General features: G+C 47.5%; 51 protein-coding genes (1 of these 51 running past the window's edge). 43 read left to right on the forward strand and 8 right to left on the reverse strand.

Annotation, left to right across the window (positions count from 1 at the left end):
• The first annotated feature begins 120 nt into the window (after positions 1-120).
• The 7 genes from R2K26_RS13890 (at position 121) to R2K26_RS13920 (ending at position 6,440) form a co-directional block, all read left to right on the forward strand.
• The gene (locus tag R2K26_RS13890; protein ID WP_316523014.1) at positions 121-1,038 is read left to right on the forward strand and encodes a relaxase/mobilization nuclease domain-containing protein; all 918 of its coding nucleotides are present in this window, start codon (positions 121-123) and stop codon (positions 1,036-1,038) included.
• Between the two features lie 65 nt (positions 1,039-1,103).
• Positions 1,104-1,859 (forward strand): PcfB family protein, encoded by a 756-nt coding sequence (locus R2K26_RS13895; protein WP_316523016.1) that lies wholly within the window; start codon positions 1,104-1,106, stop codon positions 1,857-1,859.
• A 90-nt stretch (positions 1,860-1,949) separates the two neighbouring features.
• Positions 1,950-2,813 carry an ArdC family protein gene (locus R2K26_RS13900; protein ID WP_396897258.1) on the forward strand — a complete coding sequence of 288 codons (864 nt, stop codon included), beginning with the start codon at positions 1,950-1,952 and terminating at the stop codon, positions 2,811-2,813.
• Between the two features lie 99 nt (positions 2,814-2,912).
• The gene (locus R2K26_RS13905; RefSeq protein ID WP_316523022.1) at positions 2,913-3,224 is read left to right on the forward strand and encodes a hypothetical protein; all 312 of its coding nucleotides are present in this window, start codon (positions 2,913-2,915) and stop codon (positions 3,222-3,224) included.
• 246 nt (positions 3,225-3,470) lie between these two features.
• Positions 3,471-5,135 (forward strand): VirD4-like conjugal transfer protein, CD1115 family, encoded by a 1,665-nt coding sequence (locus R2K26_RS13910; RefSeq protein ID WP_316523169.1) that lies wholly within the window; start codon positions 3,471-3,473, stop codon positions 5,133-5,135.
• A 24-nt stretch (positions 5,136-5,159) separates the two neighbouring features.
• Positions 5,160-5,534: a glutamyl-tRNA amidotransferase gene (locus R2K26_RS13915; protein WP_316523027.1), complete on the forward strand. Its 375-nt coding sequence runs from the start codon at positions 5,160-5,162 to the stop codon at positions 5,532-5,534.
• Positions 5,535-5,630: 96 nt separating this feature from the next.
• The gene (locus R2K26_RS13920; protein ID WP_396897259.1) at positions 5,631-6,440 is read left to right on the forward strand and encodes a hypothetical protein; all 810 of its coding nucleotides are present in this window, start codon (positions 5,631-5,633) and stop codon (positions 6,438-6,440) included.
• A 50-nt stretch (positions 6,441-6,490) separates the two neighbouring features.
• Here R2K26_RS13920 and R2K26_RS13925 read toward each other — a convergent pair whose 3' ends face one another.
• Together R2K26_RS13925 and R2K26_RS13930 are read right to left on the reverse strand one after the other, a co-directional pair.
• Positions 6,491-6,865, reverse strand: coding sequence for a type II toxin-antitoxin system death-on-curing family toxin (locus R2K26_RS13925; protein ID WP_176821027.1), 375 nt, complete (start codon positions 6,863-6,865; stop codon positions 6,491-6,493).
• Positions 6,862-7,104, reverse strand: a complete 243-nt coding sequence (locus R2K26_RS13930) for a type II toxin-antitoxin system Phd/YefM family antitoxin (protein WP_176821026.1) — start codon at positions 7,102-7,104, stop codon at positions 6,862-6,864. The genes R2K26_RS13925 and R2K26_RS13930 overlap by 4 nt, the downstream gene beginning before the upstream one ends.
• 74 nt (positions 7,105-7,178) lie before the next feature.
• Here R2K26_RS13930 and R2K26_RS13935 point away from each other — a divergent pair, with 74 nt between their 5' ends.
• The 3 genes from R2K26_RS13935 to R2K26_RS13945 all read left to right on the forward strand — a co-directional run bounded on the left by R2K26_RS13935 (position 7,179) and on the right by R2K26_RS13945 (position 11,775).
• Entirely contained in the window at positions 7,179-7,577 is a 399-nt protein-coding gene (locus R2K26_RS13935; RefSeq protein ID WP_316523171.1) for a PrgI family protein, read from the forward strand.
• 27 nt (positions 7,578-7,604) lie between these two features.
• On the forward strand, positions 7,605-9,953 hold the full coding sequence (locus tag R2K26_RS13940; protein WP_316523034.1) for a VirB4-like conjugal transfer ATPase, CD1110 family: 2,349 nt from the start codon (positions 7,605-7,607) through the stop codon (positions 9,951-9,953).
• A 70-nt stretch (positions 9,954-10,023) separates the two neighbouring features.
• Entirely contained in the window at positions 10,024-11,775 is a 1,752-nt protein-coding gene (locus R2K26_RS13945; protein ID WP_316523037.1) for a M23 family metallopeptidase, read from the forward strand.
• A gap of 130 nt (positions 11,776-11,905) precedes the next feature.
• Here the strand turns inward: R2K26_RS13945 and R2K26_RS13950 are convergent, their stop codons facing one another.
• A complete protein-coding gene (locus tag R2K26_RS13950; RefSeq protein WP_316523042.1) occupies positions 11,906-12,109 on the reverse strand; it encodes an ATP-binding cassette domain-containing protein in 204 nt (67 codons plus the stop codon).
• A 130-nt stretch (positions 12,110-12,239) separates the two neighbouring features.
• Here R2K26_RS13950 and R2K26_RS13955 point away from each other — a divergent pair, with 130 nt between their 5' ends.
• From R2K26_RS13955 to R2K26_RS14050, 20 genes are all read left to right on the forward strand, one after another.
• Positions 12,240-12,782, forward strand: coding sequence for a CHAP domain-containing protein (locus tag R2K26_RS13955; RefSeq protein ID WP_396897260.1), 543 nt, complete (start codon positions 12,240-12,242; stop codon positions 12,780-12,782).
• Positions 12,783-13,442: 660 nt separating this feature from the next.
• A complete protein-coding gene (locus tag R2K26_RS13960; RefSeq protein ID WP_316523047.1) occupies positions 13,443-13,856 on the forward strand; it encodes a sigma factor-like helix-turn-helix DNA-binding protein in 414 nt (137 codons plus the stop codon).
• Positions 13,857-14,423: 567 nt separating this feature from the next.
• Positions 14,424-16,379: an ATP-dependent DNA helicase gene (locus tag R2K26_RS13965; RefSeq protein WP_316523050.1), complete on the forward strand. Its 1,956-nt coding sequence runs from the start codon at positions 14,424-14,426 to the stop codon at positions 16,377-16,379.
• Positions 16,380-16,655: 276 nt separating this feature from the next.
• Positions 16,656-18,194 carry a recombinase family protein gene (locus tag R2K26_RS13970; protein ID WP_316523053.1) on the forward strand — a complete coding sequence of 513 codons (1,539 nt, stop codon included), beginning with the start codon at positions 16,656-16,658 and terminating at the stop codon, positions 18,192-18,194.
• Positions 18,195-18,196: 2 nt separating this feature from the next.
• Positions 18,197-19,024 (forward strand): recombinase family protein, encoded by an 828-nt coding sequence (locus tag R2K26_RS13975; RefSeq protein WP_316523058.1) that lies wholly within the window; start codon positions 18,197-18,199, stop codon positions 19,022-19,024.
• Positions 19,025-19,039: 15 nt separating this feature from the next.
• Complete coding sequence (locus tag R2K26_RS13980) at positions 19,040-20,644, forward strand: recombinase family protein (protein WP_316523064.1); 1,605 nt, start codon at positions 19,040-19,042, stop codon at positions 20,642-20,644.
• A gap of 93 nt (positions 20,645-20,737) precedes the next feature.
• A complete protein-coding gene (locus R2K26_RS13985; RefSeq protein WP_316523067.1) occupies positions 20,738-21,754 on the forward strand; it encodes a hypothetical protein in 1,017 nt (338 codons plus the stop codon).
• Positions 21,755-22,291: 537 nt separating this feature from the next.
• Positions 22,292-24,112: a S8 family serine peptidase gene (locus tag R2K26_RS13990; RefSeq protein WP_316523070.1), complete on the forward strand. Its 1,821-nt coding sequence runs from the start codon at positions 22,292-22,294 to the stop codon at positions 24,110-24,112.
• 38 nt (positions 24,113-24,150) lie between these two features.
• A complete protein-coding gene (locus tag R2K26_RS13995) occupies positions 24,151-25,074 on the forward strand; it encodes a hypothetical protein (RefSeq protein ID WP_316523073.1) in 924 nt (307 codons plus the stop codon).
• Between the two features lie 16 nt (positions 25,075-25,090).
• On the forward strand, positions 25,091-25,333 hold the full coding sequence (locus R2K26_RS14000) for a phosphopantetheine-binding protein (protein ID WP_316523075.1): 243 nt from the start codon (positions 25,091-25,093) through the stop codon (positions 25,331-25,333).
• Positions 25,333-26,445, forward strand: a complete 1,113-nt coding sequence (locus R2K26_RS14005; protein WP_316523079.1) for a radical SAM protein — start codon at positions 25,333-25,335, stop codon at positions 26,443-26,445. Before R2K26_RS14000 ends, R2K26_RS14005 begins: the two co-directional genes overlap by 1 nt.
• Positions 26,446-26,460: 15 nt before the next feature.
• Positions 26,461-27,573, forward strand: coding sequence for a glycosyltransferase (locus R2K26_RS14010; RefSeq protein ID WP_316523082.1), 1,113 nt, complete (start codon positions 26,461-26,463; stop codon positions 27,571-27,573).
• Between the two features lie 16 nt (positions 27,574-27,589).
• Positions 27,590-28,810: an aminoacyl--tRNA ligase-related protein gene (locus tag R2K26_RS14015; RefSeq protein WP_316523085.1), complete on the forward strand. Its 1,221-nt coding sequence runs from the start codon at positions 27,590-27,592 to the stop codon at positions 28,808-28,810.
• Entirely contained in the window at positions 28,803-29,699 is an 897-nt protein-coding gene (locus R2K26_RS14020) for a radical SAM protein (RefSeq protein WP_316523088.1), read from the forward strand. Before R2K26_RS14015 ends, R2K26_RS14020 begins: the two co-directional genes overlap by 8 nt.
• A gap of 19 nt (positions 29,700-29,718) precedes the next feature.
• A complete protein-coding gene (locus R2K26_RS14025) occupies positions 29,719-30,747 on the forward strand; it encodes a radical SAM protein (RefSeq protein ID WP_316523094.1) in 1,029 nt (342 codons plus the stop codon).
• Between the two features lie 27 nt (positions 30,748-30,774).
• Positions 30,775-32,079, forward strand: a complete 1,305-nt coding sequence (locus R2K26_RS14030; protein ID WP_316523097.1) for a radical SAM protein — start codon at positions 30,775-30,777, stop codon at positions 32,077-32,079.
• Entirely contained in the window at positions 32,079-32,339 is a 261-nt protein-coding gene (locus tag R2K26_RS14035; protein ID WP_316523101.1) for a phosphopantetheine-binding protein, read from the forward strand. Before R2K26_RS14030 ends, R2K26_RS14035 begins: the two co-directional genes overlap by 1 nt.
• 284 nt (positions 32,340-32,623) lie before the next feature.
• Positions 32,624-34,402, forward strand: a complete 1,779-nt coding sequence (locus tag R2K26_RS14040) for an ABC transporter ATP-binding protein (RefSeq protein ID WP_316523104.1) — start codon at positions 32,624-32,626, stop codon at positions 34,400-34,402.
• A gap of 9 nt (positions 34,403-34,411) precedes the next feature.
• Positions 34,412-36,259 (forward strand): ABC transporter ATP-binding protein, encoded by a 1,848-nt coding sequence (locus tag R2K26_RS14045; RefSeq protein ID WP_316523107.1) that lies wholly within the window; start codon positions 34,412-34,414, stop codon positions 36,257-36,259.
• 131 nt (positions 36,260-36,390) lie between these two features.
• On the forward strand, positions 36,391-37,023 hold the full coding sequence (locus tag R2K26_RS14050; RefSeq protein WP_316523109.1) for an RsmD family RNA methyltransferase: 633 nt from the start codon (positions 36,391-36,393) through the stop codon (positions 37,021-37,023).
• 635 nt (positions 37,024-37,658) lie between these two features.
• Here R2K26_RS14050 and R2K26_RS14055 read toward each other — a convergent pair.
• Positions 37,659-39,308, reverse strand: coding sequence for an alpha-glucosidase (locus tag R2K26_RS14055; RefSeq protein ID WP_316523111.1), 1,650 nt, complete (start codon positions 39,306-39,308; stop codon positions 37,659-37,661).
• Positions 39,309-40,466: 1,158 nt separating this feature from the next.
• Here R2K26_RS14055 and R2K26_RS14060 point away from each other — a divergent pair.
• The 6 genes from R2K26_RS14060 (at position 40,467) to R2K26_RS14085 (ending at position 48,165) form a co-directional block, all read left to right on the forward strand.
• Positions 40,467-42,482: an ABC transporter substrate-binding protein gene (locus R2K26_RS14060; RefSeq protein WP_316523113.1), complete on the forward strand. Its 2,016-nt coding sequence runs from the start codon at positions 40,467-40,469 to the stop codon at positions 42,480-42,482.
• A gap of 163 nt (positions 42,483-42,645) precedes the next feature.
• Positions 42,646-43,644: an ABC transporter permease gene (locus R2K26_RS14065; protein ID WP_308448515.1), complete on the forward strand. Its 999-nt coding sequence runs from the start codon at positions 42,646-42,648 to the stop codon at positions 43,642-43,644.
• A 17-nt stretch (positions 43,645-43,661) separates the two neighbouring features.
• Complete coding sequence (locus R2K26_RS14070) at positions 43,662-44,507, forward strand: ABC transporter permease (RefSeq protein WP_308448516.1); 846 nt, start codon at positions 43,662-43,664, stop codon at positions 44,505-44,507.
• A 5-nt stretch (positions 44,508-44,512) separates the two neighbouring features.
• Positions 44,513-45,493, forward strand: coding sequence for an ABC transporter ATP-binding protein (locus tag R2K26_RS14075; RefSeq protein ID WP_176820393.1), 981 nt, complete (start codon positions 44,513-44,515; stop codon positions 45,491-45,493).
• Positions 45,486-46,469: an ABC transporter ATP-binding protein gene (locus R2K26_RS14080; RefSeq protein WP_316523118.1), complete on the forward strand. Its 984-nt coding sequence runs from the start codon at positions 45,486-45,488 to the stop codon at positions 46,467-46,469. The genes R2K26_RS14075 and R2K26_RS14080 overlap by 8 nt, the downstream gene beginning before the upstream one ends.
• Positions 46,470-46,749: 280 nt before the next feature.
• Positions 46,750-48,165 (forward strand): MATE family efflux transporter, encoded by a 1,416-nt coding sequence (locus R2K26_RS14085; RefSeq protein WP_316523120.1) that lies wholly within the window; start codon positions 46,750-46,752, stop codon positions 48,163-48,165.
• 61 nt (positions 48,166-48,226) lie between these two features.
• Here the strand turns inward: R2K26_RS14085 and R2K26_RS14090 are convergent, their stop codons facing one another.
• Complete coding sequence (locus R2K26_RS14090; RefSeq protein WP_316523122.1) at positions 48,227-49,120, reverse strand: TIM barrel protein; 894 nt, start codon at positions 49,118-49,120, stop codon at positions 48,227-48,229.
• A gap of 119 nt (positions 49,121-49,239) precedes the next feature.
• Positions 49,240-50,223: a tRNA glutamyl-Q(34) synthetase GluQRS gene (gene gluQRS / locus R2K26_RS14095; RefSeq protein ID WP_316523124.1), complete on the reverse strand. Its 984-nt coding sequence runs from the start codon at positions 50,221-50,223 to the stop codon at positions 49,240-49,242.
• Positions 50,224-50,492: 269 nt separating this feature from the next.
• Here gluQRS and R2K26_RS14100 point away from each other — a divergent pair, with 269 nt between their 5' ends.
• Positions 50,493-51,653 (forward strand): DUF4317 domain-containing protein, encoded by a 1,161-nt coding sequence (locus tag R2K26_RS14100; protein WP_316523126.1) that lies wholly within the window; start codon positions 50,493-50,495, stop codon positions 51,651-51,653.
• Positions 51,654-51,859: 206 nt separating this feature from the next.
• On the opposite strand, the gene R2K26_RS14105 is transcribed toward R2K26_RS14100, so the two are convergent.
• Both R2K26_RS14105 and R2K26_RS14110 read right to left on the reverse strand, forming a co-directional pair.
• A complete protein-coding gene (locus R2K26_RS14105) occupies positions 51,860-52,867 on the reverse strand; it encodes a M20/M25/M40 family metallo-hydrolase (RefSeq protein WP_316523128.1) in 1,008 nt (335 codons plus the stop codon).
• 45 nt (positions 52,868-52,912) lie between these two features.
• Positions 52,913-53,959, reverse strand: a complete 1,047-nt coding sequence (locus R2K26_RS14110; protein ID WP_316523129.1) for an aminotransferase class I/II-fold pyridoxal phosphate-dependent enzyme — start codon at positions 53,957-53,959, stop codon at positions 52,913-52,915.
• A gap of 440 nt (positions 53,960-54,399) precedes the next feature.
• Here R2K26_RS14110 and ylxM point away from each other — a divergent pair, with 440 nt between their 5' ends.
• The 6 genes from ylxM to trmD all read left to right on the forward strand — a co-directional run.
• Entirely contained in the window at positions 54,400-54,762 is a 363-nt protein-coding gene (gene ylxM, locus R2K26_RS14115; RefSeq protein WP_176819780.1) for a YlxM family DNA-binding protein, read from the forward strand.
• Positions 54,763-54,789: 27 nt separating this feature from the next.
• Positions 54,790-56,166, forward strand: a complete 1,377-nt coding sequence (gene ffh / locus R2K26_RS14120) for a signal recognition particle protein (RefSeq protein ID WP_316523132.1) — start codon at positions 54,790-54,792, stop codon at positions 56,164-56,166.
• A 123-nt stretch (positions 56,167-56,289) separates the two neighbouring features.
• The gene (rpsP, locus tag R2K26_RS14125) at positions 56,290-56,529 is read left to right on the forward strand and encodes a 30S ribosomal protein S16 (protein WP_176819782.1); all 240 of its coding nucleotides are present in this window, start codon (positions 56,290-56,292) and stop codon (positions 56,527-56,529) included.
• Between the two features lie 35 nt (positions 56,530-56,564).
• The gene (locus R2K26_RS14130; RefSeq protein ID WP_176819783.1) at positions 56,565-56,798 is read left to right on the forward strand and encodes a KH domain-containing protein; all 234 of its coding nucleotides are present in this window, start codon (positions 56,565-56,567) and stop codon (positions 56,796-56,798) included.
• A gap of 86 nt (positions 56,799-56,884) precedes the next feature.
• Complete coding sequence (rimM, locus tag R2K26_RS14135) at positions 56,885-57,442, forward strand: ribosome maturation factor RimM (protein ID WP_316523137.1); 558 nt, start codon at positions 56,885-56,887, stop codon at positions 57,440-57,442.
• Positions 57,432-57,671, forward strand: partial view of a tRNA (guanosine(37)-N1)-methyltransferase TrmD gene (trmD, locus tag R2K26_RS14140; protein WP_308448525.1) — the 5' portion only. 483 nt of this gene lie beyond the right edge of the window; 240 of the gene's 723 nt are visible here — the first part of the coding sequence; its start codon is at positions 57,432-57,434; its stop codon lies off the right edge, out of view. Before rimM ends, trmD begins: the two co-directional genes overlap by 11 nt.

Below are 57,671 nucleotides of genomic sequence, written 5' to 3' on the forward strand. Positions count from 1 at the left end.
GGCTGTGAATGAATAGAGAGCCGGATACAGCGAGAGTTGTAAGTCCGGTTCGGGGGCGAGTGCCTGGAAACCTACCGCAGCAATGCGGCAAGGCGCTGGGTACTTAGCCTACTGAACTCCGTGTCCGTAAAAGACGGCAAAAAATACCGCAGCAATGCGAAAAGCTATATCACCGAGGTGCGTCGGATTTCCGATGCGCTTTGCGCAGAGCACCGTCTATCCATCATCTGCACGGAGAAATCGGAGCAGGTCGTCCGCCCCTACGCGCAGTGGCTGGCCGAACAAAACGGAACGCCTACATGGAAAACACCCATTCAGCAGGACTTGGACGCCGCCGTTGCAGTTGCTCTCACGTGGAAGCAGTTTCTGCGGATTTTGGAGCGGCAGGGTTATGCTTTCCGCTTTGACAGGAAGCACCCCACGCTGATTCTGCCAGGCAGCGGGCGCACCGTGCGGTTCAAGACTCTGGGAATGCGGTACACCCCGGAAACCCTCCAGCGTCGCATCCTTTACCCCAAGCCTGCCCACCGGGCTGGGAAAGAACAGACGCCGGTCCGCCGGCGCCTTCTCCTTTCCGGAAAAAAGCCCCACCGCGGGCGCACCGGCCTGCGGGCGCTCTACTTTTCCTATTTATACAAGGTGGGCGCACTGCCGAAAAAGCCACGGTACATAAGTTACGCTGTGCGTGAGGATATCCGCAAGCTGGATCGACGAATCGAGCAGGCGGAATTCATCTTCAAAAATCACATCGCGGACCGCGGGCAGCTTGCCGCCATCCGGCAGAAAGCGGAAGATGAAATCGCCGTGCTGATAAAGCAGCGCCAGAAGCTCTACCGCTATGAACCAAAATCCCCGCAAATCGGTGTATGCACAGCGCAGCTGAAAAAGCTGCGGCACACGGTCAAGCTGTGCCGGAACATCGAAATCCATTCGATAGAGATGGAACAGCGGCTGCAATCGGCGCGATTGGAAGAACAGCAGAAAAAAGAAGATCCGCAGAAAGAAGCCCGCAATCGGGATAATCACAAAGGAAGGTGAATTGACTGAACTACGGAAGCGATCCAGCCGACCAGATTGTTCGGTTTACACTTGAAGGCACAGAAATGGCGCTCAGGCTGTCGGGTATGGCGGCGAAAAACTTTGCGCTGTTTGTCTATGCCGTACTGAAGGACCAGAAGAAAACCCACGGCAAGACGAGGCTTGTGCGCATGCTTCGGGAACAGCGTCCATTCAAATTCTTTAACATTCCCACGGAACATATGAGGGAGTTCGCCACAGAAGCCAAAACGCACGGCCTGCTATACGTCCCCATTCGGAATAAGCAAAAGGCCGACCGTATCGAAGTGGTGGTATTCGCGGACGACGCCTCCAAAGTCCAGCGTATTTTTGACAACCTCGGTCTTGACGCAGTTAAGGCGCAGGTCGGCGAAGCCACCATCGCCAGCGTACAGGAGCAGGAAAAACAGGCTCCCGCAGCCCCGGCCCCCGGCAAGACGGAAACCGTCAAAACCGAGCAGGGCGAAGTGGAATTCGAGGTGGGCGGCTTTGAGGACGATTTCAATATCGGCCCGCCTCAGCAGGATGCCGCCGAAAATTTTACTTCTGGCCGGGAGAAGGAATCAAATCCCCCGGCAGCGGAAAAGAGTCCGTCCGAGCCTTCCTCGCCCAGCAAAAGCTCTTCGTCCGGCTTAACAAGCCCTAAAGAGCCGGAGCATAAGCCCTCGGTGAAAAAGCAGCTGCAGGAAATCCGGCAGGAGCAGGCGGAGAAGAAAACAGGGAAATCCAAGCAGCAGGAACACCAGAATCCTACCCCCGGTCGTTCCAAGCAGAAGAAAAAGGAAAAACAGAAAGGAAGGTAATGCCCTATCGATTTATCCAGTTTGATTGGCAGAAAGCAGGAAGTCCTGCCTCAGCCGGAACAGCAGTACACCAAGGAAGAATATGCCGCTATGAAGCAGGCTGAACGTGAGGAAGTCTGGTCGAGAGTTAGCGCACAGGCCGAGTCAGTGTTCAAGGATGACGATTCCATGAGGGGATTCCTCCATTTCATGGCGGACTGCACCCCGCAGAAAACCAGCAACCTGCTGCTTCTCTATGCGCAGAATCCTGAAATCACCCATCCCCGCACCTTCGACAAATGGAAGGAAGCCGGGCGCTCCATCCGTTCCGGTGAGAAAGGATATACCTTCTATGCGGATCAGGAATATACCAAAGAGGATGGAACCAGAGGGATCGGCTCCACCATCACCAAAGCCTACGACATCGCTCAGACCAGAGGGCCGCAGCCCCTGCCGCCTCAGCAGCATCTGCCCGAAGAGGTTATCGCCGCCATGATAGAAAACAGTCCGGTCCCGCTGGTGATTTCCGACCAGATTCCTCAAGGGGTGCAGGCGCAGTATGTGCCGAGACAGCGCACCATTTTTGTCCGCAATGGGATGGATGAAACCGCCACCATCTGCGCCATCGCCCGCGAGCAGGCCCACGCCGGCTTCGACGCGGTGGGCAGTGGTTACTATCGGCAGGCGTATGCGGCTCAGGCTTACTGCGCAGCGTATGTGGTTGCGCAGAAATTCGGCCTTGATACCTCTGCGTTCCATTTTGACAAGGTGTGCCAAAGCTATACTGAAATGAGCGCGGACGATAAGCGCGGCTTTTTGGGCGACGTTAAACGGGCCGCCTATTCCATCAACTGGGATATCCAGAGGACCTTCCGGGATCTGGAGCAGGCCATCCAGCCGGATGAATTTTCCGTCGCAGCGCCCAAGCCTGCCAAGGCGCCGAAAGCAAAAACAGAGAACGCGCCGGATCGATGAACGTTTTCCGTTTGTTTTCTTTTGTGCAGTAGCTTTTCGCAGGCTGTTGTGCTATATTAAAGTAAAATAAGATTAAATGCCGGAAGGAAGGGAATCGCCATGACAAGGCAGCGGTTGGTGAAAATGACCTACGGGGACCGGAACATACTGGTCAAAGCACTTCAAAGCGCGCGGGGATCCATCGGCCCGGAAGTGTCCGAAAAACTGCAGGCACTTATGAACAAAACCCTCGCTGCTCCAAAGCGCAAGCTGTACCTGAGCGACGAAGAACACCAGTACGCCACGCTGTCCATGAACGGGATGCGAAACGCCTATCTTGCGGCTGATCGAAGCTGCGGCGGCATTGACCGTCTTCTCATAAAGCTCATCCGCGCGAAATACCGGCGTGTACCTGAACGATATAAAGTGTAACAACGATCTTTGCCCGGAGTCTTTGGAATTTTTCTCCCGTCGACTCCGGGATTTTTTGTTTTATTGAAAAAGGAGGGGAGTAACCGACAAGACCGTCTGCATTGTTTTATCTTTCTGCTGTGAAGAAAGGGTGGGTGCCTCTTCAGCGGGATAGCTACAGAAAAAAATTCCTGGTGGGTATGGCTCCTGCCTTTGCCCATCGTCTGGTGGGCCGCCCTGTTGGTCGCCGGAAGCTGGCGCGACGGGATGAACCTTGTGGATCTGCTGGAAAAGCTCTCTGCCTCCATGAACAGCCCCTTTTCTGTTCACTGGACGAAATACTCCGCCCGCTGCCTGTTGTTCTTCACGCTGGGATATGCGGTTGTCGCCCTTGCCGCAACCGCCAACCGCAAGCATTACCGCAGGGGTTCGGAGCACGGTTCCGCCAGGTGGGGCAACGTGTGCAGGATCGCCAAGCGGTACCGGGACAAGAAAAATCCTAAACAAAACCTCATTTTGACCCAGCATTTCCAGATGGGGATGGACGGCCACAAGCACAAACGCAACACCAACGTGTTGGTCATCGGCGGATCCGGCGCGGGCAAAAGCCGCTCCTATGCCATTCCCAATGTGCTCAACTGCGGGACGTGTTCGCTGGTCGTCTGCGATCCAAAATCCGAAATCCTGCGCAAAACAGGCGGAGCGCTGAAATCCAACGGCTATGAGGTGCGGGTGTTTGACTTGTTAACCCCCGACGCCTCCTTCTGCTACAACCCATTAGCCTATGTGCGGGACGACAAGGACGTGCTGCGCCTAATCGAAACCCTCATTCAGTCCACCACCCCGCCCGGGGCGCAGAGTTCGGATCCCTTCTGGACCAAATCGGAAACGGCGCTTCTGCAGGCCTTGGTCCTATATCTCATGCATGAAGCGCCGCCGGAAGAACAGAACTTCGCCACGGTGATGGAGATGCTGGCCGCCGCGGAAGTACGGGAGGAAGATGAGGAATACGAGTCTCCTCTGGACGTCCTGTTCGCCCGTTTAGAGATGCGGGATCCGGAGAGTATCGCTGTCAAGCAGTACCACATCTTTAAGATGGGCGCCGGCAAAACGCTGAAATCCATCTTAATCAGCGTCGGCGTCCGGCTGTCGGCTTTTAACCTGCCGCAGATTGCAAGGCTTACCTACACCGACGACCTTCATCTGGAGGAAATGGGCGAGAAAAAAGTGGCCCTGTTCTGCTGCATCCCGGACTCGGATAAATCCCTCAATTACCTTGTGGGGATGATTTACGGGCAGCTCATCCAGACGCTGTATTTTGTAGCCGACCGGAAATACAAAGGCCGGCTGCCGGTGCCGGTTCACTTGCTCATCGACGAAGCGCCGAACATCGCCCTGCCCACGGACAACTTTTTGCCCTGGCTTTCCACAATGCGAAGCCGCAATATCTTCTGCAGCTATATCGCGCAGAATATGGCGCAGATCAAGGCGCTGTTCAAGGAGCAGTGGGAATCGCTGGTCGGCCTGTGCGACGAGTTTCTCTATCTCGGTGGGAACGAAAAGGAAACCCACAAGTATGTTTCCGAGCTCATGGGCAAGGAGACGTTGGACACGAATACCTACGGCCACAGCCGCGGACGAAACGGCAGTTTCAGCATCAACGACCAGCAGACGGGTCGGGAGCTTCTCGCCCCCGACGAAGTACGGATGCTGGATAACCGCAAGGCGATCCTGTTTGTCCGCGGGGAACGCCCCATGATGGATGACAAATACGATCTCATGCGCCATCCAAACATCCGGCTGACAGAGGACGGCGGTGCCGCGCCCTACGATTACACGCTGGCAAAGAGTGCCGCAGATGACCTCGACTACTCTCCAGAACAGTATGACGAGTTTGAACTGCTGGAGCCGGATGATTTTATGAAATCGTAAATAAACACATATTGAATTGGAGGAATGCTTCTGAAGAAATTCAAAATTGCTTTTAAGAAAGCACCCAAGAAGAATCGCAGGCCACAGAATACGCTTTCTCTCGGCAGAAATGGACGATTTGGTTTTTCCGCCTACATCGCCGTGGTTCTGTGCTTCTGCTGTCTTTCAACAACCGTCTTTGCTGCCGGTGACCCGCTGGCAGTCGTAAATAATCTCTCTACCTTCATTTTTTCCTTGATCCGCGCCATCGGTCTGATCCTGTTAGGCTGGGGTGTGGTACAGGTAGGTCTTTCCTTCCAGAGCCATGACCCCTCTCAGCGTTCGCAGGGCTTTCTAACGCTGGCAGGCGGGCTGGTTGTCACCTTTGCGAAAGAAATCCTCGACTTGATCACCGCTTGATTCCCTGTTCATTACGCAAGGGAGCGTTCTATACGGAGCGCCCCCTTCTATTTATTTAAAAGGAGGTGACCAGCTGGAAACTGGATTATTGATAACTTGAATTCGGCGCTGGAAACATGGAATGACAAGCTGGCGGAAATCTGGACACTGCTTACCCAAGATCCCGCGACCTTCAAGGGCGGCGGAATCTGGCAGGTCATGCTGGACATCAACGGGGCCTTGAAAGCCATTGGATTCGGGCTGCTGGTACTGTTTTTTGCCGTCGGCGTGGTCCAGACCTGTTCGAGCGCAGCCGATTTGAAGCGCCCGGAACATGCTTTCAAATTGTTTATTCGTTTCGCCTTGGCAAAAGCCGCTGTAACTTACGGCCTCGATCTCATGCTGGCGATTTTTCAAATCATTCAAGGGATGGTCTCCACGATCATCATGAGATCCGGACTGTCGGGGAACAGTGACGCTGCACTCCCACAGGAAATCATCGACAAGATCAACCAAGTTGGATTTTGGGACAGTATTCCCCTATGGGCAGTCACGCTGATAGGCGGGCTGTTCATCACGGCGCTGGCGTTCATTATGATCCTGACGGTGTATAGTCGGATATTCAAATTGTACATGTATACGGCTATCGCCCCAATTCCCATGTCCAGCTTCGCAGGGGAACCCACCAGCAATGTTGGGAAAAACTTCCTGCGTTCCTATGCAGGCGTTTGCCTCGAAGGGGCGATTATTGCGCTTGCCTGCATCATCTTCTCTGTCATGGCAGCTTCACCGCCTGCGATCGATCCCGACGTCTCGGCGGTTACCGCCGTATGGAGCTACGTGGGCGAGCTGATCTTTAACCTGCTTGTTCTGGTCGGCGCCGTGCGAATGAGCGACCGGATCGTCAAGGAGCTGTTGGGGCTGTAACACATCCAAAAAGCGAACAGGCCCTGCGGAAAACCGCAGAACCTGTTCGTTCATTCATGATCTAATATCCATTGCAGCAACCCCTGCCGGTCAATTTGACCGGCAGCGACGGATAGAACAATATCAATCAATTCCTGTTGTTCATAACGGAGCTCGATCCCATTCACCGCCAGGAAAACCAGCATGGTATGTGCGCCGATACGCTTATTCCCATCCACAAAGGGATGATTACGTATCAGGCCAAAGCCAAGCTGTGCCGCTTTGGCCTGCAGAGACGGATACACCGGTTCTCCGCCGAACGTTTGAAACGGTGCGGCCAATGCGGATTCCAGCAGCCCTTCGTCCCGAATCCCGTCGATGCCTCCGAATTCCCGGATTAGCGCGGAATGCAAAGCCGTCACCTGATTTTTGGATAAGGTTTTCATTTGGCCAACTCCTCATAAGCGCGGCGGTTCTTGGCGATCAGCCGCTTGGATACGGCCAGAATATCCTCGTCTTCCGCAAGCTGCTCCTGCTCTGCCTGGCTGAATTCCAACAGCACATACCGCGGGACATTGTTCTTTAAGATCACGGCTGCGCCGTTTTCGTCCACCAAGCGCGCAACACGGGAAAAGTTCTGATTTGCTTCTGTAATGGAAACAAGATTCTTTGTGTTCACTGTCATTTGTAACACCTCCTACTTCTATTATACTCAAAAATAGGATAAATTCAACCTATTTTTAAAGGAGCTGGTTTTTTATCGAAGTCAAAGTGCCAAAGGAAATCCGGGATTATCAGGAGTCCATCTTCTTCGGGCTCGCTGCCCGGCAGTTCATCTGTTCTCTGCTGGCTGTAGGCGTGGCGGTTGGACTGTACTTCGGCCTGCGTCCGCTGGTCGGCAGCGAGGAAGTGGGCTGGATGTGCATTCTCGGGGCCGCTCCCTTTGCAGCCTGCGGCTTTTTCAAATACCACGGCATGACCGCCGAACAGGCGGCTTGGGCCTGGTTCAAGTCGGAATTTCTCTATCCCAAAAAGCTGGTGTTTAAATCCGACAATCTCTACTTCGACGCCATGAAGGACGCCATCGCTGAAGGAGAGAAGCTTCCCCGCAAGCGGAAAGGCCGAAATTCCCAGCCATCGGCTGAGAAAGAACCGTAATCTCAAAAATCTCTCAGAAAAGGAAGGATGCCTATAAGTAAAACGCTCAGCAAAGCGGCGAAAGCAGAAAAAGAGAAATTTACGATTCCAAAGTCCGTACAGGACGCTATTCCCATCCAGCGAATCTGGCCGGATGGGATTTTTCAGGTGGGAAGACGGTTTTCCAAGACCTTTTCCTTTACCGATATCAACTACAGCATCGCCAGCAAAGACGACAAAACGGCGATGTTTCTCGACTATGCCGAGCTACTCAACGCGCTGGACTCCGGCGCTTCCGCCAAGATCACCATCAACAACCGGAAGGTCAACAAGGCAGAGTTTGAGAAATCCCTGCTGCTTCCGATGAAAGAAGATGGGCTGGATCCCTACCGGAAAGAGTACAACGAGATGCTGCTTTCCACAGTCACCGGCGTGAGCAGCAGTGTCGTGCAGGACCGCTACATCACCATCACTGTGGCGAAGCGGAATATCGATGAAGCCCGCACCTATTTCTCCCGCGTGGGCACAGACCTCATCACCCACCTTGCCCAGCTTTCCTCCATAGGGCGGGAACTGGATATTGCGTCGCGCCTGCAGATCTTCCGGGACTTTTTCAAAGGCAATGAGCCTGCCGCTTTTGCCTTTGACCTGAAAGAGCACATGCAAAAAGGACACAGCTTCAAGGATTGGCTGTGCCCCGACAGCATGGAGTTTCACAAAGACCATTTCCGTCTCAACGACCGCTGGGGCCGCGTCCTCTATCTGCAGGATTACGCTTCCTACATCAAGGATTCAATGATTGCAGAGCTCTGCGACATGGATCGCAGCCTCATGCTTTCCATCGATATTCTGACGGTTCCCACCGACGAAGCGGTGCGGGAAATCCAGAACAAGCTCCTGGGTGTAGAGACGAACGCGGCAAACTGGCAGCGTAAGCAGAACGCCGCCAACAACTTTTCGGCTGTTCTCCCTTACGATATGGAGCAGCAGCGGAAAGAGACGAAAGAGCTGCTCGATGACTTAACAAACCGCGACCAGCGCATGATGTTCGGCCTTGTGACCATAGTTCATCTGGCGGATTCCAAGGAGCAGCTGGACAGCGATACCGAAACGATCCTCACCACAGCGCGCAAGCACTTGTGCCAGATGAGCGTCCTCCGCTGGCAGCAAAAGGACGGTCTGGACACGGTTTTGCCCTACGGTTTGCGGCGGATCTCCGCGCTGCGCACCCTGACCACGGAAAGCACCGCGGTGCTGATTCCCTTCCGGGCGCAGGAGATCCTTCAGACCGGCGGCATCTACTACGGGCAAAACGCAGTTTCCAAGAACATGATCGTGGTGGATCGCCGTAAGCTCTTAAACGGAAACAGCTTTCGCCTCGGCGTTTCCGGTTCCGGCAAGTCCTTCTCCGCCAAGGAAGAAATCGTCAGCATCGCCCTTTCCACCAACGACGATATCCTGATTCTGGATCCGGAATCTGAATTCGGCTTCCTTGTCGAGGCCCTCGGCGGTGAAGTGATCCGGGTATCCGCCTCTTCGGACACCCACCTGAACGCCATGGATATGGACAAGGCCTACGGCGACGAACGCAACCCGCTGATCGAAAAGTCCGAATTCATCCTCTCCTTGTTCGAGCAGCTGGTAGGCGCCGGCAACGTGAGCGCAAAGGAGAAGTCCATCCTCGACCGATGCACCTATGACGTGTACCGGGAATACATGATCAACAACTATCAGAGCGAGGCGCCTACCCTGAAAGATCTGTATCACACCCTTTTAAAGCAGCCGGAGCCGGAAGCCAGAGGGCTGGCGCTTTCCTCCGAACTGTTCATCACCGGCAGTTTGAACACTTTTGCCCAGCACACCAATGTGGATACCAAAGCCCGGATCATCGCCTACGATATCCGGGAGCTTGACGAGCAACTCATGCCCATCGGCATGCTGGTCACGCTGGACGCCATCTTCAACCGTGTGATCCAGAACTGGAAGAAAGGAAAAACCACATGGGTCTTTGCCGATGAATTTTACCTTTTGTTCCGGTATGCGTACAGCGCCGATTTCTTCTACAAGCTGTGGAAGCGCATCCGCAAATACAACGGCCTCGTGACAGGGCTGACGCAGAACGTCGAGGAGCTTCTCCGTTCCGATACAGCCCGTCTCATGCTAGCCAACAGCGAATTTCTCATTCTCCTGAATCAATCCGCCACCGATCGGGACGAGCTGGCCGGGCTTCTGCATATTTCTGAAAACCAGCTCAGCTACATCACCAATGTGGCGGCCGGCTGCGGCCTGATCCGCTGCGCCGGAAACATTGTGCCATTCGAAAACAGCTTCCCCCGCAACACGCGTCTGTACCAGTTGATGACCACCAAGCCGGATGAAGTGCTGAAAGGGGCGTAACCATAGATGAAATTATATTGCAACAGGGGGCCGCCTTCGGCCCCCTGCATTTTTATTTGGAGGTATGCTATTGAAAGAAATCAAAACAAAAGCTGAAGACGTAAAGCCGAAACTGATGGAGCATGCAGCTAAAGCCCCGAAAACCGCCGCGAAAGACCTGTGGCTGAAATCCAAGGAAAAATCCATATCTGAAATAAAAGAGACGCCATTCGCCGGCCAGCGTGGAGAATCCTCAAACGCTCCCGCCAACAATGCCGGAGATCAGATGCTGTCCGGTGCGGAGACCACTGCTAGGGAAGGTGCAAGCCTGACCTACCGTGGTGGAAAAAAGCTGGCGCAGACCACGGTCCGGAAGGTGAAAGAAAAAAGAGAGATTTCCCGTACCTTGTCGGAAACGAAAAATGCAGGCAGTAAAACAGTGGAAGCCGTGAAAGATACCACTTCTAAAATGCGGACGAAGAATACAATGACCAAGGCTGTCAAGGGGAAGCCGCAGAAAGCAGTGAAAACAGCCAGCCGTTCTGTGAAAGGCGTAAAGCAGGGCACAAAGGGGATCAAGACCGCGCAGCATTCGGCAAAAACGGCGCAGCAGGCAGCGAAAGAGGCGCAAAAAACAGCGCAGACCACCGCAAAGGCGGCTAAGGCGTCTGCCCAAGCCGCCAAAGCCGTAGCGAAATCGATGGTAACGGGCATAAAGGCGGCGGCCAAGGCAACCGCAGCCGCCGTCAAAGCAACTGCTGCCGCAATTAAGGGATTGATCGCTCTGATTGCCGCCGGAGGTTGGGTTGCCGTGGTCGTTATTCTTTTGATTTGCCTAATTGCCCTGATTGTCGGCTCCTGCTTCGGCTTGTTTTTCGCCTCCGACTCCACGGGAACCGGCACCAGTGTGTCACAGGCAGTGTCTACCCTCAATGGGGAATATCTGGCCCGCATTCAGGAGATAGAGGCCGTTAATCCCCATGACCGGATGGAAACCACCTCCAGCAACGGGGAACCCGCCATCAATTGGGAGGATGTCCTCGCTGTATTTTCCGCCAAGGTTACCGGCGCGAAGGATGGAGCGCAGGTCGCCTCGCTGGATGACACTCAGGTGAATGAACTGCGGAATATTATGTGGGAAATGAATGTGGTATCCTCCGATACCCGCACCGAAAGCCATGAAGTCGAGGTAACCGTTACCGATGAAAATGGCAAGGAAACCACTCATACCGAAACGGTGACGGAAACCATTCTGGAAATTGCAATCACACACAAAACTCCGAAGGAAATGGCCCGACAGTACAGCTTTAACGCAAGGCAGAACGAATACCTCGCCCATATGTTGGAACCGGAAAACCAGAGCCTGTGGGTGGAACTGCTGGGCGGTTTTGTCAGCGGCAGCGGGCAGATCATGACCCCCGACACCGATTGGGTAGGGATGGGCATTTTTCAGTGGCCTTTGCCGCAAAGCTACACGATCACCTCTTGGTTTGGCTATCGGAAAGATCCTTTCACTGGAGAGATTGCCTACCACAGCGGAACCGACATTGCTGCACCGAAAGGAACGCCTATCCTTGCCGCGGCAAACGGAACTGTCACCATCGCCAACGCCATCGATTCATGGGGCGATAGCTACGGCTACCATGTTAAAATCAAGCATACAGATTCCTTTGAGACTCTCTATGCTCACTGCTCCTCAATTTGTGTCACAAAAGGACAGGAAGTGAAACAGGGCGAGGTTATCGGCTATGTGGGGACCACTGGCAATTCTACCGGAAATCATCTGCATTTTGAGGTCAGACAGAACGGAGAGCGGGTAGATGCGCTTAACTATTTTAGGTAGCCAGTGGATATAGTGTAAGAGGTAAATGTCAAATTGAAAATCTGGTTTTTATATAATCAAATCTTTATGATTTGCCAATTATCTTACCATCGCTTATATGTATTACTCTTGAACCATATGAGGAAAGTTCCTAATCGTGTGTTACCATAATAACAGTGATGCCTTCGGAATTGAGCTCCTTTAACAGCTCCATTACCTGTATGCCGGTATTATAATCAAGATTTCCGGTTGGCTCATCTGCTAAAATAAGTTTAGGGTTATTAGAAATGGCTCGCGCGATTGCGATACGTTGCTGCTGATCTCCAGAAAGCTGTTGAGGATACGCTTTTGACATTTTTCCGTATACGCTTGACCGCTTTCTGGAAAAGATAACTCATAAAACCACCGCCTATAAGCCTTTCACAACTTCAACAATTTCCCGCAAGTACCTGTACATCACCGTCGATCACAAGACGGCTCTGGAAATGGCCGATGAATATGGATTCGATGAAAATCAGCACCGCCAGCTTGCAGAGCTTTTATCCGATGAGAGCAAAGAACTTTGGACACAGGTTCTCTACGGGATCACCGGCGTCGGCAGCGACATCGTATCGGTGGCGCTTTCGCAGGTTGGCAATGTTGACGGCGAGCCGTATTGGAGCTGGTATGGCTTCAGCGAGCGGGTAGACTGGTGTGCCTGCTTTGTTTCATGGTGCGCCAATGAATGCGGATACATAGACGCCGGCATGATTCCCAAATTTGCAGGCTGCACCAGCGGCGGTATGGCATGGTTTAAGGAACACGGCCAATGGCAGGAGCGGGACTATGTTCCGAATCCCGGGGACATCATTTTCTTTGATTGGGCCTCTAACGGTCTGAATGGAGACGCCGATCACGTTGGCATTGTCGAGAAAGTGGAGAACGGAAGAATTTATACGATTGAGGGCAACTCCGATGATTTCGTCCGCCAAAGCAGCCATCCCGTGGGGTATTTAGAAATTAGGGGATTTGGTTGTCCGATATATTAACTCAAAATATATTTGACCACTAACGCTAATAAATAGAACTTGTCAAAAAGCGCTCTTGTTTCTAAAGTTGTAGCAGTAACTTCTTTATTACCGACTATAATTCCGCAGGAGATTTATATTTAAGACATTTCAATAAATTGGTATCGATTCTATTTTTATAGTCTGTATTGATAATCAGATGTTTATTTGTTATAATTTTATGAAATTGTAGAGTGAAGATTTGTTTGTAGCTATGGTGGTATGTCTTACGACATCAACTTTTAGTATAATCATCCAAACAAGATAACTACACACGGGTATAATATGCTTAAGTTCCAGTTGTTCTGTATACTCTGGCATCGTTTTTCCTATTATTTGTACGAGTGTTATTCGTTGAACCTCGAAATATTGTCGCAGCCAAAAGTTTAGGGACGAAAAGGCTATTTAACCCGGAAGTTTCAGACGAACAGAGGGAAGGTTTGAAATAATATGATATTTGTAATATCGTTCCCTCGTTATGCTGCAACGATGAAATAAATCCACCTAGCATACCTTGTGAAAAACGGGTATGCTTTTTTCATATCTTTAAAAGGGATTCATGGCTAAGATCGCATAGCGGCAGACCGCCGCCTCCGACAATCTGAATTTTCCAAAATTTCAGATTGATCGGAGGAAACAGTCATGGCTTACAACAAAGCCAAAGCGGAAAGACAATGGCTCCGCTGGAAAGAAGCTGAAGAAAAAGAACTCGGAAAGCTCGGCGTGGATGAGGATACCATCCAGCGTCTGCATACATACGATTGGGCACAGTTCAATAAAGAGCGCCAGTACCTGCAGCGTCAGGTGGAATGGTCACACTATGTGGATTGGGCTTCGGCACAAGACATGGAACTACCTGTCGAGGACGTCGAATCCCTGCTGGACAGCATTGAGGATACACATCTCTTGCACATCCTTTCAAAAGAGGACAAGCTGACTTTGCAGATTATTTTATACAAGCTACAAGGATTCACCAGCTTGGAAATTGCAGAGAAAACTGGATTGAAAGAAGCTGCTGTCAGGCAGCGCATCTCGCGTTTAAAAAAGACATTTTAAGTTTTTTCAATTTCATGTCACGATTCGGTCTTTTTCTTGGGCTATGGGGCGAACGGGGAAAAAGACGTTCACCTTGTAGCTTGAAAAATGAACACCAGCCATGCGGGTACGTTCCCGCCTGAGCGAGCGACTGAAAAGTTCGTAGTATGCGAGCTTCGGGAAAAGCGCCATGACAAGTCCAGCCGCAAGCTGCCTCTCTTTTTTTTGAGATGCAGCTTGCGTTGTTTGGCTTTGAGCGATTCATTTTGACCGGAAAGAGGGCGCAGTTGCCCTTTTTGCCACAACCTCGGGCGGAGGATTATGATACACGCTATCGTTTGCCCACACGTCAGATGGGTTGGCCGACCTTAGGTTGTAATCAGCAAGACCTATGGGGAGCCAGTGAACGGCTTGTAAACTGCAAGCCTGCCCGCATGGTTCCCACGAGGTTGCCGGGGGGCGAGTTGCAAATACGGCACATCAAAATCCACTATTTTATTCAGATTGCCGTTGACGGCGAATCCGTGCGGCGCAGAAAATCTGCGCCGCATTAGTTTGCCGCCAACAGACCAAGGAGAATGTGCCGAAATGAACAGATCTATTTCAAAAGAGCAGGCCTACGGGGAGATAGAACGGATTTTCCGAACGCTTCTGCCTCAAAACGGGCTGGCTGTGCGGGAAGAACAAATCGCCCTCTGCTACGCCATGATGGATACCCTGTTTCAAAACAATATTGCCCTGTGCGACGCAGGTGTCGGGATCGGCAAAACCTATGCCTATCTGACCGCCTGCATTTTGCTAAAAAAATTCGCGCCTCATGTACCCGCCGGTTCCCAGTCCGTGGTGGTCTCCACCTCCAGTGTCGCCTTGCAGGACGCCATCATAGGAGAATACATTCCATTTTTATCCCGGATTTTTCTGGAGAACCGCATCATCTCCAAACCCATCCGGGCAATGGTGCGAAAAGGCAAGGAACGCTTTGTCTGCGACGCCCGTCTTTCCCAGAGATTGGAAGCTGTGAAAGATAAGAAAAAGAATGCGGAACAGATGGATGCTCTGCTCTCCTTACGTACTCATTACGACCTGGACTCCATCACCGGCCTCAGTGGATTCGATCGGCGTCAGGTATGCGTCCCAAAAGTCTGCGAAAAAACTTGCCCTTTGAGAAGCACCTGCCGATACCACCAATACCTGAAAGAAGCCAGATGTGCAGAAATTTCCGTCCAGATCTGCAACCACAACTATCTGCTGGCCGACGCCGCTCACCGTTTGCAGGAAATGCGCCCTCTTCTCAATGATTACCGGACCTTGGTGATTGACGAGGCTCACAAGCTGCCGGACGCCGCCCGCCAGATGTATGGGAAGAGCTTGTCGACGGAAGACTTCCATGAACTCTGCACGCTGCTGATAAAAGAAAAGCACACCCTTGCGGCCCAGCAGTTGAAAGAAAAGTTTGATGCACTCGTAAAGGCTATATGCCGGGGTGAACTGCTGGAAGATGCACAGCGCACTGCATTTGTCTTAACACCAGAGCGGGAAGCAGCCCTTCGGGCTTGCCTCTCCTTTCTCCGGCAGCTTCAGAAACAGCTGGCCCTGCATCTTCCCCGATGGATCCTTTACCAGCTGGGAACGACGGAACAGGTTCTCAATCTCTTTTTCACCGGAGATCGCAAATACATTCTCTACATACAATACGACCGGAGCGGAACCCCCAGTCTGTGCGCTGCCAGCCGGGAGATGCCGGAACTCCTGTCCAAGGCACTGTGGATGAAATCCACACCAGCCATTTTGACTTCCGGCACCCTCATGGCCGGCGGCAGCTTTGACAGAACCCGGCAGCTTATGGGACTCTCTGCAAACCAGCGGCTAGAAGATTTCGTCGCGGTTTCGCCCTTCAATTATGAAGAAAACTGCCTGTTATACCTCCCCGAAGACCAGCCGAAATTGTCTATTGGCAGTGAACAGGAAGTCAAGTATCTGGCGGAGCAGATCTGTAGATTAGTAGAAACTACCTACGGCCACACACTGGTGCTTTTTACCTCTTATTCCCTGATGGGCGCTGTCTACAATCAGGTGAAGGAGCAATTGTCCTTCCCGCTTATGGAAGTATGGCGGCACGCGCAGGACGTCATCCACCAGTTTAAGCAAGCGCCAAACGCCGTGCTGTTCGCAGCAGGCTCCTGTTGGGAAGGTGTGGATTTTCCCGGCGATATGGTGTCTTCGCTGATCATCGTGCGTCTGCCCTTCCCCGTTCCCGATCCATTGAGCGAAGCGGAACGGGAGCGGTATCCCACCCTACAGGATTACATCCAGACGGTGGTCATACCGGATATGCAGGTAAAGCTTCGGCAGGGATTCGGGCGGGCCATCCGAACCGAAACAGACACATGCGTGGTAAGCATTCTGGACTATCGGGCAGCCCCCGGAGAGCGGTATCACCGGGCTGTGCTGGACGCCCTACCAGACCTTCGGATCACCGAAAAAGTCGAAGACGTAGAAGAATTCATCCGGGCAAAGAAAGGCCTGGATTATTTTATGCACTAGGAGATTCACTCATGGGAAATCCACTTAATCCTGTAATGCCAAGTGAACGGCTGATAAACGAAATAAAGTATTACGTTACATACGCTTTTCTAAAAAGACTATCCGAGCAAGGAAAAATGACGCTGGATAACTGCCGGCAGGCGAATGTTGCTATTGCCGAAAAGTACGGCGTCTTACAGCTCCATCTTTAGTGGTTGTCGTGATAGCTATCCGGAACCGGTTGTGGTAGTCTTTGGTGTGTCAAAAAAGATGTCCAGTCGAAAAGGAGTGGCGAAAATGCCGCAGGTAAAAATCATACAGCCTATAGCCGAACAGACAAAAAAGCTGCGGGTTGCAGCTTATGCCCGCGTGAGCAGCGATTCCGTTGATCAGCTGAATTCCTTCGCCACTCAGGTAACCTATTACACGGACTTCATCCAATCCAAAGACGAATGGGAATTTGCTGGTCTTTATGCTGACGAAGCAGTTTCCGGCACAACAACCGACAAGCGGAACGATTTTCAACGTCTGCTTGCCGACTGCCGTGCCGGAAAAATTGACCGCATTTTGGTCAAATCCATTTCCAGATTTGCCCGCAACACCCTCGACTGCATCCAGACGGTTCGGGAACTCAAACAGCTTGGTATCGCGGTGGAATTTGAAAAAGAGCACATCGATACCGGAAACATGGGCAGCGAAATGCTCTTAAGTATTCTGGGCTCTGCCGCACAGGAGGAATCCCTCTCTATCTCTAAAAACTTAAAGTGGAGCTACCGACACAGGATGAAATCCGGCGATTTTATTACATCTAAGGAGCTATTAGGATACTTTTTTCAAAATAATACACTTGTTCCAAATCCAAAAGAAGTTCCGATAGTTAACTATATATTTGATAGTTATCTTGCTGGGAAAAGTCCAGAGGAAATTGCTGATGAATTTAACAGAATAGAGCTCAAAACAGATAAAAGGTTATCGGGAAAATGGCAACCTTCACTGATTAGATATATTCTCGCCAATGAAAAGTACGTTGGCGATTCACTGGTACAGAAATACTATACCCCCGACGAATTACCTTTGAGGGAAAAAAGAAATAAGGGAGAGATTTCCCGGTACTATATTCAGAATTCGCATCCGGCTATTATTTCAAGAGAAGTTTATAATTCTGTACAGGAATTACTCCAGAAGAGAAGGGCTCCATATACCATGAAAAGTCGAGCACCAAGAGTAGCATTAAGTAATATGATGCAGTGTGGGGTATGCGGTTCCAACTTTCACAAACACCATCATAATGGAGAGAATAGTTGGCTTTGCGCTCTGCATAAAAAAAGTAAAGATTTATGCATGATGCCTATTTTGCATGAAAAAGAAGTCTATATGACATTTTTATCTCTTTATAATAAGCTACTGGATAATATTGATATTTTGAAAACTATGTTATGCCAGCTGGTTGAGCTACAAGCTAAGGTAACATACATTAGGCCGGAAATACAGTTTCTCAATGAAAAAATATCTGAATTGGTTAAGCAGAATTATTCCCTCACAAGGTTGCAGATCAAGGGGTGTATTGATTCTGCTATTTTTATAGAGCGAAGCAACCGCAACAACCAAAAAATAGAGGAACTTCGACGAGAGCTGCGGCAGATTCAAGAACCGGACGAGATCAGCAGTACCATCGATGGAACTCGCTTGTTGCTAGACTTACTGAAAGACGCAAAGCCTATGCTGGAATTCGAAGCTTTCGTTTTTCGGAGTATGGTGAGACAAATTACCGTTTATCAGGAAAAGTTCTGTTTTCAACTCGTTAACGGACTAATACTGGAGGAGAGGAGAACTTAGTTATGAAAAAGAGACGGTATTTTCCATTCGGGTATCATATGGCAGACGGAAAAATTTTGATCTGCTCGGAAGAAAGCGCTTTACTTCGAGAACTATTTTCCTGTTATCTTAGTGGCGCTTCTCTACAACAATTAGCAGATTATGCAGAACAAACTGGGATATGTTACCGTGAAAACACTACACATTGGAATAAAAATATGATTGCAAGAATGTTGGATGACGAAAGATACTGGAATTCTGACGAATATCCTTCTATCGTCAGGAAAGAAACGGGTTCTGCGATTATCTCCATGAGGAAACAACGGGCAACCGCCCAATCTCCCATTGCGTTCATTCAAAAAAAGCTGGTCTGCAGTAATTGTGGGAGCAGATTGTATAGGATGACCCAAAAATTTCCGCGAATACGTTGGGACTGCAAAAAATGTGGTAGACGCGTCGGCGCCACTGATAAGGAGTTGTTGGAAACAGTTACAGAAAAAATGATTGCCATCTGCCATGCTCCTCAGAGCGTGGATCAGGTGATTACTCCTTGTAACAAGCTGTCTATACAGGCAGCCCGATTGACCAACGAAATTAATCAAATGATGAATCAGCGTGAAGCAGATTCCAAGCAATTGCTTTCCCTGATTTGGGAATGCGCTGTCGAAAAGTATAAGACCTGCGGCATTAAGGAATCCGACCACCTCACCATGAAAATAAAAACCCTGTTTCTGGATCATGGCAACGATATGAAATTGGACCGAGAGCTTTTCGACCAAGCCGTTAAGCAAGTTATACTGCAACTGAACGGTTCCGTACAGTTGCGGTTGCTGAATGAAAAAATAGTGTAAAGGAGAAAGCTTCTTATGTCACAAAAAGTAGTTATGGAAATCCCGGCAAACCCTACATTGGGCGATTTGCGAAAACGAAAACACGAACTTAGGGTTGCAGCTTACTGCCGGGTAAGCACTGCAGAAGAGGAACAGCAAAACAGCTTTGAGGTGCAAGTAAACTACTACACCGAAAAAATTGCCCAGCATGATGGATGGCAGCTTGCCGGTATCTTCGCGGATGACGGTATCTCTGGGGTACGGACAAAAAAGAGAGAGCAATTCAACGAAATGATTGAACTGTGCAGGAGAAAGAAAATCGACCTCATTCTGACAAAATCTATTTCCCGCTTTGCCCGAAACACGCTTGATTGCATCAAGCACGTGAGGATTCTCAAAAGCTGGGGAATTCCTGTTATATTCGAGAAAGAAAATATCGACACTTCAAACATGAACAGCGAAATGCTCCTCACCTGCCTGAGTTCCTTCGCCCAGGCTGAAAGCGAATCTATTAGTGGCAATGTCACGAAAGGAATTCGCATGGGATACAAGCAAGGGCGGTTCGCTTTCCGTTACACCGGCTTCGCCTTTCAAAAAGGGTTGGATGGGGAACCGGAGATCATCTTAAAAGATGCTCAAACCATCCGCATGATTGCGCAGGAATTCCTGAATGGCGACAGCCTGAAAATAATTAAGGAAAAACTAGAGAAAGCAGGTATTCTAAGCCCTGCAGGGGAGCCTAAGTGGACGACGCAGACAATTCTGCGAATCCTGCAAAATGAAAAATATGCAGGCGATGTCTTGCTGCAGAAAACCTATACCGAAGATTTTCTGGAAGGAAAGGTAAAGAAGAATAACGGCGAATTGCCACAATACTATATAAAAGATAACCATCCGGCTATCATACCAAGAGAAATGTTTTTTGAAATTCAGGAAGAACTTGCTCGGAGAAGAAGCAAAAAGCCTGCCAATACCAAGAAAGCAAAAACCAACTGTGGCAAGTTTACCAGTAAATATGCTCTGTCCGAAAGGTTGGTTTGCGGGGACTGCGGTTGCTACTTCCGTAGAGTAACATGGAATATCCATGGGAGAAAGCAAATTGTCTGGCGATGTATCAACCGGTTGGAATGTGGGCCAAAGGCTTGCAAGGACTCCCCCAGCCTTAAGGAAGATGAACTCTACTCCGCCATCCTGAAAGCCATTTGTTCCCTAGTTCAAGACTACCAGAGAGAAATGGTCGCTACCTTGCAGGAAGTATTTTTGCACTGCATCGGTGGGGAAAATGCCACAATTAATCCCCTTATTATAGAAGATCGGTTTCATAAGCTGGACAAGGACTTAGACCGCTTGCTTACGATGGAAGGGAGTGAAATCGTGGATCTGAGAATCAAGCAAATCAGCGACAAAATGCTTCAGTTGAGACAAATGAAAAAACGTGCGGAACTGGATGCCCTGCAGAATATGGGTCGAGAAAGCCAAATCAAGAAAATCATGAAACTCATCTCCGCAGAAGATCTTGACCTGACAGAATACTCTGATACTTTAGTATACCGTATCGTCGAGAGAATCGCTGTACTTTCCAAAGAAAAAATTCGTATCCGATTCATTGGTGGAGTTGAAATTATCCAGTCGCTTCACTGAGAATAGTGTTATGATTCACATTTTTTTTGTTGACAAAAGCAAAAATACATGATATTATACTAAAAAAAGAAACAAATCGAGGAGATTTTGTTTGTGATTGAGAAAAGAGAGTTGCCTTTTGTAGAACCGCCAATAAGGTTTTCGCCGTCTATTGACTATTTTTTATCATTGGTCAGTCTAAATATTGATAAGACTTTACCTTGGATTTTGGAGAATTATATTGATGTTGTTTTCAACAAGACGAAAGGTTCAAACTACTTTGTAATGGAGTTCTTGGATATATATAAGTTGTGGTGGAATTGTCCTTTTATCAATGTATCTCGGATTCCTAGACGTATTGTTGAGACGGGAACTATAGTGGAGTTTGTAAAGACATTAATTGATAATGAGTTGTATGTGATGCTAATTATAGATACGTTTTATATTCCAGAATATACAACTTACCGTAAAGAGCATCTTGCACATGAGATTTTTATATACGGGTATGATTCAGAGTGTTTGTTAGTTAGTGATTATTTTGATTTTTTGCTTCCTAAAAGAAAAAAGATTAGATTTAGTGATTTGTCCAATGGTTATAATTTTTTGGACAGAAACGAGAAAGATTATCTGTGTGGAATAGTTACTTTCGAGATAAATAAGGATGTTATCCTGAACGGGAAGCCAGATGTTCAGTTTGTGAATAAGACATATGTACTTGATCGGATGCTATTGAAAACTAAGATAAAAGCTTTTTTAGATAGTAGCCCGGTTGTACTTGCAAGCTACCCTAATGAGTTTGACCCATGCTTTGGATTTCAATCTGGTTTTAATTCATTCCATTCATTAGTGGAAGTTATTGATGAAGACTCTTATTATTTGCTGCGAAAACCTTTAGTATTATTGTATGACCATATTAGAATTATGGAAATCAGAATTGAGTATTTATTAGGGAAAGAGTCTTTTCTTGATTATAAGTGTAAAAAGGTGTTTGAGATGTGTTCGATAATCAAAGGTGTCTATATTAAAGGTTTATTAAGAAACCAATTTGAAATATGTAAAATTAGAGATTTGCTTAATAAGTTATTGCTCCGATACAAAGATGTTATAGTCGAACTTTATAACTTGATTTAGTGTTAATACAGATATAAGCATATCATTTTGGTGTAGTGGTAACTTCCCTTCTCTATTAATTCTGCTACGAATGTAGAGCGCAAAAAAATATATTTCTTTCAAATCTGTGAATATAGAAGGTTTGACAGCTTTACTAGCGTTCATTTGTTTTTACTGCCAGTTTTGCATACTTGTTTTTTTATGATGTCCATGTTGAGTGGCACAACATGATTTAATTTATGGAAAAATGGCTGGACTGTTGAGAAATTGTTTCTTAGAAAGGAGGTGAGGAAATTGAAAGAATTATAGCAATTTAAGTGCAGCAAGGATCTGGTGATGCTTTCACCATAATATATGGTTGTGTTTCTTACAAAAAACTTGAAAAGAGGTAAAGCTAATATGAAGAAAGCAAAGCTAAGAAAACCGGAGAAAAAGTGTACAATAGTGAATTTATACGCATCCGGTGAAAATTGCAATTGTTGCTGGTAAGCATCTTTTTTGTGGCGCTCTTTTATGGGCGCCACTGTTCTATCATATTTATTATGGCGGTGACAACCTGTGGATGTGTTAATTGTTGATTCAGGAATTATCGAGCATAAAGTACTCCAAGGAGTTTCTGTTACTACAACAGGGTATCATGGACAAAATAGCTTGGAAGATGTTATTGATGTAACTGGTCATGGCACAGCAGTTGCTGGATTAATTGCCAGAGGACATTCAGATATCTGTTTGCATATTCTAAAAATTTTTGATTCTGATTATCAATGTACTATAGATAGTCTAGTAGACGCACTTACATATATATGTCAAAGTGCTGTTCGGTACGATGTAATCAATATGAGTTTTGGGATTACCTCATTTGATGAAGTAGAACAACTAGAGCACCTTGAAAGATTATGTCGGGAGCTGGCGAGTACGGGAAGTATACTGGTTGCCGCTTATAATAATGAGGGAGCAATTTCTTACCCAGCTTTTTTTGATTGTGTAATTGGTGTGGATACATCGAGCAAAGCACGCAACAAGTCAGAGTATGAATATATAGAGAATTCTCCTGTGAATATCCGTGCCTATGGAGGTATTCAAAAGGTAGCGTGGAATGATCCTCCTTATACAGTTATTAGCGGAAATAGCTTTGCTTGTGCAAATATGACAAATATACTACTTGCTGAGCTAAAAAAAGAAGGAACGGGTCTGGAGCTATGGGAAAAGGTACGGGAAAAGGCGGTAAGGATACAACGGTTCGAATCCTATCTTCCCGTTGAAAAAGCACCAATATGGTTACAGAATTCAAAAGCAATACTTCTCCCTTTTAATAAAGAAATTCACAGTCTTTTGGCGTTTGAATCTCAGTTAACAATGTCTGTTGTTGATGTATACGATTGGAAATATACAGCACATATCGGAGAATCTATTGCAAAACTGCTACCTTATCGGAGCGTAGCAGATCGGATTATTAAAAACTACGAAACAATCGATTGGAAATCCTTGGCCTTTGACACTGTAATCGCTGGTCATATGGGGGAACTATCTTGGCGGTGTAAGCGAGATTTACTAAAAGAGATTGTGGAAAAATGTTGTCAAAATCATAAAAATCTTTATGCATTTGATGATTTATCACCGTATAAAGAATTGATTCGTTGTCAAGGGGGAGACTTTAACCGGTTCTTTTATCCGCATATTACGTCTGCAAATATACCCAAGGGGCGTTTTGGCAAACTTTATGAAATTGTTTCTCCTGTGCTAGCTGTTATCGGAACAAGTTCTCAGCAAGGAAAGTTCACGTTGCAACTATCTTTGCGTGAACAATTAGGTTATAAAGGATACCGGGTGGGTCAAATTGGCAGCGAACCTTCTGCGTATTGTTTTGGTATGAACTATGTATTCCCTTATGGATATCGATCTAATGTTGAGACCGATGGGTATGAAAATATGCAAATACTAAATCAGATGATGCATGGCATTGATCGGGAAGCTGTTGACATATGTCTTGTAGGAACGCAGTCAAATACGGTTGTCTATAGTAATAGTAATCTTGGCTTAATCCCTTTGCATCAATATGAATTCCTGTTAGGAACCAGTCCGGATGCTTTTGTGTTGGTAGTAAATCCACACGATGAATTTTCTTATATTCTCCGTACACTAAATGGTGTGGAAAATTGTATCAATTGTAGATGTGTAGCCATTGTTGTTTATCCCATTGAAAGACGACCGGTACTTGGGGTGCTGTTTCGAAAAGAAAATATTGAACAAAGTGAGGCGTATGAGTCGTTCAAAAAGCAGTTAGGTCAAATGGTACAAGTTCCTGTACTGGATATGGAAGAGGCTTTACAGACGACAGGCCTCGTCGATCTTGTTATTGATTTTTTTGCTGAGAAATAATATTTCTTAGAGCAATAGGAAAATTGAGGGAGTGTATTGTGCTGACAAATACGATTATTAAAGGATGCAATTGTATTGAGCATGTTTTATGCAATATTCTACTAAATATGGGACTAGATTATTCTATGCTCTTTACTGATAGTTGGAGTATTTTTGTTCGTGTAGACGCAGCTTTGCCTTTACGGGATCGATTGGATATTTATCATTCTAGTTATTATGAATTATTTGAAAACCTAAGAAGATATTACGGAATAGATGACAAATGGCAAGCTCGACCAAATAATTATCAAGAACTTCAATCACTCATACAAACGCAAGGGTACCTGTGTTTACGGGTTCCAACGGAAGCTTGTTCATGGCTGATTTCAATTGATGGTATGGAAGAGTATCATTATCTTTTAATAGCCAGTATGGAGGATCAGTGGTTATATGTCTACGACTACAGTTCAACAATAATGAAAAGATTGAATTTAGAGATGCTACTGAAAAAGGGGAACATAGAGCTTATCGCTTTCCATAGGACTCAAGATATAATACATGCACAAAACTATGAGCAGGATCTGATACGGAAACTGAATGAAAAAGCTGAAAAGCGTAGGCTGAGTGAAAATATTCGGTTGTTAACAAAAGAATTGGATGATGCCACATTGATTCTATCAGAATTGTCATATAGTGATCTAATTGTATCCCCGCTGCTTCGGAAAATTAGCTATCTTGGTTTTGGCCGTCAAAATTTTCTGACCCTATTCCAAAGAAGAAATCTCATAGAAAAATACAATTTAGAGGAAGAATGTAAGTGTTTACTGGAAATTTCTAAGAAATGGCTTTTTTTGAATAAGCTGTTTACCAAGTTTGCTTTATCAAGTAAAGCAGAAATACTGCAAAAGATTAAGAGATATCTCGAAGGTATATCGATAGAAGAAGAAGAACTTCTTGATCGTTTTCTCGCAAAAATGAGATAAAAAGGAGATTAAAATATTGAAAAGAGTTCTTTTGCCGATTCTTAAAGAGTTATTAGACATTTCTACAGAAGTAACACCTCAAACTCCATTCAATTTGTTTGAGTATGATTCTTTTACAAAGGTAAATATAATTGTTGCAATCGAAGCATATGCGGAGACAGATGCAGTTGAATTTGACGATTTAATTGCATGTGATACTTTCCAAGATGTGATAGACTTAGCAGAGCGAATAAAGATGAAAGCTGGAGGAGAGGCATAGTGTACAACGAGGAACTTTATAATGAAAACTTCCGAAAAATTCAAAAGGCAATCCGTAGAACAGCATTGATTTATGGTACGCGTGAAGAGACGCCTCTAATGATGAGTATTCTTGTTACTAATAGATGTCAGCTTCGGTGTCGACATTGTTTTAATGCATCCTTTCATGATAACGCTTGCGCTGAGTCAAAATCTAGGGAACTCACTATCGATCAATATCGGAAAATCTCGTCTTCGATGGGTATTATCATGAAAGGAATTTTTTCTGGAGGCGAACCATTTCTAAGAGATGACTTAGCAGAAATTGTTTCCCTATTCCAACATAATAATAAAATGATATGGACGAGTTTATCGACCAATGGGCAGGATACACAGAGAGTTTTTCAGACAGTTGAAAAAATATTGATTAATGCACCGCATCAACATTTATCTCTCGCATTTTCTCTTGATGGTTTTCCAGAGTACCATGATTATATTCGAGGGAAGGGTTCATATGCTCTCTGTTTGCAAACATGGAGAGAGTGTTCGAAATTAAAGAAGTATCCCAATTATGACCAATATATATGTACCACAATGAATACTGTTAATCAGCGAATTTTGCCAGATTTCATTCGTTGGTGTTTCCGAGAATTGGAACCCAGCATGGTATCGGTATTAAAAACACGTCAGCATCCTCGGGACGGCGATTATCTCAAAAATGTGGATGTTAATTGGTATCGGAAAAGTCGGGAAGTGGTAGAATGGGAAACGTGCCAAGGAAATATGGGAAATGTAAATAGCCCTCAGACTTATATGAACAGCTGGATATGTCGTTATGTAGAACAGACGTTGCAAACAGGAAAACGGAGTTTTCATTGTTATGCGGGTCAATATGGCGGATTCATTCAATATGAAGGGTCAGTTGGTGTTTGCGAGATACTACCAGCAATCGGGAATTTAGCTGATTACGAGTACGATTTTAGAAAGTTGTGGAATAGTGAGCATGCCAAAACTTATCGAAGAAAGGTTGGCAGACACCGTGAATGTGATGTCTGTACCCATGAAACAGAGGGAGTTATCCCATCGTTGTTTTTCGAAAGAAACTTTACAAAGCCGTTTCCTTTTGATGTGTGAAAGAAGGATAGTAAGATGAAAATAGTTGTTTATGGTGCAATGACAGGAGGTGGGCATCGGTCGGTGTTAGAGGCTTTGGCTGAGATCTTTGAAACCTCGGGTCATCTAGTAGAATCAGATGAAGATTTTTACGAAACTGTTTGTGAAAGCAATCGGATTATGAGTGATTTTTATAATTTGATTCAGCAACGATCAATGCGTTTGTTGGAAATTTTATCAGAAGTTTTCCGTTTAGAGGGCCCCCAACAACGAGCGCGTCAATATCCAATTTTTCGACAGTATTTAGACGAACACCTGCCTAAAGATGTTGATGCAATTATTTCTGTAACACCTCTTATTAATTATCCAATTATTCGCTATCTATCGGAATCTGGGGCACATACTAAATTTTTTATTGTTGTTACTGATCCCTACCGGACGATGTATCCGGGATTTGAAGCTAAGGGCGCAACGGCCTATTTTTGTCCAAGTGATATTTCCAAGAATCAATTAGTCCAAAAAGGGATTTCTCCAAGTAAAATTGTTCTGACTGGTTATCCTATTCGACAACGCTTTTTTGACAAAAGGAGTCAAATAGAAATTCGGCAATCCATGTCTATTCACGAGCGTTGGGTCATCTGCATAAATTGTGGCGTTGGCGGCAATATAGAATATCTGCCGATGATAATCGAGACTATTCAAGCAGTTTCAAACTCCTACCGATTTTTAGTCATTTGCGGTGAAAATCGTGTGTTATATTACCTTCTTAAGGAAAGGCTAGCCAGTTATAAAAATGTAACTATATACGGTTATGTTACCAATATGGAAGTGCTGCTGCGCGCGTCCGATATCTGCTTAACAAAAGCAGGTGCGAATACTGTATATGAGTCACTAGCTTCAGGAACATTTCCGTTAATTGTTGGATTTAATGGATTAGCTTATCAGGAAAAAGGTGTGTATGAGTTTTTAGAAAAGGAGTATGGTGTATCACAGCGAATAACAAATACTCGCGACATAATTGATTTTATAAATAAAGAGCTTAATGAATGTTTACTGGATGATTTTAAGAACAAGCTTTTTGCTACACCTGTTGAGAATGGTGCCTTGCGGATTGTAGATAGTGTTTTAGCGGAAATCGAGGGTGATTGAAGGAGAGAAGAATTATATGGCCTATAAAAGCATCATTGTACCCGTAAGATATAAGCTCCATCATAGGTATGAGGGTGAACTGAGTGCGAAAATACTTTATTTATCGGATACTATTGTTGATTTTCGTTTCTATGAAGAAGGAGAGTATATTGATCGGATTGAATTGATTTGCAACGTGGGAACATGGAAATCCAGCAGATCGACTTGGGAATTGGATAACATAAAGACAGCATTAGAAATTCTACTGCAGAAAGATTTTTCAACACCTCATACTATGGAAGAAAAAACAGTTTGGAGGGTCTTGTCTCCACCTGAAAAAGAACTATTCTGTTTTCAGGCTCTTGTTAGCCGGGGCTGGGTAAATGAGGCGGCTACTGGACAAATTATTCTTAGTGAACCGCTTATTACTCTGTTTGACTACTTAGATCAAAAAATCCGCCGATTTGCCTTATCGGAACTGAAAGCTGTCGAGTATCAGTATCCAACATTGATACCTAAGTCTACCGTGGATCTATGTGGCTATGTTGATAATAGTGCCCATCTCTTGTATTATGTGAATAGTCTTCACCATGATCCGCAAACATATTGCGAATTTCAGAAAAATCGGAAATCTTCGCCTTCTAAGATTAATCGATATCTAAGGGAGGAAACGGAGTATTGTTTACCTCCGACTATGTGTTATCATACATATCACCAATTTCGTGGTAAAGAACTTCCACGTCCTTTCGTAGTAACTTCTCGGGGAAAATCTTTTCGAAATGAAGAACGGTATGCAATTGGAATGGAGAGAATGGTAGACTTTACTATTCGGGAAATAGTTTTCTTTGGAAACTACCGCTTCGTGCAATCCGTGCGAGAACTGCTGATTGATTTTGGAGCAAAGCTGTTTCAGGATTTGCATATTGCTGGATATTGTAGTAGTGCTAGCGATATGTTTTTTTTGGCGGATAATGCTGAAACCACAATAAAAATGCAAAAACAGTTGAAATTTAAGTTAGAATTCCGTGCCTATCTAGGATCTGAAAAGGACGTCTCAATCGGGTCTGTCAATTACCATGATAGCTTTTTTTCACGGAATTTCCAATTATCTATGAAAGAGACTCCGTATCTAGTAAGCGGGTGTGCTGGATTTGGGCTGGAACGTTTGGTATACGCTTTTATTTCTCAAAATGGCATTGATCCTCAAAAATGGCCAATTTCTTTAGAAAAAATGAGAGGTGGGTTATTTGATGAATAGGAAAAAAACGTTTGGGTTAATTTATACCTTTACTTGTCCAGCAGCATGTCAACATTGTTGTTTTGCCTGCTCCCCTGATCGAGAAGAGAAGATGGATTTTAGGTTGGCAGAACAAATCATTAACTCTCCATACTTTATGAGAGAATTTACAACAGTATTTTTTAGTGGTGGCGAAGTTCTTCTATATTTTGATGAGGTTACTCGCTTGATGGGAATGGCAAAAGGTCATTATCAAATTCGATGCGCTACAAATGGTTTTTGGGGTGACAATCCTGCCCGAGCAGAAGCGATGATTCGAAAATTGAAACAATGTGGTTTAACTCACCTGGTGGTGTCCTATGACGAATTTCATGCCAATTTTATTCCTGTTTCTTCAATACAGACGATTTTAAAACTATGTAAGAAATATCTCGTGGAGGTAGAAGTACAAATCGCGGCTTGTCAAAGTTCATGGCGCTTAGCAGATACAGCAAATATTTTGTTAAAATCTATTACAGAGATTCCGGTTTTAGAAGCAGCTGTTCTTTTGGTTGGATCCGCAAAGAAGAATTTATCTGAAAAAGATTTAATTTATGAGTATGAGATAGTAGAAGATCGTTGTTTGGGTTCAGATGCGATTGCAATATTCCCGGATGGAAGTGTTTTCTCTTGTTGTTCACCCGTTAGCTATTCCACGCCACTTCTGCGGCAGGGTGTGTTACGATTTGGAATGAGTGATGCGCAGATTCGAAATGTTATTGAAAATGACTCTCTATTTCGGAGCTTAGTAAAATACGGTGTTAATGGTACTTGTAGACGAAAGTGGCCCGATTATTCAATATCTCAGAAAGAACGATATGTGAATGTATGTGATTATTGTCATCATACTTTATCTCAAATTCCATATTAAAGAAGAGTGAAATGTAGATATGAGATATAAACGTAAACAATCGTACTTTGAAGCACCGATCAACGTAAACATTGCGTTGACAGAACAATGTAGTCTTCAATGTCCTTTTTGTTTTCATGAATATGGACATGGAGCGAATTTGGATTTTTCTCTACTGAAGAGCTACCTAGATCAGTTAGCTCAAATGGGTACATGCTGTGTACAGTATAGCGGTGGAGATCCACTTTTATATCCTTATCTTGAAGAGGCAATAGAGCATGCTCATAAATTGGGGCTATATACTAGACTGTCTACTTCGGGCTCGACATTAACTTTTGCATATGCAAAGAGGCTAAAAAAAGCCGGATTGGATTGTTGTCATCTTTCTTTAAATGGATCAACGCAGGAAATACACAGTAAAACGCGCGATGGATTTATGGAAACAATGGATGCAATGCGTATCGTGAGTGAGGTGAAAGTACCTTGTGCAATCAATTGGGTAGCCAATCATGCAAACGTACCAGATCTTATTCACGTGATCGAATTGGCGCAATCGATGCAAGTAAATTATATCAGTATATTAGCCAATAAGCCCAGCCGTGATATGGAACTATTTTTCCCTTACAGTTATAGCGATTTAATCTGGCTAAAAAAGCTTTGTGAAAAATATCCTGAGTACCTTAATGTAGAAAGTTGCTTTAATGAGTTACGATTGTTGCTTTATGGAACAAAGATTCCAGTTGTTGATAAAGGTTGTAAAGCTGGACGTTTTCATATGGCTATTGATGTGAGAGGAACATTTCTTCCCTGTCCTCATCTGGATGCTTTGGGAGAAAAGATGAAGGATATTGCTACTTATTGGAATACAAGTGAGGTCCTTGGGCAAATACGTGAATGTTTCCGTCATGGTATGGGCAACAGGGTTTCCCAATGTGACATTAGCGAAACTAGTTTATGTAACCACTGTAGGTATAAGCAATGCTGTAATCCCTGCTATATTGGACAGAATGGTCAATTGCTACGTTGCGCAGATCGTCGGACTTGTATTATATTTAATAAATCCTCCTAGTAAATTATGGAAAGGATGTATGTTGTTATGCAAGTGAAGCCTTCGTATTATAATGAAATTCTTGAAAAGAAAGATGGAATAGCGTTGTATAATACGAGAACAGGGAAAATGGTTCGTTGTTTTGACGAACAGGCTAGAAAAGTTCGCGATATTTTACAAAGAGAAGAACTGTTCGTCATACAAAAGACGGGTCTAGAGCAATGGCTTTTTGAACAGCAATTTTTGATTGATGCAAAACGAGACGAATTGGAAGAAATGTGCGAATTAGAGAAAAAACAGGAGTTTGATAACTATCTCCATTTGAATATTCTAACTACTGAAGAGTGTAACTTTCGGTGTACATATTGTTATGAAGCATTTGCTCGAGGAACAATGTCGGAAGATACTCAAATGCAACTTATACGTTTTGTGGAAGAAAAAATAGGAATGCGGGACGGCTTAATAGTTAGCTGGTTTGGCGGAGAACCGTTGGAGGGTATCGAAGTCATACGTCGTTTATCTTTGGCTTTTATGAATATCTGTAAACAGAAAAAGAAGGTCTATTTTGCTGGTATAACAACTAACGGGTATTTGTTGACTGAAGAGATTGTCAGAGAGTTAAAAAAATACCATGTAGTGGAATATCAAATTACGTTGGATGGATTGCCGGAAGACCATGATAAACAGAGAGTTCTTAAAGATGGTTCGGGCTCCGCTGAACGCATTATTGAGAATCTCCGAAATATCAAGAATAATATTCATTCAAATTCCATTCGTATTACGTTGCGCACAAATTTTACAAAGTCTATGCTTGTTAACGCGAAAAAATTTATCGACTTTTTGCAAGAAAATTTTTTAAATGATCCAAGATTTGGGATATTTTGGCAGGTTGCAGAGGACTATGGACAAGTCGTGGACGAATCGGTTCGAGAGAATTTTTGTTCGGAATCGGAATATCGAAAACTAATTAAGGATTTTGCACTTTTCTATTCAAATACCGTGTTTGAATCGGCCATGAGACCAGCAGGCTCTATATGCTATGCCATGAAACGTAATGCCTTTGTGATCAGTTCCGATGGTGTTATTAAAAAATGTACTTGTGATATGGAAAGTGACAGGAATAGATTTGGCAGGTTAGATGGATCATTTGATGAGAGAAAACACGATCAATGGCTGACAAGAATTATACGCAAATCTATGAAGTGCTATACGTGCAAAAAACGGCCTATGTGTCATTATCGTGCTTGCCAAAAAACGAAAAATTGTCCGCCAAATTTGTTTTTCTACCGAGAAATGTTAGAACACTTAACAGATAATCCAGCTAATGTAACTATTAAGGAGGAAATGATATAATGGATAGACAAGAAATTGAGAATAAAGTATGGGAGATCCTAGATAATCTTGGTGTTATCGAAAAAGAAAATGAAAAAACAATTATTCATTTTGAAGAAATCGATTCTATTCAGTTAGTATCGATTATTGTAGATATTGAAGAGTGTTTTAATGTGGAAATACCAGATGAATACATAAATCCTGAGTTTTTGTTTTCTTTTGATCATATCGTGAATGTTGTTGCAGAGTTGCTCCATGATCCTAATACGGCGACTTCCTAAATAAATATATGTGAATTTTTCAACAACTATATACAGAAATAAATATATTATAATTTTTAATATATTTATTATTTTTAATAGGAAGGAGGTTAATTCATGAAGAAACTAGTAAAGCCGTGTAAGAACAGAAAAAAAGCGATGCTGTACGGCGGGGGAGGCTCTGGAGAAAATTGTAATTGCTGTTGGTAAAATCGGTATGCAGGGAGACGCAATGCGTCTTCCTGTATGCATGTTTGAATTTCTTTTGTAACGCTGCCACATGCTTCTTAGGAAGGAATTAAACTATGAGGACAGAAAAAGGATACGGGACACTTCATAATGTCACCTATGTGCTTCGCAACACTTGGAATTGGGAGCGTCCTATCGTCGTTTTTTTATTGTTGCAGGCAATTATTGGTATGGTTATGCCGTTTGCTGGTATTTACATTCCTACTGTAATTCTTAGTGGAGTTACCGGCGAGATTTCTTTTCAGAATGCGTTGATTATTGTAGGGGTCATGTCTTTTGTTTTTGCTTTGTGTAATGTTGTTAATGAATATATCCATGCTGTCAATGAGATGCATCTTACCAATAACAAAGTTCATTATCTAACTGAAGTCTTCAAAAAGAAAATGATGATAGATTATCAGTTCGTGGAAAGCGAAAAGGGACAGAATATATTCCAAGATGTTTTGAATACTCTTTTCAATGATAATACTGGTGTGTCAGGTATGTTGCAGATCTTAGGCGACTTTTTAGGGAAAATGCTTGGGTTTGTGCTCTATATAGGAATTATCTCTATACTTAGCCCTTGGATTGTGGTTATCCTTTTGGTGACATCTGGATTGTATTTTCTCGTGCTGCGATACACCAATGTTTATGAATATAATCTCCGGGGACGATGGGCGGTTATTGATAAAAAGCTTAATTATCTTTTTGACAAAACAACAAATTATATATATAGCAAAGATATCAAGCTGTATTCAATGGAGAAGTGGCTTTCATCCATTATTAATTCGTTAATACAAGAACGGATAGGGTGGGTAGTCCGAATATCTCGGCATAACTTTATTGCTGTTATTGCCAATTTAGTGCTCTTGATATTTAGAGATGGGTTGTCATATGCATATGTTTTTTATGCTGTTTTTAGCGGGAAAATACAAATTGCTGAATTTACATTATATTTTGGAGCTGTTGTTGGGCTTTCCGACTTTATTACAAATATAATGCAAGGGATTGCATTAATCATTCGCACGAGTAACGAAGTGTCTATCATACGTAAATATCTGGATACTCCGACTATCCGTGCTGGTTACAAAGAATTAAAGCTGGATGCAGATGATACCTTGGAAATTGAGTTCCATAATGTTTCTTTCCGATATGCTGGGGATTCACAAGATGTTTTAAAGAACATTAATCTGACAATCCATAAAGGTGAAAAAGTCGCACTGGTAGGTGAAAACGGGGCAGGAAAAACTACACTGATTAAGCTACTGTGTGGTTTATATAAGCCGACAAAGGGCGAAATCTATCTGAATGGAATAGCTATGTCCGAGTTGACAACAGAATCTGTTTATCGACTATATTCTGTTGTTTTCCAATCAATCTATGTACTGCCGATGACAGTGGCGCAGAATATCGCTCTAACTGATCAAAAGCAGATCGATTTGGAGCGAGTTTGGTCCTGCTTGCAATTATCCGGTTTGGGAGATACTATTCACGATCTAGATACCCCTCTGACAAAAATGATTGATGAAAATGGTGTGGAACTTTCTGGCGGAGAAACGCAAAAGCTGATGCTAGCTAGAGCCATGTATAAAAGGTTTGCTGCACTGATTCTGGACGAACCTACCTCTGCGCTAGATCCCATTGCGGAGAAAGAGTTGTACAAAGTTTATCATACGTTAGTTCGTGGACGAACCTCTCTTTTTGTTTCTCACCGCTTGGCATCCACACAATTCTGTGATCGAATTTTATTCCTAAATCATGGGCGCATCGAGGAAAGCGGGACCCATCAGGAATTGCTGCGTTACGGTGGCAAGTACAGCGAGTTGTTCCAGATACAAAGTCAGTATTATAAGTGAGAGAATAATATGAAAGCTTTTAGACACAGTTTTTATAAAACAGGACGAATTTTAAAAATTGCACTTTCACTATCCCCTTTATTATTTTTAGTAATACCAGTTATTTCATTTCTGAATGCGTTGTCCCCTTTTGTAAATTACATTTTTACCTGTTTGATACTGGATTCTTTGGATCTAGGAACAAAAAAATCGATACTTTTTATATACGCTGGTTGTGTAATTGGTGCCAATATGCTTCTCGTGCTTTTGGGGAATATTTTTGAGCGCATGCGGGAAGTTGCATTGTATCGTTTGGAGTTGGAGTTCAAAAAAGCAATTAGTCTAAAAATGATGGATCTTGATTATGATAAACTTGAATCTGAGTATGTGCAAGGGATAAAAAACTCTATTGATCAGCAAAATATGCGTTTCGGAGGAATAAGACAGATTATAGAGGCTGTTGGGGAAATAATTCAATATATCATTAGTTTGATTTTAGCATTTTTGTCTTTTCTAAATATTTTTCAAATGCGTTCCAAGATGGTGGATTCTTCGTTTTGGACCGGTTCGTGTCCAGTTGTTTTATTACTGGTCATATCTTTTTTATTCATACTTGTGTCTTATCGATTACAACTCAGGACAAATCAGAAGATTGTAAATTTGAATGACCAATTAAACCGTGCCAATAGAAGTGGATTCATGTTTATGCAGTTGCTGGGAGATTATCATTTTGGTAAAGACATTCGAATATATCATCTTAAAGATTTTTTGTGTTTGTCATTTAATAAATTGTGGAATTCTCCTATTGGATTGAAATTGATGAAGGATATGGGAAGAACTAAAGCTTCCATTCCTTGCTTGACGGCCATTGTAAATTCATTAATCACTTTCTCATCCTTTTTGCTTGCTGCGATAAAAGCTATTAATGGGGAAATAACCATTGGTACTGTGGTGTTGTATGCAGGAAGTATTCAGGTTTTTATTAGTTCTATCTCTGATCTGATATATTCGCTTGGTAATCTAATGGGTGAATGCGAGCAAATGGGTCCTTATCTTGAACTGTTTGCTATTCCTGTGCATGAAAGTCCGAAAACCGAATCGATTCTTGACAAGAATTCTGATCCGAAGTCATTTGTTGTGGAGTTTCAGAATGTTTCTTTTAAGTATCCTCACACCAATACATGGGCATTACATCATATTAATTTGACTATACGGTATGGTGAGCGTATTGCTATAGTGGGGATGAATGGATCAGGTAAAACGACCCTCATCAAGCTACTATGTCGTTTATATGAGCCTACAGAGGGAAAGATTACTCTGAATGGACAGGATATTCAATCAATAGAAGTTGATAAATACCGGTGTCTTTTCAGTGTAGTGTTTCAAGATTATCATTTGTTCTCTTTCACCTTAGGAGAAAATGTAGCTTGTTCTTCAGAATACCATGCTTGTTCAGTATATGATGCTATGAAAAAAGCTGGAGGTCTTTCTTGGGTGGAGAATCTTCCACAAAAGTTAGAAACTGTTTTTTTTCATGATTTTGAAGAAAATGGAGAAGAAATATCTGGTGGAGAGGCGCAGAAAGTTGCAATTGCACGGGCGATTTATTGGAAAGCACCTTTTTTGGTGTTAGATGAACCGACAGCTGCGTTGGATCCTCGTATGGAATGTGAAATTTATAAAAATATTTGCCAGTTAGTGGATGAAAGCGGTATTATTTATATTTCTCATCGCTTATCTAGTTGTCGTTTTTGCTCAAAAGTTCTCGTTTTGCATGAGGGCGAGATTGTACAGATGGGTTCCCATGATGAGTTGGTGCGGGATAAAGCGGGGAAATACCACGAGCTTTGGTACGCTCAGGCACAGTTTTATCAATAATGCCATTCGTTGGAAATGCATGCAACTTGAATTTTCTTGCATTAGCTTTCAAAGAGAATGATGGGTTGCTATATATGCCACGGTAGAGTGTTCTGTTTTTTGAAGCTAATAAAAAAGAGTGCGGAGGCTGTATGAGAATTGTCGAATATTTGTTTCGTAATAAATATATAGATTTCTTAGTGGATTATTGGAACGATTATAGATACAATGTGAAAACATGTGGTGCTGTACATTTCAGAAGTAGTCGTGTCATAAACTTTGATTATGAACCATCTTCTTATTCCGATTTACATAAAATTTTTGCGGAAATCTCTTTTACAAAAGATAGCCATTTAATTGATTATGGATGTGGTAAAGGGCGGGTTTTAATCATGGCAGCTTTGTATGGTTGTTCTCGGATAACTGGTATTGAATTGCGTCCGGATTTATGTCAGATAGCCAAAACAAACGTTTCAAATGTATGGGCGAGGAACAATACTAATGTAACTATTCAGATTCTTGAACAAGATGCGATTCAATATAAGATTGATCCTTCTATAAATTATTTTTTCTTTTATAACCCTTTCCACATGAAAGTGTTTATATATGTATTGAAAAATATTCAACAATCTGTGTTACTATCGCCTCGAAATGTTCAACTGATCTTTTTTAAACCACAGAAATCTACAATTTGGCAATTAGAAAAAATGAAATTTTTCACACTACAGAAGGAATTGAAAGAATCTCGTTGTTTAATTTACCACTACTCGCCTAACAATGAATAGAGGTCAGAGGTTGGATGTTTTGCTCAATTAAAAGAGGTCGAAAGTTGAAACTCAAAAATAGGGCAATTTGTAGTTAATTCTAATGGGAAATTAATGAAATTTTTTGTGGAAATTTGAGAATAGGCTTGTGCCATTGCCAACATGTAGTATAATATATATACATGGATTTACACTATTCCTTGAATATTGGAATGCAAATACAAAAACGGTTTTATTCTGAACCAGGAATTCTCATTTTCGGTGGGTATCTTTTTTGTAGCATAAACCCAAAAGTCCACCGTAATTCTGATAGAATTACGGTGGACTTTTTCTATGCCCGAAAACCGCTTGAAATTAGGCTTTTCGGTTGTTTCAGAACATAAGTGAACCCCGCTGCAGGCAATTCTGCGGCGGGGTTTGTGCGTTTTATGTGGATTGAGACTTCATGTACCGTCATAATCGTTAAACGGCTGAGGTAATCGCTAAATCGCAGAGGCATTCGTTAAATTACAGGAATAATCGTTGAATTAGAAGGGAATTAAAAAATCAAAACACGCACAATCTCTGTTCGCATAGTTTCATTTTTGGGGGAAAAACAGCATAACAGGTTGTGTTCGCATGGATTTTTAACCCGTGATTGTCATGCTGCACCTCCGTTATACGCGGAAAATCACCGATTCATACGGGCGCAGATTGGGGTCGGTGTAGCCGCCCTCGCGGTCGTAGGAGGAGAGCAGCACTTCGCCGTTCTGCGGAACGAGCGCGGCGGGGATTTTCGACGGTTCGGCGGAGAAATTGTGGAAAGAAAGCAGAGTTTCGCCGTTATAGCTGCGCTTTAGGGCGAACAGCGTATCGGAGCCGGTTTCCGGAATTTCGAGGTCGCCGCGTGAGAGCGCGGGACTGCTTTTGCGCAGTGCGATGAGCGCTTTGTAACAGCTGAAAATGGAGTGCGGGTCGTTTTTCTGGTTTTCCGCGTTGATCTTTGTGTAGTTCGGGTTGATGCCGAGCCACGGCTTGCCTGTTGTGAAGCCGGCGTTTTCGGTTGCGTTCCACTGCATCGGTGTGCGGGCGTTGTCGCGGGAGATCATCTGCGCCTCTTTCAAGGCCACGTCCGGTGTGTCGCCCGCCAAAATGTGCTGGTGGTAGGTGTTTTTTGCATCGGGGTCGTTGTAATCTTCAATGTGCGGGAAGCGCATGTTCGTCATGCCAATCTCTTCACCCTGATACACGAACGGCGTGCCGGGCAGGGAGTGCAGCAGCATCGCGAGCATTTTGGCGGAAACCTCCCAGTATTCCTTGTCGTTGCCGTACAAAGAGACCTGGCGGGGCTTATCGTGATTGCTGAAAAACCGCGCCCACCAGCCGTTTTCCTTTAAGGCGTCGTAGTCGTTTTGAATATCCTGCTTCATTTTTTTCGGCGACCACGTTTTGATCTCGACGATCGGCGCGACGAACGGGATGGCCATATCGAACTCCTCGCGGTCGGTGTTGACGTAGCGGGCGAGCTCCTCGGCGTCTTTCGACGCCACTTCGCCCACGGTCATGACGTTATATGGCGAGAACACGCGGCGGTTCATGTCGCGGATATAGGCGTGCGTGCCGGGGCGACCGTTGATGAGACTCGAACTGAACGAATAGCCGTCCGGCTGCGGCGGCTCTGCGGAATCCGGGAAATCCTGCGGCTTATCAAGGTAGCTGATGGCGTCCACTCTAAAGCCGTCCACGCCTTTTTTCACCCACCATTCCATCATGGAGAAGATTTCTTCACGCAGCGCGGGGTTTGTCCAGTTAAGGTCGGGCTGCTTTTTGGAGAACAGATGGTAGTAATACTGCCCGCGCTCCGGTACAAATTCCCACGCGCTGCCGCCGAAAACGGAGGCCCAGTTGTTCGGCTCCTTGCCGTTTTTCGGGTCGCGCCAAATGTAGTAGTCGTTTTTTGGGTTATCGCGCGAGGTTTTGGATTCGAGGAACCACGGATGCTCGTCGGAGGAATGGTTCACGACGAGGTCCATAATGACCTTGATGCCGCGCTTGTGGCACTCTGCACACAGCGCGTCCCAATCTTCCATGGTGCCGAACTCGTCCATGATCTCCCGGTACCCGGAGATGTCGTAGCCGTTGTCGTCATTCGGCGAGCGGAACACGGGCGAGAGCCACAGCGCGTTGATGCCGAGCGCCGAAAGGTGGTCAAGGCGGCTTAAAATGCCGGGAATATCGCCGATACCGTCTCCGTTAGAATCCTGAAAGCTGCGCGGGTAGACCTGATACACGATAAGATCCTTCACCCAATCTTTTTTCTGTTTCATACAACTTTACCTCCTGTGCAATATCCATGTATATTGCGCAAAGCGGCCTTTCGGCCAAGTGTTTTTACCATTATAACACAGTTTACAAGAATTTGAAAAGTATTTGAGAAAAATAGTGAAAATTATGCTTTGAAGTATAAAGGGGAAAGCTGGGCGCTTAGCTTCCAAACATGCGTTAAGTTTTCTATACTGCGGTGCTCGTTTGCCGGGGTGAATTCAGAGAAGCCGGTGGTAAAAATGCCGAAACGGTTTCAGTCGCCGAAATGTACACTTATAAGAATATAGGTGTATAGAATGGAGACCTATAAAACAGAGTATAAGCCACAGGACAAAGGATATAGGGTGAAAAGAACGGTGTGCCGGGTGCGGCAGCCGTTTTTTTAACCTTTTTTCGGGTGTTGTAGGGCAGTATATACAACATCGGTTTAAAATAAATAGAAATAGTAAACATAATATTGATGAAATTAGAATGAGTAGCGGATGAAAACGAAATGTTTGTAATTGAAACTATTGAAAATGACTATAAAGCGCAGATTTATGCGCCTTAAAGTATCAAAGCATACAAAAGCATATAAGCGTATTAAAATTACATAATTTTAAAATGGGAAACCGATTTCACATTGCTCCATAAAATGCACTTTTTGTTGTATATGGCATTATAAAAGTAATATTATTTAAAATATTTGGAGAAAATACTTAAAAGTTTTTGAAAACTTATTGACAAATCGTGAACGCAGTGCTATTCTATGTACATAACATAAAAAAACGAGAACGGAATTAAAATTTGGTTATTTTTCACTTGGCTCTACAGTTTAAAGCTATTTATTAGCGTTGGTCTTCGGCTACGGAGCAATAGACCGATGCTATCGCAGAGTTTGAATGTTCTAAATACCGCCGCGTTCAGCGGAATGCGCACATCGCCGTACCGGATGCTAAAAAGGCGAGCGTGTGGAGGAAAGGTACATCAATGAACGGACAAGCGCTGTAAGATAAATAGGGGGCAAAGAACTTTGTTTCACAAAGTTCTTGCAGAATTTCGTCATAAATCACAGATTCTTGACGAAGTTCAAAACACCAGAGTGTTGCAAAGTGGGGTATGCTTTGCGACCTCAACACATTATGAACCGCAGGTTCACAAAACAAGAGAGGTATTGTATTATGAAGAAAAAGACCTTAGCTGTTCTTCTGTCGGCGGCCATGCTCGTCACCGGCATCCTGAGCGGCTGCGGTGGCGGCGGCAGCACAAGCAGTGCAGCATCCTCCGGCTCCACCGACAGCACCAGCAGCGCCGCGAGTGAGTCTTCTGCTTCCGAATCTACCGGCTCCGGCACGAATGCCGCCGCAGGTCAGGTTACGGCAGTTGGCACGAACCGTGACGAAACTCTGATCGTTGAGACTGCGTCTCCGACCGACACTCCGGGCCAGTTCAACAGCTACATGTCCGGTACGAACATGAACTTCGGTATTCATCAGCTGATGAGCGCACACCTTTGGGAAATGGACACCGTTTCCGGTGAGCAGTTCCCTGAAATTGCAGCCGATATGGGCACCCCGAACGAAGACTTTACCGAATGGACCGTTAAGATCCGCGAAGGCATCAAGTGGTCCGACGGTGAAGACCTGAACGCTGACGACGTTGTCTTCACGTTCAACATGATCAAAGAAAACGACAAGATCGGTGCTTCCGCAGCGACCAACCTCTACATCGATAAGGTTGAGAAGGTTGACGATTACACCGTTAAGTTCACGATGAAGGAATCCTTCCCGCGCTTTACACAGCGTTACGGCATCACCGTATGGGGCACCGATTACCGCATCGTTCCTGAGCACATTTACTCCCAGCAGGCTGATGTTACGACCTTTAAGGACGAGCAGCCGGTTGTAGCAGGCCCGTACACCGTAGAAGACTATGACTCCAACGGCGACTGGATCCTCTACAAGCTCCGTGACGACTGGAAAGAAAGTACGCTTGGCGTTGTAGGCACAGAGCACTACAACTACAGCGAAGATCAGGTTCCGGCAGAATATGTTTGGTTCCGTTATCTTGGCGACTCCTCCTCCAGACAGATGCAGATGGTCAGCAACGAAGTTGATATCCTCTGCGAAGTTACGATGGAAGAGCTGCAGGCAATGCAGAGCTCTAACGACAAGATCAACGCATGGTACAACGAGTTCCCGTATGCAACCATGGACGACCCGGGCGCAAAGGGCCTGGTGTTCTCTCAGGGTCAGGGCGCTCCGTACGACAACCCTGACTTCCGCTGGGCTATCGTTCTGGCACTGGATATCGACCAGATCTCCATGAACATCTTCTCCGGCGCAGGCCGTGCGGCTCCGATTCCGCTGCTCAACAACACCCAGTATCTCCAGGATACATACACCATCCCGATGCAGGAATGGCTTGAGAACTTTGAGCTTGACCTTGGCGATGGCACCACCATTAAGCCGTACGACACCGGCTATGCAAAGCGCATGGCTGAGAAGACCGGCGTAACCGGCACCGACGAAGAGCTCATCGATATGTTCGGCGCAGGCTGGTGGAAGCACGATCCGGAAGCAGCTGAAAAGCTCCTCATCAAAGCCGGCTTTGAGAAGAAGGACGACGGCTGGTACTTCAATGGTTCCAAGTTCACAACTGAAATCAGCTACCTTGCTGATACAGAAGCTCAGTCCGCTCGCGGCGCTCAGGCTGCTTACAACCAGCTGCAGGCGTTCGGCCTCGATTGCACCATTACTTCCAAGAGTACTGCTACTTGGGACGTTGACGGTGGTCAGGGCAACTACCAGATCGGCACTTACTGGCCGTCCGCTGGTATTCTGAAGGACTTCTACTCCGCTATCAGCGGTTGGGACAGCCGTCTGATGAAGCCGCTCGGCGAGACCGGTTCCGGTCAGGGCGCACGTTGGAAGAATGAGAAGGTTGACGAGATCCTTACCGAACTCGCAGGCGTTGATCCGACCAGCGACAAATCCTATGAGCTGCATCAGGAATTCCTGAAGGAAGCTGTTAAGGAAATGCCGGCAATCAACTTCCTCAGCGGTACAAAGTTCGTTCCGACCAACAGCACATATTGGGAAGGCTACCCGAACGCCGAGAACGCATATGACGGTCCGTGGTGGTGGTGGAGCCGCTTCAAGTATGACCTGCCGTTCATTCAGCCGGTTCAGGGCTAATTTGATAGCTTGAATACTTGGAGAGAATCCAATAGCACTAATCTGAAATGATCTGAAGAGGATGAGGGCGTGTGCCGAATACCCATGACCACGTCCGTCATCCTCTTTCTCATTTCCCAGAATATCCTGTTGTAATTTGTCTATAAGATAAGGAAGTGTGGCTGTGAAATTCAAAACATTCTTTTTACAGCGTATCCTTGCGTGGGCGTTGACGATCTTGATCGGCGTTACGTTCATCTTCTTCATCCCGCGTATGTTCCCTTCCGATCCTGTTGAGAACATGATCGCCCAGATGCAATCCCGTTCCGGCAACATGGATCCGGCAGAAATGGAAGCGCTACGTCAACAACTTAGAATTCAATTCGGTCTCGATGGCACTCTTCTTGAGCAGTATGGCTACTTCCTGCTGCATGGCCTTTTACAGTTTGACTTTGGCCCGTCTTTGATGAGCTATCCGGAGCCGGTTACCTCTATTATCGGTCGTAACCTGCCGTACACCCTCGGTTTGTCCCTGACCACCACGCTGCTTGCATGGATCATCGGCAACTTCATCGGTTTGCTTGCAGGTTTCCGTAAGAACAAGACATCCTCTAAAATCCTCGAAGGCATCGCGATCTGCATTTACCCGATCCCGTACTTCCTGGTCGCTCTTGTTCTGCAGATTGTCTTCGCGTTCGTCCTCGGCTGGTTCCCAATCCAGACAACGCTGCTTACCCGCGGCACGTTCGCACAGTGGCTCGGTTCGCTTCTGAAAGCGTCTGTTCTGCCGGGCATCTCCATGCTTCTGCTCGGCACAGGCTGGTGGATTATCTCTATGAAGTCCCTTGCCGGCACGACTGCAGAAGAAGACTTCGTTTTATATGCACGTTACCGCGGCATTTCCGAAGCGAAGATCGGTGCGAGCTACGTTTTCCGTAACTCCATCCTGACCCAGATTACGGCTTTGGCCATGAGCCTTGGCGGCGTCTTCGGCGGTTCCATCATGACAGAAATCATCTTCGGTTACCCGGGTGTCGGTACGCTGATCCAAAATGCGATTTTGCAGTCCGATTACAACATGATCCTCGGATGTATCACGATTTCCATCGTGGCGATTTCCACGGCGACGTTGGTTGTTGACCTTATATATCCGTTCATCGACCCGAGAATTCGTTACGGTTGATAAGGAGGGAAGTTGTAATGAAAAAATTTGCAAAATTTTGGAAAGCAGCCAACTTCCGCCTGAAGTTCGGTCTTATCGTGACCCTGATATTCTTTATCATCGGTTTCGTTGTTTACTATGTACCGCACGTGAACCCGTTCACGTTCAATACCTACCCGAATAAGCTGGGTGCTTCCGCAGAACACTGGCTGGGCACTACCAGTATGGGTCAGGATGTTGTGTGGCTGCTGATTGAAGCTATCCACAACTCGCTCGTCATCGGTCTCATCGTGGCATTCCTCGGCACGGTTGTCGGTGTTTTTGTCGGTCTGCTTTCCGGTTTTGCCGGTGGCCTTTTAGACCGCGTGCTGATGATTGTTACGGATACGTTCGTTGTTATTCCGTCTCTGCCGATCCTCATCATGATGACCTCCCTGATGAAGGGCAGCTCCACCACGATCGTGATGGCTCTTGTGCTTGCCATGTTCGCATGGGCTTGGCCGAGCCGCCAGATTCGTTCCATGGCGCTGAGCATTAAAGAGCGCGACTTTATCCACACGGCGAAGTTCTCCGGTGAAAGCACGGTGCAGATCGTCGTGACCGAGATTCTGCCGTATGCGCTGACCTGGTCGCTCTCCAACTTTATGAACGCTACGCTTTCCGCTATCGGTTCCGAGTCGAGCCTTGCTGTTCTGGGTCTTTCCCCCGGCAACCTTGTCTCCCTCGGCAACATGATTCAGTGGGCAAGAAGCTACAACGCAATTTTCAACAAGCAGTATCTCTGGATCGGCGCACCGATCGTTGCAACGGTTATTCTGTTTGTCGGCCTGTTCTTACTCATTACGGGCTATAACGATTACTTATCCATGAAGAGAGGCAGGTAACGAATATGTTAAAAGTCGAAAATCTGTCCACTTCTTACAAGCTCATCGACGGTGACGTTCACGTCCTTAACGACCTGAACTTTGAGATCCACGATAACGAGATATTCGGCATCGCCGGTGAATCCGGCTGCGGCAAGACCACACTGCTGAAGACCCTCTACGATATTATCGAGTTCCCGCTGGAGATCGACAAAGGTAAGGTTATCCTCAGCGGCGAAAAGAATGGACAATCCTTTTCTTATGAATCCGGAAACATTCAGAAGACCTGGTGGAACAACATTTCTTACGTTCCGCAGGCCGCGCAGAGCGTTCTGAACCCGATCGTTCGCCTGAAAAAGCAGTTTTTGGATTCTATTCCGCAGGAAGACCGCAAGAATGAAACGAAAGAGCAGACCCTCGCACGTGTTGCAAAATACCTCGAGGAGCTGAATCTTTCCCCGGATATTTTGGAATCTTATCCGTTCCAGCTTTCCGGCGGTATGCGCCAGCGTGTTATCATCGCGCTTGCGACCTTTATGTCCCCAAATGTCGTGCTTGCCGACGAACCGACCACCGCTCTGGACGTTGTTGTGCAGAAGGGTATTTTGAAAATGCTGATGCGCTTGCAGAAGCAACTCAAGAACACCATGGTCATCGTCAGCCACGATATGGGCGTGCATTATCAGATTACGGACCGCATGGCGATCATGTATTCCGGCAGCATCATCGAGCTTGGCCCGACCGATGCGATCTTTAATGACCCGATCCATCCGTACACGAAGATGCTGGTTGACTCCCTGCCGCGCGTTGGCGATAAGAGCCAGAAGGTCGGTATTCCGGGTCGTCCGCCGGCACTGAAGAACCCGCCTCCGGGATGCCGTTTCGCAGCACGCTGCCCGCATGCTACGGATCGTTGCCGTCAGGAGATTCCGGAGTTCATTGAAGTTAAGCCGGGCCGCTTTGCAGCCTGCCATTTGCTGAAGAAGGAGGGAGAGAAGAATGGCTGATAAATTGCTTGAAATCAAGGGCGTCAGCAAAATCTTCCGCGTAGGCGGTATGATTCGTGGCAAAAAGCTTGTTGCGGTTGACGACGTTACGCTTTCCATCGACAACGATAAGCCGGTCATCCTCTCCGTCGTTGGCGAATCCGGTTGCGGCAAGTCCACACTGTGTAAGATGGTTCTGCGTCTGCACAACCCGGATATGGGCGACATCGTGCTGGACGGCAAATCTTACCTCGACAAGAAAAGCTACAACGCAAAGCAGTTCAAGCTGGAAGTGCAGCCGATTTTCCAGAACCCGTATGAGTCTTTCTCCGCACGTAAGCCGGTAGACTCTTACCTGTTCAACACGGCGCTGCGCCTTGGCATTGCGAAAAACAAAGCAGAAGCTACAAACCTTGTAGATGACGCCCTGAAGAGCGTCGGTCTCTCTCTGGCGGTCGTACAGGGCAAATACCCCACCCAGTTCTCCGGCGGCGAGCTGCAGCGTGTTTCTATTGCACGTGCGCTTATCACCCGTCCGAAGCTGATCATTGCCGACGAACCGGTTGCGGCTATCGATGCTTCCATGAAAATGAACATCGTCAACCTGTTCAAGGAGCTGAAGGATAAGTACAAGGTCTCCTTTATCTACATCACCCATGACCTTTCCACGGCGTACTATGTATCCGATTACATTGCAACGCTGTACCGCGGCTGTCTCATTGAGTACGGCCCGGCCAAGGAGATCATGGACGAGCCTGCACACCCGTACACGGAGCTTTTGATGAGCGCTGTGCCGCGTATCGGCGACAAGTGGGCGGATGACGACATGGCGTTGCCGGATATGGAGTCTAAGGAATATTCCATCACCTACTGCAAGTTCGCACCGCGCTGCCCCTATGCGACGGACGAATGCAGAAAATCGCGCCCGGGCGAAACCTATCTGAACGATGTCAGAAAGGTCATGTGCTTCCACCCGCTGATTCAGCCGAAGAAGTAAAGCCTCTGCGCACAACAAAATAAACAAGCTACACTTGCCGACCCCCTGAAGGCCCATAAAGCCGACGTTTCCTCCGTCATTGCTTTATGGGTATCAGGGGGTCAATTTTTGCTTTGTGGGCGTGCTTTAAAACAGTTGAAAACATGTCGGGATTGTTATAAAAAGCAGGGAAATTCGGCGGAATAAGGATTGAAGTTTGTCGCGAAATACGGTATACTGATTCACAAGCGGCGCTGCGGGGTTTGCGGGCCGAATTTTAGAGTTTTGGGGAGAAAATACAATGAAAACGAAGACGCGCTTTGCGTGGAAACAATTTCTGAAAAATCTTGCGATCATCGCGATCCCGGTGGCTTTGCAGAACATGCTGACGACAACCGGCAGCATGATCGACACCATGATGATCGCGCCGCTGGGCGAAACGACCGTGGGTGCGGTGGGCCTTTGCGCACAGTTTTCCTCGCTGATGTTTGCGGGCTACTGGGGCTTTTTCGGCGGCGGCATGCTATTTTTCTCGCAGTATTGGGGCGCGCAGGATGACGACGGCATCGACCATTCCTACGGCCTGACGCTGACCTGCATGATGATCGTGGGACTTACATTCGGCGTCTTTGCGATTTTTGCGCCGGAAACCGTGATGAAGCTCTATACGGATAAAGAGAGCATTCAGGTGATTGGCGCGGAATATCTGCGCATCATCGGATTCGGTTACCCCGTGCAGGTGTTTTCCATGGCGATGAGCGCTCTGCTGCGTTCTACGGAGCGCGTGCGCATCCCGCTGTTCGCGTCAATCGCCTCGGTAGCGGCGAATATTTTCCTTAACTGGGTGTTCATTTACGGAAAGTTCGGCTTGCCGGAGATGGGCGTGCGCGGCGCGGCGCTGGCAACGACTTTGGCGGCGGTTATCAACGTTTTGGTCGTTTTGATTTTGGCGTGTGCGCAGAAGTACCCATATCTGTTCCACTTTAAAAAGCACTTCCGCTGGAATAAGAAGCAGGTGAAAATCTACTTCGTCAAGTGCTTCCCCATCATCTGCAACGAAGTGCTCATCGGCGTGGGCAACATGGTTATCAACGTTGTTTTGGGCAGACAGTCCGAACAGGCCATTGCGGCCATCGCGGTGTTCCGCACGCTGGAGGGCATGGTCATCAGCTTCTTTGCCGGTTTCTCAAATGCGGCTTCCGTTTTGGTCGGCACATGCGTGGGCTCCGGCGAGTTGGACGCAGCCTACGAGCGCGCAAAACGCCTTGTGTTCCTGTGCGGCAGCACGATTTTGTGCGTATGTCTGGTGCTGCTCGGTATCCACAAGCCGCTGCTTTCCGCGATGAGTCTTTCCGGCGAATCGATGGAGATCGGTTCACACATGCTGATGATCTACTGCGTGGCGGCGGTCATTCGCATGTGCAACTGGGTGCAGAACGATACGTATAGAGCCGCGGGCGACGCGGCGTTCGGCACAATCCGCGAAATCGCATTTATGTACGCGATGGTGCTGCCGCTGGTGTGCCTGACGGGCCTTGTGTGGAAAGCGCCGTTCCTTGTTGTTTTTGCGTGCTGTTATATCGACGAGCCGATCCGTCTCATTTTGATGCAGCGGCACATGTACTCCGGCAAATGGGTACGCCCCGTTACGCCGCAGGGCATGGAAGCGTTGCCGGCGTTTATGAAAAAGCATGGACGTCATAAGAAGGCGGCGTAAACAACTTAAAGACAGCAAAAAGGACTTCCGAAAAGAAGTCCTTTTTTCGTGTGCATGAAATTTAGTGGATGTTCTCTTTGATCCACCTTGCGTCGTCGGCGATGCACTTGTCGTGCTCGTCGTAGAAGCCTTCGCGCTCTACGACCCAGAACGCTTCAAAGTCCTGCTCGTCGAGTGCATCTTTGATATCCTGCCAGTTCATGTTGGACTCCGGCGCGCCCATGGGGCACTGCACCGCAAAGCGCTTTTTGCCCTCGGGGCTGTTTGCCTGTGCGTTGAAGCCGTCCAAAATCTTCTGACGCTCTTCAAGCGGCATTTCCTTGACGTTGGCAAACGAATTGGCGTGGCCTGCCTCTTCTGCCGCGTGGCGGGAAGCCGGTCTCGGGCCGGGGCCCTGCACCTTGCTGTTTTCCTTTACATGGATGGCGACAAAGCGGTTTTTATAGCGGCGGATGAACGAAGGCGGATAGCAGCCGCCGTTCTGTGCCCAGCCGCAGTCGAGCTGCGAGTAGCACTTTGTGCTGTTGTCAAGCAGGTGCTCAAGCAGCGTTTTGCCCTCATCCATGAAGAATTCCTGGCTGTGGTTGTGGTAGCCGATCTTGATGCCGTACGGCTCTGCCATTTCTGCCATTTCATCGAGCTTGTGCGCGACTTCGACGGCTTCTGCCTTGTTGCAGAACGGCGTGCCTGCCCAGATGACGGCCTTGCCGCCGAGCTCGGCAATCTTTTTGACGATCTCTTCTGTCGGCTCCGCGTGGATGGAAACAACCTCAAGGCCGGTCTCTTTCAGCCACTTTTTGATGTCCTCGATGTCGTTATCGAGGTCGACCGGCAGCAGTTCGACGCCCGTAAAGCCGAGGGACGCGATGGTCTTGAATTTATCAAGCAGCGTGGGCCCGAGGCCGAGATAGCTCGCGATGCCGCCGAAAGAATATGTACCGATATTGACTTTCATGTAAACTTCCCCAATCGTAACAAATTTATGAAAAATAAATTCATATATCAAGTAAAATCATACCATATACACAAATAAGCGTCAACCGAAATTATGGGGAGCGATGAAAAATTTGCAGGCTATTTTATGGCGAAATTGTCGGGGACAACGCAATTTTTCGGAAATTTCGGCGTGTCGGCGGTTTCATACCACGCTTTGTAGACCGGGATGAGTTCTGTTAGGGGGATTTTTTCCGGGCGGTCGAGGAAACCAAGTAAATTTGCCATGCGGCCGAGGAGTTCTTCGGGCGTGAAACGCGTGCGCAGAACGCCGATGTCGAGATCGCGCTCGCGCTTGCTTAAACGGCGGCCGTCGTGATTGACGAGTAGCGGAATGTGCCCGTAGTGCGGCGGTGTGTGGCCGAGTGCGTGAAAGAGCTGAATTTGGCAGCCGGTGGAAGGGAGCAGGTCACGCCCGCGGACGACTTCCGTCACGCCCATTAAAGCATCGTCTACGGTGACGGCGAGCTGGTACGCGTGCACGCCGTCGCTGCGGCGCACGATGAAATCGCCGAACGTGGACTGAACATTTATATTTTGCGGGCCGCAGTATAGATCTTCAAACGTGACGGTGTCCTCCGGTGCGCGAAAACGCAAGCTTGGGCGGCGCGTGCGGCTTTTTTCTTCGGCTTCGGCGGGCGTCAAATTTCGGCATAAACCGGGGTAGCGGAACGTGCCATCGCCCGCATGGGGCGCGGAGACCGCGTGCAGCTCCGCGCGGGTGCAAAAGCATGGGTAAACATCGTTTTTGGCGCGGAGTTCACTTAACGCCGATTCGTATAGCTCGCGGCGCGCGCTTTGGTAGTAGGGGGCGTGGGTGCGCTCGTGGCCGGGGCCTTCGTCCCAAGTGAGGCCGAGCCATGTTAGATCGTCCATTAAAAGCTCGGCTTTTTCGCGTGTGCAGCGGTCGGGGTCGAGGTCTTCGATGCGCAGGAGCATCTCGCCGTTTTGGCTGCGCACGGAAAGCCACGCGAGAAGCGCGCAGCAGAGGTTGCCAAGGTGCATGCGCCCCGAGGGGCTGGGCGCAAACCGCCCGCGGACAGGGGTAGGTTGTGAGGTGGACATACTAAAAATCCTTTCGGAGAAAATTTAAAATTATAAAATCATTTTACCGCAGATTTTGGGCGCGCGCAACGGTTTTGGGACGGAGAAGTGAATTGACAGGTGTGCACCAAACGGGTAAAATGAAATAGCAAAGTTTTGCACAGCCCGCGGCAACGGCGGTTAAAAGTTTTGCCCGCCTTTTCAAAGGCGGCGGAATCCAAGGGCAGCGCCCTTGGTCGAGCTCCGCAGAGCTCGAAACTCTTTAGACTTTAGAATAAGAGGATATCAAAATGAACGAAAAAGAAATCTCGGAAATTCGCCGCCGATTCAGGGCGGATAAAAGCAATATCACCCATGTGCGCGGGTGCTACGTCAACGAAAAGCAGGAAATCGTCTCGCAATTCGACCAGCCGCTCTCCCTGCTGCCGCAGGAGGAATGCGAAAATATGCTTTCCGTGCTGCGCCGTACGCTTTCCGGCACGCTCGGCAAAAATCTCATCGAAATGCCGTTTACGACTGCGCAGGTCGTTGACAGCGATGAGCACCGGCTGCTGATGGCGCTGCGCGACTCAAAGCTTACCGATGAGGAAGCCGTACAGACGTTTTTTGAGAAGGTCATCGCATCATACAGACCCGAGGGTACGTATCTCATTTTGCTCGCGAACGATACATACGACGTGCCGTACCGCGCAAAGGACGGCGAAACGCTGGAGGATGCCTCGGAGAATATCTATAATTACGTTCTGTGTACCGTCTGCCCCGTGAAGCAGACAAAGCCCGTTTTGGGGTACGACGTGCCGGAAAATACGTTCCACAATCGCGATATCGATTGGCTTGTTTCCGCGCCGCAGCTGGGCTTTTTGTTCCCGTCGTTCACCGACCGCAGCGCCGATATTTACAGCGCCATGTACTACTGCCGCAGCGCTTCGGAAAGCTACGATGAATTTATAGACGCGGTGTTCAACCGCGAAGCGCCCATGCCCGCAGAGGAGCAGAAAACGACGTTTGGCACGATTTTGGGCGATGCCTTAAATGACGCGTGCAGTTTAGACGTCGTACAGACCGTGCACAGCCGCCTTTGCGGAATGATCGAGGAACACAAGGCGAGCAAGGATCCGGAGCCGCTGACCATTACGGGACGCACGATGAAAACGATGCTGACCGCTTGCGGCGTGCCGGGCGAGAAAGCCGAAAAGTTTGAGGAAGCCTGCGCGGAGCAGTTCGGCGCGGACGCGGCACTCAGCCCGCGCAACCTTGTGGAGACGAAGAAATTCGAGATCGAAACGCCGGAGGTGCAAATTCGCGTCGACCCCGAGTACAGCGAGTGGATCGAGACGCGCTACATTGACGGCGCACCGTACATCCTCATTCCCGCCGGCGCGGGCGTGCAGGTGAACGGCGTGCCGATCGCCATCACTCGCCCGGACGTGGAGTATGAGGAGGAAGAATGATGGAATTCAAAGAACTGAATATGGAGATTTTAAAACGGCGAGGGTAAGGTCATCGGCTACTTCGAGTGACACGAGATGCGCTGGGATTTCAGCGACCCCGGTAAGCCTGTTGCGGTGCCGAAGCTGGAAGCAGGATATTAAGACAAAACAAGCGGCGCACAGGGTGTGAAAACTCTGTGCGCCGCTGATTTTATGTGCTTTTAAATTTACTCGAAATCAGCGTTCATGAAGAGCTCGAGCATTTTGACCGTCGCTTCGATGTCCTTTTGGCTCACGATGGCGTTCGGGCCGTGGGTGTAGCGGGTGACGACCGAGAAGCCAATCGTTTTGATGCCGCCGCCGACGAGCGTCATGGCGCCTGCGTCCGTGCCGCCGACATAGATGACGTCTTTCTGGTACGGGACGTTGTGTTCTTTGCACAGCGCGATGGATTTATTCACAAGGCCTTCGTCGCTGATGGAACCGGTGTCGGAGATTTTGATGGCGACGCCGTGGTCGAGCGCGTTGCTGCCCTCCAAATCGCCCGGGCGGTCGTGGCACGGGGTGACGTCCACCGCGACGCCGATGTCCGGCTGAATACGCTGCGCCGTGACCTGCCCGCCGCGCGTGCCGACCTCCTCCTGCACGGTGAACGCGAGGTAGATGTCGTTCTTCGGCTTTTTCACGTTCATCATCGCCGCCAGCAGCATATAGCAGCCGACGCGGTCGTCGATGGCCTTTGCGGTGATGTAGCCCGGCGCAAGCTCCGTGTACGGGCCCTCATAGCATGCAACGTCGCCGACATCAACGTATTTTAAAACTTCTTCCTTGCTGTGCAGACCGATGTCGATGTAGCAATCGGTATAGCGCTTATAGCCGCCGGCGCTCAGCTTTTCCGGCGGGATGCGGCTTGCGACCACGCCAACCACGCCGTTGCGGAAGCGGACGCGGCTCTGGTACGTTGTAAACGTCCAGCAGCAGCCGAGCTCCTTAAACATAATGCGGCCGTCTTCCTCAATTTTAATGACCTGAAAGCCGATCTCATCGGTGTGGGCGGCAAGCTCTATGCGCTTTTTGTGCTCGCCCGCGCCCTTAAAATAGGCGATGACGCTGCCGTTTGGGTCGGTGGTAATGTCGTCGGCAAGCGGGGCTAACTTTTCTTTAATATAGTCTGCAACGGCGGTCTCGTAGCCGCTGACGCCGTGCAGCTGGGTGAGTTCTTCAAATAACTTCATACGGGTTTTCCTCCTCTGAACGGGGCAGAAAGCCGTAGTCCGGCGTTATTCTGCCATGACGGACGCAATGTCTTTGCAGAGTGCGTCCACGTTTTCGTCCGTCGTCGCCCAGCTTGTACAAAGGCGGACGGCGCTGTGTGTTTCGTCCACGCGCGCCCAATAGGAATACTTGTACTTTTCCGCGAGCTTTTCGAGCGCAGTATCCGGGAAAATGGGGAACTGCTGGTTCGTCGGCGAGGGGGCAAAGAACGCGCAGCCCGCATCTTCGCACGCTTTTGCAATGCGCTTTGCCTGCCGCACGGCTTTTTCGCTGATCTTAAAATAAAGATCGTCCGTGAAAAGCTCGTCAAACTGAATACCGAGCAGTCGGCCTTTAGCCAGCATGCCGCCGCGCTGCTTGATGTGGTAGCGGAAATCCGTTTTGAGCGCCGGGTTTGTGACTACGACCGCTTCGCCGAACAAAGCACCGACCTTCGTGCCGCCGATGTAGAAGACATCGGAAAGCGCGCAGAGATCTGCAAGCGTCACGTCATTTTCGGGAGCCGTCAGGCCGTAGCCGAGACGTGCGCCGTCAACAAAGAGGTACAGCCCGCAGCGCGTGCAGACATCGTGCAGGGCGGTCAGCTCCGCTTTGGAATATAACCCGCCGTTTTCCGTGGGCAGGGAGATGTAAACGAGCTTCGGCTGCACCATGTGCTCAAACGAGGCATCGTTCACGTGCGCCAGATAGGCGTTTTCCACCTGTTCTGCGGTGATCTTGCCGTCCGGGGTGGAGGGCAGAGGCAGCACTTTGTGACCCGTCGCTTCCACTGCGCCCGTTTCATGCACGTTGATGTGTCCGGTTTCCGCACTCAGCGCACCCTGGTGCGGGCGAAGAATCGCTGCAATAACGGTGGCATTCGTCTGCGTGCCGCCGACGAGAAAATGCACGTCCACGTCCTCGCGACCGCATGCTTTGCGGATCTTCGCGCGCGCCAAATCGCAAATTTCGTCCTCGCCGTAGCCGACAGTCTGCATCATATTCGTTTCACAAAGGCGCTTTAAAATGTTCGGGTGGCAGCCTTCGGTGTAATCACAGTTAAAGTAAATCAAAATTTCGCTTCCTTCCGTATCCCGCCGCACAGAGACAATCTCCGCCGAACGGAACTGAATGCAAGCACAGACGAGTGAGCTTGCAAAAACACACCCGTTTGCGCTATACGAATAAATATACCATGCAAAACTGGATTTGTAAAGCATACGTTATGCAAAAAACATGGGCTTTGTTTTTGGCGATGTATGTCGTGCGCAAAATCGCCCGCAGAGCGATAACATCAGGCGCAAGCCCAATAACACAGTGAAGTCAAATCATACGCCGCAGGCGTATAGCATTGCGGCACACTTTATAAAGGAAGCGTGCCGCTGTGGGCGCATTTTTACGGCGAAAATGCTTGACAAAGGCGGGGCGGCTATTGTATAATACAAAAGCTGTAAAGAAAAAAACTTTACAGCAGGGCGCTTGAAATTGGAAACGCCCGGAAACGGAGCGAACTATGGCAAAGGATCTGCGCATCACGTTCCTGCTGGATTTTTACGGCGACATGCTCACCGAAAAGCAGCGCGAGGTCGTGGAATGCTATTATAACGAAGACCTTTCTTTAGCGGAGATTGCAGAGGAGAAGGGCATCACGCGGCAGGGCGTGCGCGACGGCATCAAGCGCGCCGAACAGCAGCTTCTTGAAATGGAAGAACGGCTGGGTCTTGCAAAGCGCTTCCGCAGCGTGCAGGAAGAACTGACGCAGATCTGCGACCACGCGTTACAGATCGAAGCGGAAAACGAAAAGAACGGCGGCGACCCGGTCATTCGGCAGAACGTGGAGAGCATTTTGCGCTCCGCAAAGAAGCTGACAGACTGAGCGGCGCGGCTCTGAAAGGATTTTTACATGGCGTTTGAAGGTCTTGCCGATAAGCTCGGCAACGCGTTTAAAAAGTTAAAAAGCAAAGGCAAGCTGACGGAAAGCGACGTTAAGGAGGCTATGCGCGAGGTGCGGTTGGCGCTGCTCGAAGCCGACGTCAACTACAAGGTCGCAAAGGACTTTACCGCGCGCATTACGGAACGCGCCGTGGGCGAGGACGTTATGGAAAGCCTCACCCCCGCGCAGATGGTCATCAAGATCGTCAACGAAGAGCTGACGGCTTTGATGGGCGGCAGCGAAGAGCGCCTGAAAATGCCCGCGCACCCGCCGGCTGTCATCATGATGTGCGGCTTGCAGGGTGCCGGTAAAACGACGCACAGCGCAAAGCTTGCGAAAATGCTGAAAAGCCGCGGCAGCCGTCCGTTGCTTGTTGCAGGCGATATTTACCGCCCGGCGGCTATCAAGCAGTTACAGGTCGTGGGCGCACAGGCCGGCGTACCCGTCTTTGAGATGGGCACCGAAGACCCGGTGAAGATCGCGCAGGCGGCTGTTCGCCACGCGCGCGACTACGGCAACGATTACGTCATCATCGATACCGCAGGCCGTCTGCAGATCGATGAAGCGCTCATGAATGAGCTGAAAAATATAAAAGAAGCGGTGAACCCCACGGACATTCTGCTCGTGGTGGACGCCATGACCGGCCAGGAGGCCGTGAACGTCGCAAAGTCGTTTGATGATCTGCTCGACATCACGGGCGTGATTTTAACAAAGCTCGACGGCGATACCCGCGGCGGTGCGGCGCTTTCCGTTAAGGCCATCACCGGCAAGCCCATCAAGTTCGCCGGCACGGGCGAAAAGATTGACGACCTCGAGGTTTTCCACCCCGACCGTATGGCGAGCCGTATCCTCGGCATGGGCGACGTGCTGTCCCTCATCGAAGACGCACAGGCGAAAATGGATGAAAAGTCCGCGGCGCGCACCGCAGAGCGCATGATGCAGAACAAGATGGACTTCAACGACCTCTTGGAGCAGTTCCAACAGGTGAAGAAGATGGGCCCGTTAAAGGGCATCCTCTCGAAATTGCCCGGCATCAACAGCTCGAAGCTCGATGAAATGGACATTGACGACCGCATTATGGACCGCAACGCGGCGATCATCCTTTCCATGACCCCCGAAGAACGCGCAAAGCCGGAGCTTTTGCAGGCTTCCCGCAAGCGCCGCATCGCGGCAGGCTGCGGCATGAAGGTGGAAGACGTCAACCGTCTTTGCAACCAGCTCAAGCAGATGCAGAAGCTGATGAAGCAGTTCGGCGGCAAAAAGGGCAAGAAAATGATGGCGCGTATGGGCGGCATGGGCGGTTTCGGCGGCCCGGATATGGGTGGCATGGGCGGCTTCCCAATGTAAATGCGATAAAGAAACGAACTTCATTTGTTTCTGACGCAAGACGTATATCTGAATTGTAAATATTGCCGACGAATCGTTGGTTAATAGATAAAACTTATTTTTTATAATATGGAGGAAATTACCATGGTTAAGATCAGACTTCGCAGAATGGGTGCTAAGAAGGCTCCTTTCTACCGCATCGTTGTTGCAGATTCCCGTTACCCGAGAGACGGCCGTTTCATCGAGGAAATCGGCTACTACAACCCGATGGAAGAGCCGAGCGTTGTAAAGGTTGATCCGGAAAAGGCAAAGGCTTGGATGGAAAAGGGCGCACAGCCGACTGATACCGTTAAGGCACTGTTCAAGAAGCACGGTGTTATCTGATTGCCCGTCTTCTCGTTTGAGAAAGGAACAATCTTATGCAGGAATTACTGAAAATCATCGCGCAGGGTCTTGTTGAAAAGCCGGAAGAGGTTTCCGTTACACTCGATGAGCCCAAGGAAGACGGTTCCGTCGTCTATCATCTTCACGTTGCGGAAGAGGACATGGGCAGAGTAATCGGCAAGCAGGGCCGCATTGCGAAAGCGATTCGCGTTGTTATGCGTGCCGCAGCAACACGCAGCAGCGAAAAGGTCGTTGTTGAGATCGATTGATCGAAAGAGGGACGCACGGGCTTCGTGCGTCCTTTTTATATTAAAAGAGAGGAAGGCTTTCGCTGCGGCAGAGCCGAGGAAAACACATGAAAAAACAATTTCTGGAAGCGGGAAGGATCGTGGGTACGCACGGCGTACGCGGCGAAATGCGCGTGGAACCGTGGTGCGATTCCGCCGATTTTCTGAAAAAAGTGAAGACCCTGTATTTTGACGGCGGCAAAACGGATGCCGGGCTCCTATCTTCCCGCGTGCACAAAAGCCTTTTGCTGGTGCGCTTAAAGGGCGTGGAAAGCGCCACACAGGCCGATCTGTACAGGGGCAAAATTCTATATCTTGACCGAAACGACGTGCGCCTGCCGAAAAACCGCTACTTCGTGGAAGATCTCATCGGCCTTCATGTCATCGATGACGCAACGGGTGTGGAATACGGCACGGTGCAGGACGTTTTCGAGACCGGTGCGAACAACGTGTACCGCATTGTAAACGGCGCGGGCGAGGAATTTCTGTTCCCCGCCGTGGACGCCATGATCGCGAAGACGGACATTGAAATCGGAAAGCTGTTTGTAAAGCCCATTCCGGGTATTTTCGGCGACGGCGCGGAGACCGTGCCCGTAAACGCCGGGGAGGCAGCGGATGCGGATTGATATTGTGACACTTTTCCCCGAAATGTGCGAGAATATTTTGAACGAGAGCATCATCGGCCGTGCGCGCGCACGCGGGTATTTGCAGGTGTGCTGTCACCAGCTGCGCGACCATGGTGAGGGCGTGCATAAGCGCGTGGACGACTGCACGTTTGGCGGCGGAAAGGGCATGCTTTTGATGGCGCAGCCCATAGCGAAGGCGTTTGACGAGATCATCGAACAAACCGCCGTG

Source organism: Neglectibacter sp. CSJ-5 (assembly GCF_032490475.1).
Taxonomy (GTDB): Bacteria; Bacillota; Clostridia; order Oscillospirales; family Acutalibacteraceae; genus Hominenteromicrobium; species Hominenteromicrobium mulieris.

Bases quoted from the DNA above. Each gene is read 5' to 3' on its own strand.
- R2K26_RS13895 (WP_316523016.1), top strand. From the start codon at position 1,104: ATGGCGCTCAGGCTGTCGGGTATGGCGGCGAAAAACTTTGCGCTGTTT.
- R2K26_RS13900 (WP_396897258.1), top strand. From the start codon at position 1,950: ATGAAGCAGGCTGAACGTGAGGAAGTCTGGTCGAGAGTTAGCGCACAG.
- R2K26_RS13905 (WP_316523022.1), top strand. From the start codon at position 2,913: ATGACAAGGCAGCGGTTGGTGAAAATGACCTACGGGGACCGGAACATA.
- R2K26_RS13910 (WP_316523169.1), top strand. From the start codon at position 3,471: ATGAACCTTGTGGATCTGCTGGAAAAGCTCTCTGCCTCCATGAACAGC.
- R2K26_RS13915 (WP_316523027.1), top strand. From the start codon at position 5,160: ATGCTTCTGAAGAAATTCAAAATTGCTTTTAAGAAAGCACCCAAGAAG.
- R2K26_RS13925 (WP_176821027.1), bottom strand. From the start codon at position 6,865: ATGAAAACCTTATCCAAAAATCAGGTGACGGCTTTGCATTCCGCGCTA.
- R2K26_RS13930 (WP_176821026.1), bottom strand. From the start codon at position 7,104: ATGACAGTGAACACAAAGAATCTTGTTTCCATTACAGAAGCAAATCAG.
- R2K26_RS13940 (WP_316523034.1), top strand. From the start codon at position 7,605: ATGCCTATAAGTAAAACGCTCAGCAAAGCGGCGAAAGCAGAAAAAGAG.
- R2K26_RS13950 (WP_316523042.1), bottom strand. From the start codon at position 12,109: ATGTCAAAAGCGTATCCTCAACAGCTTTCTGGAGATCAGCAGCAACGT.
- R2K26_RS13955 (WP_396897260.1), top strand. From the start codon at position 12,240: ATGGCCGATGAATATGGATTCGATGAAAATCAGCACCGCCAGCTTGCA.
- R2K26_RS13960 (WP_316523047.1), top strand. From the start codon at position 13,443: ATGGCTTACAACAAAGCCAAAGCGGAAAGACAATGGCTCCGCTGGAAA.
- R2K26_RS13965 (WP_316523050.1), top strand. From the start codon at position 14,424: ATGAACAGATCTATTTCAAAAGAGCAGGCCTACGGGGAGATAGAACGG.
- R2K26_RS13970 (WP_316523053.1), top strand. From the start codon at position 16,656: ATGCCGCAGGTAAAAATCATACAGCCTATAGCCGAACAGACAAAAAAG.
- R2K26_RS13975 (WP_316523058.1), top strand. From the start codon at position 18,197: ATGAAAAAGAGACGGTATTTTCCATTCGGGTATCATATGGCAGACGGA.
- R2K26_RS13980 (WP_316523064.1), top strand. From the start codon at position 19,040: ATGTCACAAAAAGTAGTTATGGAAATCCCGGCAAACCCTACATTGGGC.
- R2K26_RS14010 (WP_316523082.1), top strand. From the start codon at position 26,461: ATGAAAATAGTTGTTTATGGTGCAATGACAGGAGGTGGGCATCGGTCG.
- R2K26_RS14015 (WP_316523085.1), top strand. From the start codon at position 27,590: ATGGCCTATAAAAGCATCATTGTACCCGTAAGATATAAGCTCCATCAT.
- R2K26_RS14020 (WP_316523088.1), top strand. From the start codon at position 28,803: ATGAATAGGAAAAAAACGTTTGGGTTAATTTATACCTTTACTTGTCCA.
- R2K26_RS14025 (WP_316523094.1), top strand. From the start codon at position 29,719: ATGAGATATAAACGTAAACAATCGTACTTTGAAGCACCGATCAACGTA.
- R2K26_RS14030 (WP_316523097.1), top strand. From the start codon at position 30,775: ATGCAAGTGAAGCCTTCGTATTATAATGAAATTCTTGAAAAGAAAGAT.
- R2K26_RS14035 (WP_316523101.1), top strand. From the start codon at position 32,079: ATGGATAGACAAGAAATTGAGAATAAAGTATGGGAGATCCTAGATAAT.
- R2K26_RS14040 (WP_316523104.1), top strand. From the start codon at position 32,624: ATGAGGACAGAAAAAGGATACGGGACACTTCATAATGTCACCTATGTG.
- R2K26_RS14045 (WP_316523107.1), top strand. From the start codon at position 34,412: ATGAAAGCTTTTAGACACAGTTTTTATAAAACAGGACGAATTTTAAAA.
- R2K26_RS14050 (WP_316523109.1), top strand. From the start codon at position 36,391: ATGAGAATTGTCGAATATTTGTTTCGTAATAAATATATAGATTTCTTA.
- R2K26_RS14055 (WP_316523111.1), bottom strand. From the start codon at position 39,308: ATGAAACAGAAAAAAGATTGGGTGAAGGATCTTATCGTGTATCAGGTC.
- R2K26_RS14060 (WP_316523113.1), top strand. From the start codon at position 40,467: ATGAAGAAAAAGACCTTAGCTGTTCTTCTGTCGGCGGCCATGCTCGTC.
- R2K26_RS14070 (WP_308448516.1), top strand. From the start codon at position 43,662: ATGAAAAAATTTGCAAAATTTTGGAAAGCAGCCAACTTCCGCCTGAAG.
- R2K26_RS14075 (WP_176820393.1), top strand. From the start codon at position 44,513: ATGTTAAAAGTCGAAAATCTGTCCACTTCTTACAAGCTCATCGACGGT.
- R2K26_RS14080 (WP_316523118.1), top strand. From the start codon at position 45,486: ATGGCTGATAAATTGCTTGAAATCAAGGGCGTCAGCAAAATCTTCCGC.
- R2K26_RS14085 (WP_316523120.1), top strand. From the start codon at position 46,750: ATGAAAACGAAGACGCGCTTTGCGTGGAAACAATTTCTGAAAAATCTT.
- R2K26_RS14090 (WP_316523122.1), bottom strand. From the start codon at position 49,120: ATGAAAGTCAATATCGGTACATATTCTTTCGGCGGCATCGCGAGCTAT.
- gluQRS (WP_316523124.1), bottom strand. From the start codon at position 50,223: ATGTCCACCTCACAACCTACCCCTGTCCGCGGGCGGTTTGCGCCCAGC.
- R2K26_RS14100 (WP_316523126.1), top strand. From the start codon at position 50,493: ATGAACGAAAAAGAAATCTCGGAAATTCGCCGCCGATTCAGGGCGGAT.
- R2K26_RS14105 (WP_316523128.1), bottom strand. From the start codon at position 52,867: ATGAAGTTATTTGAAGAACTCACCCAGCTGCACGGCGTCAGCGGCTAC.
- ylxM (WP_176819780.1), top strand. From the start codon at position 54,400: ATGGCAAAGGATCTGCGCATCACGTTCCTGCTGGATTTTTACGGCGAC.
- ffh (WP_316523132.1), top strand. From the start codon at position 54,790: ATGGCGTTTGAAGGTCTTGCCGATAAGCTCGGCAACGCGTTTAAAAAG.
- rpsP (WP_176819782.1), top strand. From the start codon at position 56,290: ATGGTTAAGATCAGACTTCGCAGAATGGGTGCTAAGAAGGCTCCTTTC.
- R2K26_RS14130 (WP_176819783.1), top strand. From the start codon at position 56,565: ATGCAGGAATTACTGAAAATCATCGCGCAGGGTCTTGTTGAAAAGCCG.
- rimM (WP_316523137.1), top strand. From the start codon at position 56,885: ATGAAAAAACAATTTCTGGAAGCGGGAAGGATCGTGGGTACGCACGGC.